The following is a 57,671-nucleotide window of genomic DNA, read 5'->3' as shown; positions in this document are numbered from 1 at the left end:
ATCTATGCGGACAGCAGGTGGTTTATGCTTTATATCTTATCTTTCATCGTATTTGTCCATAAAATGATGGCGCGCGCCCTTTTGCACATATCCAAGGCAGGCGTCCAGATTGATGTTCTCCACGCTTTTCATGATGTTGGCGTCGATGAACGGGCTGTTCTTCCTGAGGGAGCGGATTAATTCCTTCATCTCCTGGCGCTTGGAGGTATGGACGATATCCGCCGCATCCCCCGTAATCCCCCTGACCGCCTGTTCCCTTGCAACCTGCTCCGTGAACCGGCAGGCACATTGGAGGAAATGCAGTCCATTGTAGTCTTTCCAGTCCAGGATATCCTCTTCCTTAACAAAATAAAGGGGACGGATCAGTTCCATTCCCTCGAAGTTGGTGCTGTGGAGTTTAGGCATCATGGTGTTGATCTGTCCCCCGTAGAGGATGCCCATGAGTATGGTCTCTATCACATCATCAAAATGATGGCCCAGCGCAATCTTATTGCACCCCAGCTCCCTGGCATGGGCGTACAGGTATCCCCGCCGCATGCGGGCGCAGAGGTAACAGGGCGACTGGTCCACATCCACCACGATATCAAAGATATCTGAATCAAAGATGCGGACCGGTATATTCATAAGGGCTGCATTATCCTCAATCAGCTTCCGGTTGTCAGGGTGATAGCCCGGGTCCATGACAATGAACTCCAGCCCAAACTCCGTGCCGCTCTGGCGTTTTAACTGCTGGAGGCACTTGGCTAACAGCATGGAATCCTTGCCGCCTGAGATACAGACAGCCACCTTATCGCCGTCCTGGATCATCTTATATTCCTGAAGCCCCCTGACAAAGGGGCGCCAGATTTCCTTGCGGAACTGCTTGATGATGCTCCGCTCTATATTCACATATGGTGCTTCATTCTTCATGACTGGTATGGTTTCTCCCGTGTGTCTTTATTCTGTATTCCCTGCCCTGCGTCTTCCTGGGAAGGAACCTCTGTCCCCCTGGCCGCCAGCGCCTGCTTCAGGTACTCAATCTCCTGTTCCATCTGCTCCATCCGGCTTCTCATATCCTCGTATTCTTCCAGCGTCAGGCTTCTCTTATTCTTCGGTATGGTGACGCCGTCCTTTTTTACCGGACGGGCCGGTATCCCCACTGCGGTCACATTGTCCTCCAGAGGTTTTAAGAGCACTGCGTTGGCGGCAATGGAACAGTTATCCCCCACCTCAAATGCCCCCAGGATCTTGGCTCCGGCCCCCACCATGACATTGCTGCCAAGGGTTGGATGGCGCTTCCCCTTCTTCGTGCCCACGCCGCCCAGGGTGACTCCCTGGTAAATCGTACAGTTATCCCCCACCACCGCGGTCTCACCGATGACCACGCCGGTTCCATGGTCAATGAGGATCCCATGGCCCAGCTGGGCGCCCGGATGTATCTCTATCAAAGTAAAAAACCGTGCTATCTGTGAAATAAGCCTGGCTATGAAAAACATCTTATGCTGATAAAACCAATGGGCAAACCTGTGCCATATGAGGGCATGGACCCCCTGGTAAAGCAGGAACACCTCCAGTGCGTTGCGGGCAGCGGGATCGCGTTCCTGTACGGCCTTAATGTCAAGCCAAATGTCTTTGAATATCATAGTATACTCCACCCTCTCTTTAACAAGTTAAAACATTGCTGCTGTGACACGACATTTACCGAAAAACATAAATATCGTATAGTATAGCATATGATATTCAATTTAAAAAGGATTTTTTACTGGAATACGACAGGATTCTCCAAATACTCCGTCTTGATTACAATATATGGGAAAGACTGCTCCGTGCCTGCATTTTCCCCCTTCTCAGGCCCCTTTAACTCCGTGTTGATCACAATGGAGTTGTCGGTAAGGTAAAGGTCGTTTACGCTGATGCTGTACCCGCCCGTGGGCTGTACCCCGTACCCCACTGCAATGTACAGGTTCTGCTCATCGCTGTATGTAAGCTTGAAGGGCTGCTGCTGTTTCTCAGCAATCAGTTTCTTAAGTTCATCCGGCACATCCAGGTCCCCGGCCACCGTAAAATCCAGGTCCCGGACCTTATCCCCGTCATCCTTTGAAGCGGAACAGCCTGCCAGCCACAGCGACGCGGCAATGACCATCAGCAGTCCCAGGTACATTTTCCCTTTGATAAATGCCTTCATGTTAATAAAACCTCCCGGAATATATGATACAATTACTATCAATATATTCCGGAAGGTCCTGATTATTCTTGATTCATCTCAGAGTGTGCCTGAAAATGCTTAAGCTTCCCTATATACAATCTTCCCTTATACAACCTTCCCTCATACAATCTTCCTGATCCAGCCCTCCGGCGCTTCGATGGTGCCCATCTGGATACCGGTAAGGGTTTCATACAGCTTCCTGGTAACAGGTCCCATCTCATCCATGCCGCTGGGGAAGCAGATTTCCTTTCCATGGTCAACAATCTTGCCCACCGGGGAAATGACGGCAGCGGTGCCGCACAGGCCGCACTCTGCAAAATCAGCCAGCTCAGCCAGCTTCACAGGCCGCTCCGTCACCTTAAGTCCCAGGTAATGCTGGGCAACATGGATCAGGGAACGCCTGGTAATGGAAGGAAGGATGGAGTCAGACTTAGGCGTGACCACCTCCCCGTCCCTGGTAACGAACAGGAAATTCGCGCCGCCTGTCTCTTCCACATAAGTCCTGGTACCCGGGTCTAAGAATACATTCTCATCATAACCGGCTGCATGGGCGGTGACAGAGGCATACAGGCTCATGGCGTAGTTAAGCCCGGCCTTCACATGGCCTGTTCCATGAGGCGCCGCACGGTCAAAGTCGCTGACGCACAAGGTCAGGGGCTTTGCGCCGCCCTTAAAATACGGGCCTACCGGGGTCACGAACAGGCGGAACTGATATTCATCCGACGGCTTGACGCCGATAACCGGACCTGAAGCAAACATATACGGCCTTAAATACAGGGTTGCGCCGCTGCCAAAGGGGGGTACCCAGGCCGCATTGGCCTTAACCACTGCATCCACTGCTTCCAAGAACCTCTCCTTTGGGAATGGAGGCATCTCCAGGCGCGCCGCGGAGTCCATCATGCGTTCAGCATTCAGGTCAGGTCGGAAGGTGACAATGCTTCCATCCTCCGTGGTATAAGCCTTAAGGCCCTCAAAGCATTCCTGGCAGTACTGAAGGATGCCTGCGCACTCATTAATCACCACATTGGAGTCCGAAGTCAGTTCTCCCTCCCCCCATGCCCCGTCTTTATAGTTTGCAACATATCGCTTGTCCGTCGGCATATAAGAAAATCCGATATTTCCCCAGTCCAGGTCTTTCTTTTCCATAATCAATTCCTCCGTTCAGGTAGAAGTAGCTTGTTTTGTTGAACACAATTATAATCGCATTAATCCGTAAAATCAATGGGTTCTGTGTAAATGTGATATACAATTCGTGCATATTAGCCATAACCGGACCTAAGGGCGGCTTATCCCTCTTCCTCATTGTAAAACATGTTAAGATATGTTAAATTAATAAAGAATCTAACACATGTGAAGGAGAATCACCAATGGCCAAGAAAACCGCCCGGGGCACCCGGGGCAAGATTGTAGGCGCTGCATGGAAGCTGTTCTATGAACAGGGATACGAGGATACCACGGTAGAGGAAATCATCGAGCTGTCCCACACATCCAAGGGCTCCTTTTACCACTATTTTGATGGCAAGGATGCCCTTTTAAGCACCTTAAGCCTGTTATTTGATGAAAAATATGAAGAGCTTACCGATATCCTGGCAGAAAAACCGGAGATGACCGCCATGGACAGGCTGCTGTTCCTTAACAGCGAACTGTTTGGAATGATTGAGAACAGTATTTCCATGGACCTTCTGGCCCGGCTCCTGTCCACCCAGCTGATCACTGCCGGCGAAAAGCACCTGCTGGACCATAACCGCACCTATTATAAACTCCTGCGCAAAATCATTGCCCACGGCCAGGATAACGGTGAATTAAGCACCGGCTTAAGCGTCAGCGAAATGGTAAAGCTGTATGCATTAGCGGAACGCGCAATCCTTTATGACTGGTGCCTGTGCGGCGGTGAATACTCCCTCAGACGGTACAGCGTGTCGGTCATGCCTGGATTCCTGAGCAGCTTCCTGGAGCACCGGGAAAGCACCTTATAAGAAGGGAACCGGCAGGCCAATATTGGGAAAGAAAATAAATTCTATTTTTTTGAACATATATTATTTAATATATCGTACGGTCAATTTTCCTTTTATTTATAATGAATATTTAATATAAATAATATTTTCGTCTAGTATTCAGTCTATACTTTGTTCTGTATTGCGTTCTCCTATACCTCATGTTATAATGTGCACATTATGGCTACTTCCGTTCTCCCCGGGCTGACAGGTTCCGGGGAAATGTATGTAATGGCCAATATAATGCAGCACCATGCAGCTTTATGTATCGTAGATATATTATGAAGTGGATATATTATGAATATGTAGATATATCATAAATATATCGAAAATGTATCGTACATATGGTGCATGCACTATAATTGACTGAAAAGCTGAATTGATTGAAAACAGGAGGGAAAACATGAGTACAGGACAAATAGGGATTCTGGCTGCCATCATCATATATCTGGCTGCCATGGTCTACGTAGGTTTCTATTTCAGCAAAAAAGGCGGCGGTGATTCAGCCGACGAATTTTATCTGGGGGGCCGCAAGCTGGGAGCCTTGGTAACCGCCATGAGCGCCGAGGCATCGGACATGAGCAGCTGGCTGCTTATGGGGCTTCCGGGAGTGGCATACCTTACCGGTATCGCAGACGCAGGGTGGACTGCCATCGGCCTTGCAGCAGGTACATATCTGAACTGGCTGATTGTGGCAAAGCGCCTGCGCCGTTATTCCGTGGCCTGTGACGCCATCACAATCCCGGACTTTTTCTCACGGCGCTACAGGGATGAGAAAAACATACTGATGTGCATTGCCGCCATTGTCATCCTTATCTTCTTCATCCCCTATACGGCTTCGGGCTTTAAGGCTGTGGGGACCCTGTTCAACAGCCTTTTCGGCGTAAATTACCATGCAGCCATGATTGTGGGCGCCATTGTCATCATCGGTTACACGGTCCTGGGAGGATTTATGGCTGTCTCCACCACGGACCTGATTCAGAGTATCGTCATGAGCATTGCCCTGGTCATCATTGTATTCTTTGGGGTCAATGTTGCCGGGGGCTGGGATGCGGTGGCGGACAATGCCCGTTCCCTCGCAGGATATCTGAGCATGACCCATATCCATAACATGGCGGACAATACGGCCTCCCCTTATGGATTCATCACCATACTTTCCACCCTGGCGTGGGGGCTGGGGTATTTTGGCATGCCCCATATCCTTCTGCGTTTCATGGCAATCAGCCATGAGGATAAGCTGAAGACATCGCGGCGCATTGCCTCCATCTGGGTGGTCATCTCCATGTTCGTGGCAATCCTGATTGGAATCATCGGCTACAGCGCTTCCGTTGCAGGCAGCATCCCCACCTTTTCCTCCAGTTCCGAGTCAGAGACAGTCATCATCCGTCTGGCCGACCTGCTGGGGCGTCATGGACTGCTGCTGTCCATCGTGGCAGGCGTTGTCCTGGCCGGAATCCTGGCATGTACCATGTCCACGGCTGATTCCCAGCTGCTGACCGCCGCGTCTGGGGTGTCCCAGAACCTGCTCCAGGATTTCCTTAAGATTAAGATGGACACCAAAACATCCATGATGGCTGCCCGCCTTACGGTTGTGGGAATTGCGCTGGTAGGCATTGCACTGGCATGGAATCCCGACAGTTCCGTGTTCACCATCGTATCCTTTGCCTGGGCCGGCTTTGGAGCCTCCTTTGGCCCGGTCATGCTGTTCGCCCTGTTCTGGAAGCGCAGCAACCTCAAGGGCGCCCTGGCCGGCATGGTTTCCGGCGGTATCATGGTATTCGTATGGAAATACGGCGTGCGGCCCCTTGGCGGGGCATGGAATATCTACGAACTGCTCCCCGCATTCCTGGTGGCCTGCGCTGCCATCGTGATTGTATCACTGGCAACCGCTGCGCCGTCTGCAGAAATCTGCGAAGAGTTTGATTCTGTAGGAAGATAATACCGGCCCGTAAGTCTTAGACAACGTAAAACCACTGTCCCAGGCACAGTCATACCTGCCCGGAACAGTGGTTTTCCTTATTTGGCCCTTATATCAGCTTAATCTTCCTGTTTACTGCAGATTGCCAGCCTGTGCTGGTATTTCTCCCTGGTAGCCAGCCCTCCCCGGATATGGCGCTCGGACTTGTTTACGTCCAGTACAATCCTTGCCTGGGCAGCCAGCCCCGGATTGATGTGTTCCAGCCTGTCAGTTACATCCTTATGTACCGTGGATTTGCTTATCCCGAATTTCTTCGCCGTCTGCCTTACCGTGGCATTGTGGTCTATGATGTAATTGGCGATGGCTACCGCACGTTCTTCAATATACTCCTTCAAAGTGAGTCTCCTGAGGATTTTTTTACATCATATGCGGAAAATCCTGGGATTAGCACCACCTCGTACGGATTCTGGAGGAATTTTTTCCGTCTGGTCTCCTGTTTACGTCCCCATTCCCTGGCAGCCCGCCTCTTCCCCTGCTAAAATCCGGCTTTCCCCAATTCATCCATCATGGCCCGGCGCCTTTTATAAAGTGTCCTCCACTCCTGTGCCAGCTGTGCGGCCGCTTCCAGTCCATTGGGATAGGACGCTATCTTCTTCAGATATTTCATCAGTTCTTTATAACGCGTCCTGTCAGACGCAGATTCGGCCTGTCCTCTGGCAAAGGCAGTATAAGCAGTCCTCATCCTGTCCGGGTACATCTTTTTAAGGACTTTTTCATATCGGTCCATGGTATATACAGAGCCGCTGTTTACTACTTCCTCCAGAAGCTGGCCGTACATTTTCTCCGATTCCAATAAAGGCAGTTTAATCTCCTGGCCGGCCGGACCTGCCAGCAGCTTCTCCCGGATCTGTTCCCACTCGCTTTTTCCGCACACAGCCTTTAATTTACTGGTGAAATCCAGACTGTCCTGTCTGCAGGAAAATACCTGGAACAGCAATTCCTCCTTATAATCTTTGTCCATATGCAGCCTGCCGTACAACTCAATCAGTTTCCGGCTGTGCCCGCTGACCCAGGAGGGGGATCCATGGTCCAGTTCCTTGCTCTCCTTCAGGACACGGATTGCATCCTTGTATTGTCCCGCCTGGATAAATTCTTCTGTCTCCAGCATCCTCACTGCCGTAAATCTGCGGTTTTCCTCCCGGTACTGCAATATCTCCTCTTCCGAGGCCCCCAGTTCCTTCATGATCTGAAGCCTTTTCAGGATATTATATTCAAATCCATACTGCACGCTGTAGTATTTGCCACAGTCCATGCCTTCCCTGTTTTTTTCAATCTCCTGGTCCAATGCCTCCATTGTCCTTTGCAGGAGTTCCCTGTCATGAAACTCATTCATAAGGAACCCGCTGATATATTCTTCCAAATAATCAGTCACGGTACCGTCCGCCTGATATTTCTTAAACCAGGCACGCATCCTGTCCTTATCCTGCTCACTGCATTTTTCCAGGATCTGCTTCCAGAATTCATAACAGGCCTCCGCCACCATACCCAGGCCGCCATCGGAATCATCTATATCCTGGTTCCCAATGGTGATGAATACCTGATTTGTAAGTTCAAATGCCTGCATCCAGCAGCCTTTGTCAATCACGGCCTGCACCTTGTCATTCAGAAATGCTTCCATCTCCAACAAATAATTACCTGCATTTTCCCAGTCCACATAGCCATATCTGTCCGAATACCCGTAAGCAATGTCATTTATCTCCCTTTTCAACATTGCCATCTGTCTCTGGCTTATGGATGGGGAATATTGTATCAGGATCTTGTTCCTCAACTTCCCATCTTCCCAGGCCATGGATTCCAGGAGGCGCCTCAGTTCTTCTTCCGGAATCCCATTTATCACGTCCTTAAGCTCCTGTCTGGAATCCTGGACGGTTCCTCCATCGGCCGTGGGGGGCATTTCCAGAACGCCTCCCTCTTCTGCCTCGTATAAAACTGCCGCCATATGCTTGCAGTTATACCCTTCCGCCGCATATGGGCAGGTGCACCTCATGTGTTGGACCTGGTTGTCCTTTATGTCTATTTCCACCTCATAGTCCTCGGTCCCCTCCACCAGGGCACGGTATCCGCCCTCTGTCCGCACCATCTCCATGACGGCCCCGGACTCGTAATAATCCATGCCCCGGACCAGGATACGGGGGCTGAATAAGCTTTCCCATTCATCCATCATTGCATACACTCCTTTATCAAATAGTGCCCTCTGCCATCCTCACATGTCATCTTCAAATCCATCCCTGGCCTTGGTAATCCTTTCTTTCCGCTCCAAATGCAGATTACAGGATGCAGCAAAGTCATGGCTTCCGAAAATATGTAATATATTTTAATTATACATGATTTTTCCTTCAAGGAAAAGGAACGCCGCCTGAAAAGATACTGGTTTTCATGCAGTTATCCAACTAAAGTACAAGGCATCCCATTGACTTCTTATATTATTTGTGCTACGCTAAAAACAGCAAATGAATAAGTTCTTCGGGGCAGGGTGTGATTCCCTACCGGCGGTATAGTCCGCGACCCGCTTAGGCGGCTGATTTGGTGAGATTCCAAAACCGACAGTATAGTCTGGATGAGAGAAGGCGATTTAATTCATATGGATAATGAACCACATGCCGTTATTTATATTGAATTGTTTATGAATCCCAAGCCCCTATGGCTCTGGGATTTTTTTAATATGGAAAACGTGCCTGTGATGATTTTTTCCCAAAGGTTTTACAAAAGTTTTTCCAAAGGACTTGTTTCATTGCAAAAACAAACTTTAGGGCACATCAAGGCCCTGATATCTAAGGAGGTTTATGTTATGAAATCAAAGTGGAGTATTCAGAAGCTTATTTACACCGGCATGCTGGCCGCCATGGCAGGCGCCCTTATGTCACTGGAATTTTCAGTTCCTATGATGCCGCCATTTTACAAAGTGGATTTCAGCGATGTCCCATCCATCATGGCCCTGTTCCTGTTCGGACCCGCATCCGCTGCCTGGGTGGAAATCATCAAGATCCTCATCAAGCTGATAACAGTGGGGACCAACTCCATGTACGTGGGCGAACTGTCCAACCTGATTGGTGTGGCCCTGTTCGTCATCCCCTTATGGATTGTATACAATAAAATGGGCAAGAACCGCCGGGCAGCCATCACCGGCCTTTCTGTAAGCATTGCCGTAAGGACTGCATTTGCATGTTTCTGCAATGCCTTCATCACCCTGCCCTTATACGCAAAGGCCATGGGCGTTTCCCTGGACAGCGTGGTTACCATGGTAGCCTCCGTGAACCCTGCCATCACCAGCCTGACCACCTTCATCGTCATGGCCACCATCCCCTTCAACATCCTGAAGCTGGGCTTAAACTACTTTGTAGGCTACCTTCTGTTCAACCGCCTGACAGCCGCTTATCCATCATTAAAGCCGGCAAGGCAGCATTAAAAGCCAGTAAGGGCAACGTGAAAGCCAGTAAGGGCAGCATGAAAGCCAGTGAGGGCAACATGAAAGGAAACCAGCCGGAGAAGCCAACGGCTAACCTGTCCTAGAGTGTGTTTGAAAGGAGAATTTTTAAAAAAATGATACTCAGATACAGCGAACTTACCAGACTTGAGATGGAACAGATCGACAAGGAAGAAACCATTGTCCTCATCCCCCTTGGCGCCCTGGAACAGCATGGGAACCAGGCGCCCCTTGGCACGGACGACATCATTGCCCAGGCCATGACCGAATACCTGACCCAGGCACTGGAGGCAGAAGACCCGGACTTCCCCATGCTGATATTCCCGGTCATCCCTGTGGGGCTTAGCACGGAGCACAAAAACTTCTGCGGTTCCATCACCTTAAAACCGGACACCTACTACCATCTGCTATACGACATATGTGCCAGCCTGGCGCACCATGGCTTTAAGAAGCTGGCCCTGCTCATATGCCACGGCGGCAACGCCCCCATTGCCCAGGTACTGAGCCGGGAACTGCGAAGCGAGCTGGGGATTTCCCCATTCCTCCTGTCCTCCGGCGCATTCAGCCATCCCGATGTAAAAGCCACTGTCTCAGAGGGCAACATCTGGGATTTCCACGGCGGCGAGATGGAAACCTCCATGGTCATGGCCGTGGACCCATCCTTAGTCAAGCTGGAAACCTCCGAAGCCGGCATCCCTGCTGCCTTCAAGGACAACCAGGCCCTTCAGCCCTACGGCCCCGTATCCATCGGCTGGGTATCCGAGGACTGGAAAACAGAGGACGGCAAACCCATCGGCATTGGCGGCGACCCCTCCGGGGCTACGGCTGAAAAAGGAAGGATCATCCTTAAGACTAGTGCGGAGGCGTTGGTGCCGGGGCTTTTGGAGATTAAGAAGTGGAATGGTTGATGGGGTGCGTGGGGGAGGTGCATCCGTACGTGAGCGGAATGGGGATGGGGGCTGTGGATACGGCTGCGGGGCTAGTGCTTCTAATGCTCTGGAAACCGGCGTTGGACAAGAGGCTGGCCGCCTAACTCGCGCTTAGTTTGTCTAAACCATACAACACTGAGCTCAGACAAAGGCGCCAGCCTCTTAACACCGGTTCCCACAGCATAAGAATCACACGCCCCTGTAGATGCATCCACAGCCCCCATCCCCATTCCGCTCACCCACTACGTATTATCGTTCCTGCATCACATGAACCGGAGAAAGAAATAAAAAACAGGCTTAGTTCATTCCGTTCTGCCAAAGATGTACTTCGTCAAGACGGATAGTCCAGGCCTGTTTTCTATATACTTATACTAAAATCAGTAATGCATTTATATGCTGATGCTAAGTTTAGTAATGCACCATATTATTGTTAAGTCAGGAAATACATAAGCTTGCGGTATGATTTTCTTCTCTCCGATTCATGTTTTAAGGCAGTAGCTGAAGGCCCCAGCAACCTCTTCAAGTACTTGGCAGGAGCCAGGGGCGGGAGGCGGACGGGGGGACGGTTCCTTGTGGAGGGTATTAGAGAGACGGACTCAAAAAGGCGGCAAAAGCCGGGCCGAGCGAGGGCCTCAAAGCCCGAGCGCAGAGTCTCCACGGACGAAAAATCATCAAGATTTTTCGGTAGTTGAGACGGTGCCCGGTTTTTGCCGTCTTTTTGAGTCCGTCTCTCTTATGCCCGGAACCAGGAACCGTCCCCCCGTCCGCCTCCCGCCCCTGGCTCCGTAAGAAAACCAAAAGCAGAGGTTGCGCAACCCCCGTCACACCCCCTCTGCCTTCAAACCATCAATCCATATTCATCAATCCAAATACTTCTTAAGCGTCGCCCTGACAGCCCCCGCTCCCGCAATCTCCTCCAGGAACATTGACTCCACGGTCTCACCGATTCCGGCCTCATAGAGGTCTACACCGAATATATTGGCATTGGACAGGATTGGCTTTAACTGTCCTTTGTAAGTCTCAGGCTTGCCAACTTCAATTCCCTCCAGGGCTTTGGTCAGCTCCGGCACCATTGGGTCTGCTGAAAGTTCGAATGCATTTCCCTGGTCATCCACTGCCAGAAGGTACCTGCACCAGCCTGCAAGCGCCAGAGGAACAGCCTTCAGCTTCTTGGCGTCACCGTATTTTGCAACGTATGCCTTGATGGTCTCGCCGTAACGGATGCCCACCTTCTGTGAGGTGTCAGTGGCGATTCTCTGGGGCGTGTCAGGCATGAATGGGTTGGGAATCCTTACGTTGATTACTTCATTTACAAAGTCCTCAGGGGACAGGATTTCAGGATTGGTCACTACCGGCATTCCCTCTACCGGGCCAATCTCATGAACCAGCTTGTTAAGCTCGGCATCCTTCATCTCATCTGCAATCAGGGTGTAGCCCAGCACACAGCCGTATACAGCCAGGGCTGTATGGAGAGGATTCAGGCAGGTGGTGACCTTCATGCGCTCTACCTTGTTAACCGTGTCCCTGTCCGTCATGTAGACGCCAGCCTTTTCCAGCGCCGGCCTTCCAGCCGGGAACTTGTCCTCGATGACCAGGTACTGGGGTCCCTCTGCATTGACAAATGGGGCAATGTATGTCTTCTTGGAGGTGATGACAGGGGCCATATCCTCTACTCCTGCCTTCTCCAGCTCAGCGCATACAGAGTCAGCTGGACGTGGTGTGATCTTGTCAATCATGGACCAGGGGAAGGATACCTGGTTTTCGTCGGAAAGGTAATCCATAAAGCCGTCCTCTACATAGCCCTTCCGGTTCCACTCCTTAGCCATGGTGAGGATGGAGCTTTGAAGCTTTTCCCCGTTGTGGGAACAATTATCCATGGAAACAACTGCCAGAGGCGCCTTGCCTGCTTTGTATCTCTCATTCAGAAGCGCGCACACAACTGCCATGGCAGATACTGCCTTTTCCGGGCCATTGTCAATGTCTGCCTGGATGAATGGGAAGTAATTCCCGTCAGAACCCTTTAAGGCATATCCCTTTTCCGTGATGGTAAAAGAAATCATCTGAAGGCCAGGATTCACGAATATCTCCTTCAGGCGGTCCCACTCCTCCTTTACGCCGGACTGGGCCTTAAGGGCCTCTGTCAGGGAACCGATAACCTTCTTATCCGTGGAGCCGTCTGCTTTCAGCGTCACTGCCAGCACCAAGTTATCATATGGTTTGTATATTTTGTCAATCACATCAAAGTCAAAGGTCTCCACACAGGTAATACCCTTGCTGCACTCACCTTTTTCAATCAGGGTATCGGCCAGGCCTCCGATAAAGATACGGAAAATATTGCCTGCTCCAAAATGCACCCACACAGGAGCCTTCCTTGTCTCTGCTGCCACTGCTTCGATGTCATAGTCCGGAAGTCCGATACCGGCTGCCTCCCATGCGCTCCTGTCTTTCAATCCTTCTAATGTCAGTTTCATATTGATTACCCTTTCCTTTTAAAATATGATTAAAATAATGAAAGTCTCTTATCTAGTATGGTAGTATATAGCGGCCTTTTATTCAATATGTAATTTTCCACAATTTTTCAGGTATATTTTTGTAAAAATCGCTTATATTATGCCAATTCATTTTCATGGATTGACATTTCATCCAAGGGGTATTAGTATACTTGTATGGTAGTTGGACGGAGTATTTGCAACAAATAAATGATTATATCAAAGGAGAACGATTATGAAAGCCGTACAGATTGTAAAACCAAACGAATTAAAGCTGATTGACATGGAGAAGCCTGTCATCACCGAGAAGGACAATGTACTTGTGAAGATGACCGCTGCCGGCATCTGCGGTTCTGATGTGGGAATCTACCACGGAACCAACGCAGCCGCAACTTACCCAAGGGTTATCGGACATGAGATGGTGGGACGTGTGGACGAGGTCGGCCCTAATGTGAAGGACTTAAAGCCGGGCGACCGTGTGATCATCAACCAGGTTACAAGCTGCGGCCACTGCTATCCCTGCAAGATTGGACGCGGCAATGTATGCGACAGCCTGGCTGTGCGCGGCGTGCACATTGACGGCGGTTACAGGGAATATATTGCCGTACCTGAATCTGACTGCTACATCCTTCCCGAGTCCCTTTCTGATGAAGACGCTGTCATGATTGAGCCTACCACCATCGGTATCCAGTCCTGCACCAGGGCTGAGCTTCAGAAGGATGACATGCTCTTAATCTACGGCTCAGGCGCCCTTGGAAGTTCCATATTAAAGATTGCACGCCTGCTCTGCGACCACATCATTGTAGCCGATGTACTGGATGACAAGCTGGAGGCCGCAAAGGCCAACGGGGCAACCTACACCATCAACGTATTAAAAGAAAACCTGCTTGAAAAGGTAAAGGAATATACATACGGACACGGGGCAACCGTATCCATCGACGCTGTGTGCAACAAGGATTCCCTGATTAACCTTCTTGAGGCAACCGGCAACGCGGGCCGCGTCATGACCATGGGCTTCTCCACCAGCCCCACCGAAATCAACCAGTTCGTAATCACCTCCAAGGAACTGGATGTCAGAGGCTCCAGGCTTCAGAACAAGATGTTCGGCAAGGCCATCGAACTGGTCAATGAGGGCAAACTGGATCTGTCCGGCGCTGTTTCCCACACCTTCCCCCTTACAAAGGCCCAGGAAGCATTTGACTTTGTGGACAGCCATGACCCATCCATCCGTAAGATTGTACTGACCTTTGATTTCTAATACGATACAAAATAAACGCAGCGAGGTTTGGATATGGAATTATTAGACAGGCAGCCTTCCGAAAACGCGCGCTCTTATGCGCTGCGCGTTCTCCTGCACAACATCATAACCCTTGAACTTGCGCCTGGCAGCGCGGTCAGTGAAAATGAACTCTCCCTGGTACTCAAGCTTTCCCGCACCCCGGTGCGGGAGGCCTTGATTGAGCTGAGCAAAATGGGGCTGGTGGATATCCAGCCCCAGCGCGGCAGTTATATTGCCAAGATTGACTACGAGCTGGTGGAAGAGTCCAGGTTCATGCGCCTGGTTCTGGAAAATGCGGTCCTGGCCCTGGTATGCGAAGGCATTTCCCCGGAACACGAGGAAATGCTCCGGGCAAACATGGCGGAGGAAACCAGGCATCTTGAAGCAGGGGACTACCCCCGGCTGTTTGAGCTGGACACGGATTTCCACCGTCTTTTATTCCTGTCCGTGGGCAAGGCCCGGACCTACAGTATCATCCACTCCCAGATGGTGCATTTTGACAGGCTGAGGGCCTTATCCCTCAAGTCCCTTAAGCCGGACAAGATTGTGGAGGACCACGAGAATATCCTCTATGCCATCGGCCGCCGGGACAGCGAGCTGGCCGAGATGCTGATGACCCGGCACCTGACCAGGCACCGGGTAGAAAAATCAGAGCTTATTAAGCTGTATCCAGATTATTTTGTGTGATTTCAGTCAAATGTCAGGATGACTTTTCCTGCCCCACTGTCCTTATCAGCCAGAACGGCAAATGCCTCCTCATACTTTTCAGCCGGAAACACATGTGTGACCAGCTGGTCCACCCGGTCCAGACGGTCCGCAAGACGTTCCAGTGTCTCCGGGAATTTCTGCATCTGGTGCCTGGTTCCAAGAATGGTAAGCTCCTTGGCGTTAACCGCCTTAAAATCAATTGCAGTGGGCGTCTTTGCGAATGTCATCGCCACCAGGCGTCCGGCTGGTGAGAGAAGTTTAACAGCGTGTTCCAGAAGGGCCGGGATTCCTGCTGCTTCAAATACCACATTGACCCCCTCCCCGCCAGTCACATCCATAACAAGTGCATCCAGATCCTCCTTTACAGGGTTGACCATGTAATCCGCGCCAAACCGGGCCGACATGGCAAGCCTGTTTTCATTTGGCTCGGATACAATCACCACTGCCCCGCGGCTCTTGGCCACATCCGCCACAATCAGGCCGATTGGGCCGGCCCCATGGACCAGGACCACATCCCCCGGCCGGACATCGCCCCGCCAGTTGGCCTGGAATCCGATGGTATATGGCTCACACAGGGCTGCCTGGACATAACTCATTTTACTTTTATCGTATCGATACAACTGGGAGCGTTTAACCACCGCGTATTCCCTGAAGGTTCCATCCACAATACAGCCCAGGACTTTCAGTTCCCGGCATACATTATGATGGCCGCTGCGGCAGGCGTAACATTTCCCGCAGTAGGTAATGGGTTCAAAGACCACACCGTCCCCGGCCGCCAGGTCGGACACCGCCTCTCCCACCGCTTTGACTTCACCTGCCGCCTCATGCCCGATTACCCTTGGATATACAGCATAGGGATTGCTCCCATGGGCCACATGCACATCGGAACCGCAGATTCCCGTGGCATGGATCCGCACCAGCACCTGGTCCGGCTCAGTGATGGACGGCATCTTTACATCCAGCATTTCCATATGGCCCGGTTCTATTACCGTGATTGCTTTCATCTTCCTCTCCTTTCATTCTGGTCCGGCTAAATCCCGGGGCAGGACAGGAACCCTCCGTCCACCGCAATCACCTGGCCCGTTACATAGCCCGACATATCCGGGTCTGCAAAAAACCGCAGCGCGCCCACCAGTTCCCTGGAATCCCCCAGCCTGCCCATGGGCGTGCGGTGAATCACATTGTAGTAGCGCTGGGTATAGGTGCCGTCCGGATTTACATACATGTCATGGTTTAATGGTGTCAGGAAATATCCCGGGGCCACCGCATTGACCCTGACCCTGCCATATTCATTGGAAAGGTAATTGGAAAGCCATCTGGTGAACATATCCACCGCCGCTTTGCTGGACGCATAGGCCGGAACCATGCTGAGGGCGTCATAGGCTGCCATGGAAGTTATGTTGATAATGGAATTCCCCTCCCCGCCTACAAGGTCCGCTGCAAATACCTGGCTGGCAATCACGGTTCCCAGCCAATTCACGTTCATGACCCGCATCATCTTTTCCGCATCAATATTAAACAGGGTGCGGCTCTTTCCCAGCAGTTCCCGGACAGTCTCCTTGCGGTCCGGATCAGCCTTTGCAACCTCTGTATCCATTTCATCGCCTGGCTGATATGACCCGGACGTGGTCTTGGCCAGTGGATCCTGGATTCCTGCACAGTTAATCAGCACATTGCACTTGCCCAGCTTTTCCCTGACCTCCTGACGGGCCTGTTCCATGGAAGCCTTGTCCACCACGTTGCAGCGGATTGCAGCGGCCCTTCCTCCATTTTCCCTGATCTGCGCAGCTACCTGCCCTGCAGCATGGATATCATAATCCAACACTGCAATTGATTTACCATCCCCGGCAAGTTCCCTGGCAAACACGCTGCCAAGTCCTCCGCCTGCACCGGTTATAACAACAACCTGTTCCATATCCCTTATCCTCCGACGAATAATTTTTAATTTAAAATACTTGGAATCCACAGTGTGAGCTGCGGGACAAACGATACAAGCGCTAATACAATAAGGCTTGTGGCCAGGAAGGGAACCGTGGCCTTAAATGCCTTGAATGCGGAAATCTTTCCAATCTGGGCGCCTGTGCAGACACACATGCCTACCGGAGGCGTGGTCAGTCCCAGCATCAGGTTCAGGATTGCCATCAGCGCAAAGTGGACCGGCTCCATTCCCACCGCGGTTGCCACGGGAAGCAGCACCGGGAACGTAATCAGGATTGCCGCAAGGCTTTCCATGAACATCCCTACAAAAAGCAATACCACATTGATCAGAAGGATTACCACAACCCGGTTATCCGTAATACTGAGTATGCTGTTTGCCACCATCTGCGGGATACGCTCCGCTGTCAGGATATAGGCAAATACATTGGCCAGCCCAATGAGTACGATGATGCTGGCGCAGGCCCTTATATTCTCCCAGACAATCCTTGGAACATCCGTGATTCTGATTTCCTTATACACAAACACACCTACAACCAGCGCATATGCGCATGTGACGATTGAGGCCTCCGTCGGCGTGAACACGCCAGAGAGGATCCCGCCTAAAAGAATGACAGGCATCAGCATGGCCCAGATTGCATCCTTTGTCGTCTCCAGGCGCACCCGCCAGGAAGCCTTTTCGTGCCTTGGATAATTGCGCTTTACGGAGATGATATAGGTTGGGATACAGAGGGCCAGCCCCAGCAGGATACCGGGGATAATGCCGGCCTGGAACATTTTCCCAACGGAAATGCTCACACAGGAACCTGCAATGACCATGGGCACGCTGGGCGGGATGATTGGGCCTACAACGGATGAAGCCGCTGTCACTGCCACCGAGAAATCATCGTCATAGCCGTCATCCACCATGGCCGGAATCAGCATACTGCCCAGGCTGCACACATCGGCAATGGCTGTTCCGGATATTCCGGCAAACACCATACTTGCCACAATATTTACCAGCGCAAGGCTTCCGCGGAAATGTCCCAGAAATGAGTTGCAGAAATCCAGAATACGCCTGGTGATACCTCCGCCGTTCATCAGCGCTCCGGCCAGCATGAATCCGGGTATACAGAGCAGGGTAAAGGAATCCATTCCAGAATAAAACTTCTGGGCGATGACGGTCAGCGGTATGTTATTTGTAAACAGATAAAACAGGGATGACAGACCCAGGGAAAATGCAATCGGAACCCCTATCAGCAGAAGTATCAGGAATATAATAAACATCATTGCAACCATACCTTATTCCGCCCCCTTTCCCATTGCCAGGACTTCGCTTATGATTCCAGCCATACAGTAGATGGAGGTCAGGGCAAATATCCCCACCGGGACCAGATAGAAAATTCCCATGTTAATCCTCAGGGAAGTGGATACTGTCCTCAGACCGGTTTTCCAGAATATAAAGGCCTGCCTTGTACCCACTACCCCTACAATGCTTATGAAGATATAGTCCAGAATGCTTATGATATGCTTAAGCTTTCCGCGCATGTTGTTTGTCACTATGTCGATGACAGCATACTCATTGTATTTAATTGCCATGGGCGCACCGAACATGATTGTATACATGAAAAACAATCTTGTCATTTCGTCTGTCCAGGGAGCTGAAATCCCCGGCGTATATCTTGTGATGACCTGAACCAGGACGCAGATACTCACCAGGCCAAAGGAGAGGGCTGTAAGGTAATGGAATATCTTATCCAATAAGTCAGTAATTTTCTTCATCGCTATCCCCCAACTCTATCAATTATTAGCCGCTGCTTTTATAAACGCCGCCTGATGCCCGCAGGCGGCGTCTGGCGCCATGCTGTTATTTTACATTGGCATCGGACATTTCGCAGATTTTCTGGTACATATCCCAAAGGCCTGCGCCCTGGTCCTCCAGGTAGGACTGGATGACCGGCATCATGGCGTCCTTAATGGCGTCACGGTCCACTTCCGTGTTAATGGTCATGCCCGCATCCATACATTTCTGGCGGTAATCATCCTTGTGTTCATAGTAGTAATCATTGGTCCACTGCTGCATTTCTGCAGAAGTCTCATCCAGCCAGCCTCTCATCTCATCGTCCAGGCCATTGTAAAGGTCGGCTGAAACCAGGTTAAGGATAGTTGAATATACATGGCTTGTCTCATTTACATACTTCTGCACTTCATAGAAGCTGTTGTCGTAAATCATGTCATATGGATTTTCCTGCATCTCCACGACTCCCTGGCTTAAGGCGTTAAAGGTCTCGCCCAATGCGATGGAGGAACACACTGCCCCTGCGCTGTTCCACATATTCGTATGCAGCGTGTTGCCTGACATACGCATCTTTCGTCCGCTTAAATCAGCCGGTGTGTTAATGGGCACATTGGATGTCAGCTGGCGGGCGCCGCGCAGCTGGTACCACAAAACATGGAATCCCGCTGTCTCAAAATCATTCTTAATGGAAGTTCCAATCTCACTCTCAACCATGTTCTGCACATCTTCCTCAGAGTTGTAGGCCCATGGCGCTTCCAAAAGGGTTGCGCTGGGCGCATATCCGTTAAAGGAGCCGCCGGACATGGTCATATCCGTTGTCCCTACCAGCATGCCTGCCAGGGAATCCGCTTCCGAGCCAGATGAACTGGAAGGATAAATCTCAACCACAAAACGCCCGCCGGACTTTTCCTCCAGGCGCTTCTTAAATTCGGTTGCAGCCTGCCCCCATGGATGGTCCAGGGATACCGTCAGGTCATACTTCAGTGTAACGGTTTCCCCTGCCGCGGAAACTTCCTTGCTTTCTGCACCTGCTGCCTGGGTGTCCTTGTTACCGCTCCCTGCTGCCTGGGTTGCGGGTGTGCTGACGGAACTGCATCCGAAAAGCATGCCTGCACTTAGTACCACGGATGTAATGACTGCCAATCTTTTTTTCATTTCGTTGTCCTCCTCGTATGAATGGTTTATTGTTACTGCTTTAATAGGCCCGTATCCTGTCTATGCACGCAGCGTAATCCTCTTCCTGGAAAAACAGTTCCTGTTTTCCAAGGACGAAGCCCTCCACTCCGCAGTTGTGATACAGGTCGCTGATAACTTCCCTCGTGGCCCCGCCGTCCAGAAGAAGGTGATAACCAAGCCCATGTTCCTCCCTGTAGCTGTTAAGTTCAATGAACTTCTGCCGCGTATACGGCATGAATTCCCTTCCGGCAAATCCGGGATTCACTGCCATGATCATGACATAGTCCGTAATCGGAAGCATGTCCTTAACACTTTCAAGCGTGGTGCAGGGATTCAGTATAAGACCTGTTTTTTTGCCCTGCATCTGAATCAGCTCAAGGGTAGCGGACGGAATCAGTTCTGACTCCGGGTGGATGTAGATGATGTCGGCTCCTGCCTGGGCTACTTTTTCTATGTAGTTGTGCGGATTCATGACCATCATATGGCAATCGATTAATTTGTGGGCGCCCTGATCCGTAACCCGCCGTATCATCTCCAGTTCCCTTACAGACATTCCAAAATTTGGAACAAATGTCCCATCCATCAAATCCACATGATAAATATCCATATCCGTGGCATCCAGCTTCTCAACCTCTTCCCTGATATTGTCAATTGCCAGGTTTAATATGGATGGACACAGTAATTTGGGCCTCTTCTCCATCATTATCAGCTCCTTCTTAATTATTCCTTGTTCGCATTCTCAAAAATGTATACTAGTATAACATCTGAGGTGAGTATAGCACCATGTCAGGACAAAATCAACGGCAATTATCAATTTTGTCTTTATTTACAAAATTTTATTGTATCTTTTGTGCTATATCTACAATTTAATTGTTTATTTTTTATCAAATAAGCACTGATTCTTTTTGTCCCCCTCCCCATTATTTTACATTTTCAGTAAATCATTTAATTTCTGTCTTATTCATTTATTAAAATCTGGTATACACTTTATCCTACTTTTGACGCCTATTTCTCAGAGTATCATAAACCTTTCCATGTTATTTTTAATTTTAACTGTATTGATATTGAATTATTTTTTATCGTGTTATAGAATGTATACTAGATATTGTTGCCCGGCAAATACCTGGCACAAAAGTACTTATACCCATGACAGACAGGAGTAATTATGATTGAAACCCTTCAGACACCAGCAAACCTGACCCAAGTCGTCTACCAGCACCTGTGGCATGAGATTGCTTCGCTGCACCTGATGCCGGGCGAGAAGCTCAGTGAGGTTAAATTAGCCAAAGAATTCAACTGCAGCCGCATACCGGTCCGCGAGGCAGTCCATCTCCTGGCCGCCGAAGACGCCCTTGAGGCCCGGCCCCAGCGAGGCAGCTTTGTCACGCTGATCAATGTGAAACAGCTTGAGCGGATCCGTTATCTGCGCGAAGCATTAGAGTACAAAATCATGATGGATGGTTATCATTCCGGGTGTTTTGAATCCATTGTCCCATATTTGGAATCCCTGGTAACACGCCAGGAGGAACTGCTGAACGCATCCGCATATGAACTGGCTTTCCAGCTGGATATGGAGTTCCATAAGATATTTTACAATATGACCCACAAGGAATTCGTTCTGGAGCATACCGGCGAAAAGGACATCCACTACATGAGGGCCCGTCTCTTAGCCCTTCGCCTGGAAAATCCCATCATGATGCCCCACCAGCACCGCGCCATCGTGGAATCCATTAAAAGCCACGATGAACCAGGACTTCAAAAAGCCATTTACGGGCACCTGAACAATGTAAACATCATGTTTAACACGCTTCGTCCCGAACTGGAACAATATGTATGCAGGAATTAATCAACCCGCATCCCCCTGCGCATAGCGGCAGGGCAGCGGTAAAACAGCCGCAAAACAAAAGAACGTATGGCCTCTCCGGATACACATCCGGAAAAACCATACGTCCTATTTCATTTTCCATTCCCCTTACTTCTTATTCCTGCCCGCCTTCTTCTCCTTAATCTTAGCCAGCCGGGCAAGTACCCCGGTCATCTCTTTCACGTCAATGTCACCCCGTTTCAAGGAATCCGTGTTTTTCAGATGCTCCATAAACTGCTTCTGGGTGTATATGAGAGCGGAAGGTGTGGCCTTAAGTGTCACACGTGGATTGGTGAATACGGTCACAATATCCAGGTTCCCCTTCACACCGGCCTCGTCCATGGCAGCCTTTACCAGCTCATACTGCTCTTTACAGACCGTCAAAGGGTTGCGGAATGTCAGGTCCTGGCCGTTCATGTGCTGTTTCCATGGCCCGTCCTTCTCCCCCGGGCTGACAACGCCGCCAAATCCCAGACAGTAGATACCGGTCACACCGCTGGGCGCCACCAGGAATGCAATCAGCTGGGCGGTCTTCCCTTGATATTCAACTGAGCCGGGAGCAACCACTCCCATGCCGTTTTTATTCGCAAACTTTAACAACTGGGCAACAAACACCGTTAAATCGTTCTTGGTGCCATTGTTCATCCTTGGCTCGCGTCCCCCGCCCTTCTTTGACGGGTTTTCCGCTCCATCCGGTTTCTTCTTCCTGCTGGCACCAAATAACAGTTCTGACAGGCTTTTCCCCGTGCGCGACTGTACAATGGGCATGACAATCATCAGAAGGACTGCCATCACAATCACAAATGCAATCTGCTCCGTGGATATTTTCTCCATAAAGTGCTGCTCCTCTCCCGGTTCCTGGCTTAAGGACTTTTATCCGTATATCATCAGGCATCCATTCCCTATTTGGCTTTCCTTTGGCCTTGGCCAGGGCAGATGGCAGGAATGAATTCTCAAACAGGGCCTGACACTTATATATCAGTAAATGTTTGTCCATTATACCATGTTCCAGTTAAAACATCAATGCAGCATTGCATATTCCCCTCATTTCCATTACTCTTGCACATAGAAAGTAAACAGAAAACGCTCTCCCCGATATACCAATATATCAGTATGGATTCTCCTTCATAGGGCTTTTGCCCTGATGCACAAGGATGCGGTTCACCGTAAAAAGATTTCTTTGATTCTTGGACAGTAACATTAGCCAGGTCCGCCCGCAAACGCATTCCCGTCTTGGCAAACCACGTTTTTTCTGGTATAAAACTATTAGAACAAGTAAAGGAGGAGCATGTCCAATGTCTCTCACAATCGTCAATAAACGCTGTCCGGATGAAACCAACAGCGACTATGCATACAGGCTGATACGGAGGAATATCATGAACCTGTACCTAAAGCCGGGAGCAGTGTTAAATGAGGCGGAACTAAGCGAACAGCTGGGAATGAGCCGCACGCCCATACGGGAAGCCCTGATCCTCTTGAAAAATGAGGGTCTTGTGGACATCATGCCCCAGCGCGGCAGCAGGGTAAGCCATATCAGCCTCAGCCTTGTGCGTGAAGGATATTTCATGCGCCGTATCCTGGAAACAGCCATCATCCAGGAGATTGCCGGCACCCTTTCCTCCGGGCAGACAAAGGCCATGAAGAACAACCTGGAACTGCAGCGCCAGGAGCTTGCGCGGAATGTCAATGAATTGAGCGATGATTTTTTTGACCTGGATGACGACATGCACCGCATGCTTTATGAGTTCAGCAACCGCCACCATATATGGTCCGCGCTCCACGGGGTCAATTCCCACTATGACCGGGTGCGTTACCTGGACACCGCGGTCAACGGCGTGAACCAGTCCGTCCTGCTGGAGAATCACAATACGCTTTACTGCTATCTCCTGATGGGAATTCCAGGGGATGTGGATATCGCAAAGTTCTGCAGCGACCATCTGGGCCGGTTCCTGTTAGATTTCCAGAATACAATCACAACCTATCCGGATTATTTTGTGGATTGATGATAGATATGTTTTTAACAAATATATTAGTTGGGTCATTTTATCCCCCTCCCACGTATCCGCCTGAAGATGCACTGAATCTATGTGCACTTTTCAGGCGGTTTCTTTATGCCATCTTTATACTGTCTTTATATTATATTAATATCCGATTTTTCTTCCATCGAAATATGCACACTTTTTTACGTTTTTACCCTTTTATTTTGTCAGTTTTTTACTCATTTTTACATTTCCGACCATATTTTTTTAGTTTTTGTTAAATATGCACAAATCTCTTTAGCTAAAACTGTCATTTTGTAGCTAGTAATATATCCTCATATATGGCAATATATTAGTATGGTTGTAAAATACAGACCAACGTATAGTTTGGCCAGTGCCGGCAGGCTCTGCCAAGGTATATCAATCCTACAAAAGGAAGGGAGAAGAATTTATGAAACTTAACAAAAAACCTTTTGCACTGCTGCTGACCGCAGCAATGGCCCTGTCTCTTGCAGGTTGTGGCGGCGGTTCCACCGCTTCTACTACTGCTGCGCCTGCTGCCGCTCCTGCGGGGGATGCCGCTGCCGACACAGCCGCTCCTGCTGCTGACGATGGACAGACCTATGTCATTAACATCGGCCACATCAATGATGAGCGCGATTCCTGGCACCTGGGTTCTGAGAAGTTTAAAGAGTACGTGGAAGAGAATTCCGGCGGACGCATCCAGGTAAACATCTATCCCAGCAGCCAGTTAGGCACTGAGGTGGATATGATCCAGTCCATCCTGACACAGGGCGGCTGTGACATCACATTTACAGGCGAGTCCATGCAGACCTACCAGCCTGACCTGGGCATCATCGGTATGCCTTACCTGATTAAGAGCGACGAACATATGGAAGCGGTCCTTACCGGAGAGGTAGGCGCTGAACTGGAAGGACTGATGGAGAAGTCCGGCATGAAGGTCCTGGGTTATTTTACCCGCGGCCCGCGTAATGTTACCGCCAACAAGAAGATTACATCCCCTGCCGATATGAACAATTTCGTCATCCGCACCCCTCAGTCCGCCATGACCGTGGCCGCATTTGAGGCAGTCGGGGCAAAGCCCACACCTATGGCTTTAGCAGAGGTGTTCACCAGCCTTCAGCAGGGCACCATTGAAGGCCAGGAGAATCCATTGGCCATGATCCAGAACAGCTCCTTCTATGAAGTCCAGGATTACGTAATCCGCACCGAGCACCTGCGCGCATGGGTTTACATCGCAATGGGCCTGGAGCAGTTCAATGCCCTGCCGGCTGACCTGCAGCAGGTTGTACTGGACGGCGGCAAGGAAATGCAGAAGTATGAGCATGAGATTTTCCTGAAGAACGAGGAAGAGCTGGAGTCCAAGCTGGTTGAGGAAGGCATGGAATTCGTGGATGTGGACCAGAAGGCATTCTCAGATGCCATGACAAACGGAGTCCTGGCAGTACTGACCGACAGCCAGAAGGCTCTTTACGAAAAGATTTCTGCTGCTAACCCGGACGCTTAAATTTAACACTATTTCAGCATTGGCTTTTGGCGGCGGACCGACCGTCCAGCCTATGGGCGCAGTGCATGACCGACCGGTTTTGCGCTGTGCCCCTTTTTGTAGATACAGTGTTAAAATTCCTTAACAGAAAGTGAGGTGCTCATCCATGAGCAATTTTAAAAAAGGGTTGGATAAGTTCGTCCATTACTTTGACCATGCACTCTGCTTTTTCGGCGTTATTTTTTATCTGACTTTCGTGGCCTGTGTACTGATTCAGGTAATAAGCCGGAACTTCCTGCCAAGCGCGCCATCCTGGACAGAAGAGGCCGCACGCTATTCCTTCATCTACATGGTGGGATTTGGCTGCGCCGTAGCAGTCCACCGCAGTGAATTTGTAAACGTGGAATTCCTCCATGACGCCCTGGAGCCAAAGTTCCCCATCATCAACAAGATCATTGACCTGCTCATCAAGGTGGTATTATTGGTTTTCACAGCATACGTGCTGGTTAAATCCGTGATTCCATTTGCATTTATCAAGTTCCCCATGTTTTCCACGGCAATGACGCTGCCTATGCAGTATGTATATTTCTCCCTGGTACTGATGTTCGGCTTCATGGTCATCGCTTACCTGTGTGAGGTTCTCAACATAATCCTTACCTGGAATGAAAAGGAGGGCAAATAAGTATGGTATCCGTATTATTCATTACATTCGTTGTCTGCCTGTTCATCGGAGTGCCTGTGGCCTTCAGCCTTGGACTTGCATCCCTGGCCTATTTCCTGGGTGCCAACATGCCCATTGCAACATTTTCCCAGAGGTTCTTTGCTGGTATTGACAGCTTCACACTTTTATGTATCCCCGGCTTTACCCTGGCGGGCAACCTGATGAACCAGGGCGGCATCTCGGATAAGCTGATGGATTTCTGTGACAAGTTAGTGGGACACCTTACGGGCGGCATGGCCTATGCCAATATCATGGCTTCCATGATTTTTGCAGGCATCTCCGGAACAGCCCTGTCCGACACGGTTGCCCTTGGCGGCATTGAGATTCCCATGATGGTTGACCTGGGATATGACAAGAACTTCTCCGTGGCCGTCACTGCTGCCTCCAGCTGCATGGGACCCATCATCCCGCCTTCACTGCCTATGATCATGGCCGCCACCATGACCGGTTTATCCGTATCTAAAATGTTCATGGCCGGTATTGTTCCCGGTATCCTGATGGGCGGCGGCATGGCACTGGTTTCTTATGTGATTTCCAAGAAGAGGAAGTATCCCAAACGGGAACATATGAGTTCCTTCAGGGAAATCCTTAAGTCAGGCCGGGAAGCCATCTGGGCCATCATCATGACCCTGATCATCCTGTTCGGGATCATCGGCGGTATGGTGACTCCTACGGAAGCTTCCATCATCTGTATCGTGTACGGCACCTTCGTAGGCTTTGTCATCTACCGTAAACTGACACTTAAAAGCTTTTACCAGTGTCTGCAGCAGACACTTTCCAGCGCGGCATCCATCATGGCCCTGGTTGCATTTGCCAATGTATTCGCATATATCCTGACCAAGGAACGTATCCCGAATATGATTGCGGAAGCCATGCTTAACCTGACCAGCAACAAATATATCCTGCTGCTGCTCATTAACCTGTTCCTGATTTTTGTCGGGATGTTCATGGAAACCATTGCAGCCATCCTGATCCTGTTCCCGGTGCTTTTGCAGCTGGCCACCTCAGTGGGCGTGGACTCCGTCCAGTTCGGCGTCCTTGTGGTCATGAACCTGGTGCTCGGCCTGTGCACGCCGCCTGTGGGCGTCTGCCTGTTTGCAGCTACCAACATAGCCGGCAATAAGCTGTCCGACAATGTTAAGGCCCTGATGCCTTTCCTCATTGCCAACTTCATCGTGCTGGGCCTTGTGACCTATGTACCATTCTTAACCACCGGCGTTGCCAACCTTGTATTGGGAGGTTAAGGCCAAAACAGGAACTGATATTTAAAAGGTACGGTTCCCGGACAGGAGTTTTGAGATACTCCATCTGTCCGGGAACCGTACCTTTTATTTGATTCCTTCTATGCTTACTCCCTCATGTCCTGGCAATCTTATTCCAATGGACAGGATTCCTGTCCTGCTCCCATTCCCAGGCCCTCCAATTGTTCCAGGAACGCTTCCGTGTAGCCGCGTTTGAGCAGGAATGCCCGCTGATACGGCGTCAGCCTTGCAGGCTCCCCTGTGAACAAACGCATCAGGAGACTTTTAAACAGGCCGCTTTCCTCCTGTCCGCCAATCATATTGACGCACTGAAGCCTTTTATCCTTCACAACGGCCTCCACATAGCGCGGCCCGGACAGTTCCCCGAACGTGATCCTGTCCCCCGGCAGGCGGGGATCCCCAAGGCCGATGAAATCCATGTCCATGAAATGGGTGATATTGTGGACCACGTTCCCCGGATATGCGGCGGTCATACCCGCCATGTTTTTCCCGGCAGTCTCGCCCTGTGCCCCTGCGTTGGCCCACAGGCCGATAATCATGGTCTCCCCTGTCTGCAGGTTCAGCCCCTCGCAGCAGTCTCCGGCGGCATAGATTCCGGGCACGCTGGTTTCCATATGGCTGTTGACCACAATCCCTCTGCGGATTTCGACGGTCCCCTGGGCCGCCTCGGTGTTGGCTGCCAGTTCCACATTGGCCCTGGTCCCGATGCACAGGCATATCAGGTCCGCGGCAAGCTCCTCCCCGTCACTGAACCTGGCCCCGTTCCCTGTTATCCCTTCAATCCCTGCATTCCATTTAAAATGTATCCCTTTTTCCGCCACACGCTGTTCCAGTTCCCTTGCAACCGTCTCAAAGGCCGCCAGCGGGAACAGATAGGGCGCAAAGTCAGCCAGGGTCACATCCACGCCGCGGTTGAGCAGCAATTCAGCAACTTTAATCCCGACCATGGAGGCTCCCACCACCACTGCCTTTTGGACACTGCCCTGTTCCAGCGCATGCTTCATACGGCGGGCGTCATCCATGGTGCGCATGAGGAATACCCTGGATCCTGCCGGTCCCTTCAGCGCAGGCACCACCGCCCTGGCCCCGGTGGAAATCAGGATCTTATCAAACGCTTCCCTTCTTCCATCCGCCAGCAGGATGCTCCTGTCGGGCAATACCCTGCGTACCGTCTCCCCGCTGTGAAGGCAGATGTTAAGCTCCCGGATGATGGATTCCAGGCCGCCAAAGGGATACGCCTCCTTTTCTTCCAGCCTGCCTGATACGTAGTAGGTTGTAAGCATTGGGTTGGCAGGCGGCTCCTGGGTGGATTCATATACATGGATCCCACCCGTGAACCCGGATGCCCGCAATGCCCTGGCCCCATTATAACCAGCACAGCCAAAGCCGATAATTGCTATCCGTTCCATATATATCACCTCACTGTCCGGCAAGAATCATGTTTACGATCCGATGGGTGGATGCGTTCAGGTCTGCCTTGGCGTATTCATCCTCCGTGTAAAGTTTCAGGGCGTCAAATGGACATACCCGCACGCAGGCCGGCTGCATCCCATGCTTCACCCGTTCGGCGCAGCCATCACATTTTTTCAGCCTGCCGTCCCTGCCAAAACGCGGCGCGCCGAATGGGCAGGCCATGGCACAGCTGTGGCAGCCGATGCAGACGCTTGCGTCATATACTGTAAATCCGGTTTCCCCATCCTTGCGCAGACAGCCCGTGGGACATCCCTTAATACAGGGCGCATCCTCGCAATGCATGCAGGCCATGGAAAAGTCCATGAAACAGGTATGCTCTTTTCCTGCTTCTTCCAGATGGGCAATGACGCGCAGCGCCTCGTCCCCGGCCTTCAGTTCAATATCGTTCTGATCCATGCAGGCCACTGCACAGGCGCCGCAGCCAACACATTTATCGCGGTCGAAATCCAGGATATATTTCATGCTCAATCACCTATCCTTTCTACTCTGCATGCAATCTGGCGGTATCCGGGGAACCCTGAATAGGGATCCAGGTGGGATGCGGGAATCAGGCTGTTGCCGTCCGCTTCCGCATATCCGTGATACAGGTACATTTCACCAGGATTACTGGTCCCGGTTATATGGGCGCTGACCACCACACTGCTGCCGCTGGCCGTGGTCAGACGGACTTTGCCGCCTTCCTCCACCCCCAGGTTCCTGGCATCGGATGGACTCATATCCACAGCAGGCGCCGGACGCAGGCTCCTGGCCCAGGACACGCCATGGAAACGTGAGTGGATGGCATTGGGCAGGCGCGAGCCTATTACCAGCGTTGCATTGGCGCCGTCAACCGGCGACACGTCCTGGCTGCTTCTGTAATCCGGCAGCGGGTTTAAGTCGCTGCGCCCTTTCTCCGCCGCAATACCGGCAATCAGCTCGCTGTACAGCTCCACCTTCCCGGTCCTGGTAGGAAATCCTTCCTGTCTGCGCTGTCCGAATACAGGAGGATGGGCAGACTGCACCTTGATTGGAAGAGGGGCCTTACGCAGCTGTTTTAGCGTGACACCCAGGTCCCTGACAAACCAGTTCATGGTTTCCTCATAGCCTGCGCACAGAAGCTCATCGTCAAGGCCCAGCGCCTTTGCAAGGCCGCATATCACCTCACAGTCATTGCGGCTTTCATACAGCGGGTCAATTACCGGTTCCGTGCAGGTAAGGAAACCGCCCGGATATGCTTTTAACTCGCTGCGCTCAAGGGATGAGCAGACCGGAAGTACAATATCCGCATGGCGCACAACCTCGGTGTCAAATAAATCCGTGGCCATGACAAAGTCCAGCTTGTCAATGGCCCTGAGCATTTTCTCCGGTTCCGGGAACATGCGGTGGTTCATGCCAAATGCCAGAAGCGCCCGGATGGGATATGGCTTACCCTCCTCAATCTGACGCGGCAGGTCCATGGCCTGGGCCTCATCCACCAGGGCATTCCACACAGGGAAACGCTCCCCGCCCACACAGTTGTGCCCATCCTTTGGACGGCGGCTGTGGATGAATTCATGCTCAGGCATATCGAAACCGCAATCCGTGTATATGTAGGTGGGATGCAGCGGACGCATACCGCCCGGCCTGTCCAGGTTCCCGCAGATGGCCTGCAGTGCGATGACTGCCCGCATGTTATTGTATCCATTGATATGATGGGTGATGGTAGCCGAAGGGGAGTACGTGGCCGCAGGCCCATTGGTGGCGTAAATCCTGGCTGCCTCGTATATCTTTTCAGCCGGGACACCTGTGATTTCCTCTGTCTTCTCCAGGGTATAATGGGACGCAAGTTCCTTGAACCCATCAAAACCGTGTACATGCTGTCCCACAAACTCCTTGTCGTACCATCCATTCTCGATTATCAGCCTGCACATGCCCAAAGCCAGGGCGCCGTCCGTCCCCGGATGCAGCTGCAGATGGATATCAGCCACTTTCCGTGCGGTATGGGTCAGCCGGGGATCCACAATGATGATCTTGGCTCCCCTTGCCTTTGCCGCCTCAATCCCCCGGGCCAGCTGGTATGCGCTCATATATCCGTTGCACCCCCAGCCCAGGAAGGTATTGCAGTGGGGGGTGTCGGGACCATAGTTGTCCCCGGTCACGGTTGACCAGGCCATCTGGGTCGCCCGGAAACAGGAGGAGCTTTCCGTTGCATAGTTCAGGGTGCCGAATGAATAGGCCAGGCGGTGGAGCCAGGGGCGCAGCCATTTGGAATATCCTGTGTAAAACATGACCGCATCCGGGCCGCTTTCAGCCTTAATCCGGTTCAGCCTGTCAGCCACGGTTTCGTACGCCTCATCCCAGCTGATTGCCTCAAACTTTCCCTCTCCCCGTTCCCCAACGCGCTTCATGGGAGTCTTCAGCCTGTCCTCACGGTAAATGTACTCCCGGTTGGCTGCTCCCTTTGTGCACAGTTTTCCATTGGAACCAGGAAAGCCTTCTGTTCCTTCAATCTTAATGATCCTGCCGTCCTTCACATAGGCATCCAGGCCGCAATGGGCGCCGGGCGCACAGATATCGCAGATACCGTGCCTTACCTCAATCCCAGTCTCAGGCCCCGGAATCTTGGCCTGAATCAGACGTTCCAGTTCAGTCATACACATTCCTCCTTTATTAAAATAGATTTCCATCTGTATTAAACGGCCATCCGGCCAATGGTTCTGATACGGTAATCCGTCCATCCGAAAGGGCCTCATCCAGCATATTGGAGGATATGTGGATTTCCTGCAGATGGAGTGTGTCCTGTATACGCACAATACGCGGCGACTGCCGTCTGCCGGAAGGCAGCATCTGGACAGCTGCCTGGATTGCCTGTCTGTGGTCCGCAAGCGCCATGGGTATCTTAATCAGGTGCGGGGTTCCTGTCATCAGGCAGTTGGGATAGGTGGCCAGGGGGTTGTATTTCTTCATTACACTGACGGTTGTGGTATCCGCCATCCCAAGTCCAAAGGCAGCGCCCTCCGTGGCCTCCGTCAGGTCCAGGACCGTAATAAGGCGCGGCCGCGGCGTCAGCCTGCCGTCCCCATCCTTAAATCCGCCTACAACATTGGGGTCCATTCCCCCGCCGCTTATATCCTTTCCAATGCGGTCAATGACCAGCACATCTATATCCTTCAGATATAGGGCAGGCATCATTTCCCTGGCCTGCCGCAGGAGATGGGGTTCCCTGATTGGTATCTCAGCTTTGGGAAGCACGTGGATTGCCGCCGTCTCCTCCCTGGCATTCTCCATAACACCGATGCCGCACAGAATGGGCAGCTTTCCCAGCACGGCCCTGGCCAGCTGTTCCATACGTTGCCCTATGCTGCCATCTCCATTACCGTGTACATAGTCAGCTCCGTAACAATTCCCAAGGCCCACGGCAGCCATTTTCATAAGTCCGCTTTCATACGGACCGTGGAAGGCAGTGTGGGCCTTTATCCGGTTAAACAATATGACAGCATCCGCTGCCACCGCCTCCTGGTCAGCCATGACAGGGGTCCCGTCCGGCAGTGTATCCACCCGGCATCCCTCCACACATGCATGGATCGGCATATTTACCGTATCCGGGGTAATACCCAGTCCCTTAAGCACTGCCAGCTGTCCCTCAGGCGAAGCCCCGCCGTGGCTGCCCATGCTGGGGACGATATACGGCTCCGCCCCATGGCTTTGCAGGAATGCCGACAGGGTCCTTAGGAGGGGGACCAGATTGGCAATCCCGCGGCTTCCCACCGTCACGGCCACGGACATTCCTTCATGCAGCTGTCCTTCCATCCACTGGACGCGCAGCTGCTTCATAAGCTCCTCTTCCGGTGAACCGACGGCGCGGCCCGGAAACTCCTGGTGGATACCCGCCATGGGGGGAAGCTGGATTGGGTTTAAGATTTTCTCAATCGCATTCATCATGTAACCTCCTGTAAAGGAGGCCGCCTATTCAAACACTGCAAACATTTCCACGTAACACTGCCTGCAGGCTTCCATGTCCTTACGCTGTATGGCTTTTAAGAGACGGCGGTGCACATCCTCCTCCGGAACCGGCTTTAACCTTGCCTTTTCCAGATACGCCCTGTTCAGGATGGAGGTGTGCTGCCGGAGCATTTTCCCAATGATCCCGTCTGACAGCAGGAAGATCTCATTCTGGGTGGCCCGGCAGATTTCCCGGTGGAATTCATAATCCAGCTTGGCGTGAAGATGGAAATCACCGCTTGCCATGGCCTTGTCCATCTGGTCCACGATCCGCTCCATGCTGGCAAAGTTTTCAGGGGTGGCGCGTTCCATCGCCACCCCCACCGTAGCCAGCTCCGTGACCAGACGGTATTCTGTAATATGGGAAATATCACTGTCCGAAAGAAGGAATTCACCCATCTGGCTGATATACTCATCCGGGCTGAACGCCCGCACATAGCTTCCGTCCCCGGCCTTGGTCTCCACCAGGCCCAGGGTCACAAGACGCTGGATTGCTATCTTCACAGAGGATTTGCTTACACCCAGTTCCGTGCTCAGGGTGCTTTCCGGCGGCAGTTTATCCCCGGGCCGGAAAGCGCCGTTTACTATCTCCTGCTTAAGGGCCTGGAATACCCGGTCAGGTATATTATCTTTTTTTATTTTCTCAAATGACATGTGAACACTCCCAATGATTGATTTAACAATTGTCTTACATTTTTAATTATAAAACCAGCCGGACAGATTGTCAACGGAATGTGCAGGGGGTGTTAAACAGGCGGCCTTGCCGATTGTTACTGAAGCTCATAGCTCTTTTCCATGTGTACCTTTCCTGACTTCTGGCGCAGGGTTGCGTATACGAAGAAAAGGATGATCAGTACAATGGTAACCACTGCCAATGTGGTGGTTATGTTGCGCAGGGACAGCACGATGGCAAAAAGGGTCGCGCACAGGCACAGGGCCATCACCACGTAAAATACCGGCTTGGACATGCGGAAATACCGGTTCTCCCAGGCATCAGGCAGTACCTTTGGCAGACGGATCACTGCAATGATTGCCACCACGTCGGCAATACGTCCCACCAGTACCACATTGCTGGTAATGGTGCTGATGCTGAGGTTCAGGAGGATTGGAAGCACGGCAATGATATACATCAGGACGAGAATCCGGTAGGGCGCCTCCGCCTTATTGGTCTGTCCTAATTTCCCCGGGAACCAGCCATCCCGTGTCATCTGGTGGAAGGGCCTTGAGAACACGCTGTAAGAAGAGTTCAGCGTGGTTGCCAGGGCCATGATGGGTCCGCCAATAACAAACGCATAATACAGCGGCCTGGACATAAGCGTCTTTGCAACTTCCGTCAGGGGCTTTCCTGCCACCTGATCAATGGGCAGCACGCCGCTGGCCACAATTGCAATCATGGTGTACAGGAAAAGAATGATTCCGGTGGCTGCGATGATGGCAAATGGCACATCGCGCTTGGGGTTCCTGGCCTCCTTGCTGAAAGCCACCACAAAGGACTGGCCTGTACAGGAGAATACCAGCAGCAGGACCGCGTTAAAGAATCCGTCCGCCCCATTGGTGAAAAATTCCGGCGAAGACAGGTCAAAGGTACCCGGCCGCATGTGGAACAGTCCTATGACAATGAACAGCCCCAGTCCCAGGAAAAGGAAAAGGGACATGATGTTCTGGAACTTGGCCATGAAGGATACCCCCATCATATTGATGATCCAGAACAGTGTGACCATGACAACTGCCACCACCTTCACATTTAAGAATGGGAAAATTGCATTCATATACGTTCCCATGGACAGACCGAACATGCCGCATGCAAACATATTAAGCGTGAACGCCATACCGTACATGCCGCCCCAGCGGTCGCCCAGGATGGTGGATACGAAGGTGTAATTGCCACCCTTTACGCGGATCATGCTGGAGAGCATGATATACGGAAAAATAATGCAGAAGCCCAGCAATATGGCCGTGGCATATGCCAGCCACACGCTTCTTCCGGTCACTCCTATGGCCTGGCCTACCAGTGTCACCACGCCTGCCCCTATGACCTGTCCGGCCGCCAGGCTGGTCAGTTCTTTAATACCTAGTCCCTGACTTTTATTCTCACCCATAATAATCTTTTCTCCTTATATATTGAACTCTGTTCCTGGATTCTGGTAACTTCATCCCGCTTATCTGACGGTTTCAATGCGCGCATGCTTTAACGCGTAGTCCGACAGTTCCTGTCCGATTCCCGGAAGGTCCGGAATCTCAAAGTATCCGTTCACCGGCTGGTAATTATGTACGCATTCATTGATGGTCACCGCGGTGGTATTGGCGATGTGGTGCTCATGGATCACAAAGTTGGGGATGGCTGCTTCCAGCTGCAGGCTGACCGCCACACTGATCGGGCTGGAACACACATGTGTCTGTACCCCTACATCATACACATGGGCCATGTCGCAGATTTTCTTGCATTCCGTGATTCCACCGCAGTTGCCGATATCCGGCTGGATGACGCTTAAGCTTCCGTTCTCCAGGAACGGCAGGAATCCCCACCTGGTATAGGTACGCTCGCCAGTGGCCAGCGGGATATCCGTATTATCTGCGATCCGGCGCATTACCTGAGGATTTAACGGGGTGCACCCCTCTTCCAGGAACATGATATCATAGCGGGAGGCCATCCTGGCAAACTGAACCGCTGTGTTGGCGTCTGTCATGGCGTGGTTCTCAATGATGATGTCCACATCCGGGCCAACCGTCTCACGCACGGCGGCTATCCTCTCTTCTGCGGTATGCATGGCCTGGCGTGACAGATGGCCGGTGGTATCCAGATAGGACAGCATCTTACCGTCCCTGTCAAACCGGAGGAAATTAATCTTCACGGCATCATATCCCTGGTCCATGGCCTTCTGGCAGGCCTCCCGGTAAAAATCCACATCCCCCCGTGAAGCTCCCGGGTTAAATTCATCCGTCCCCCAGCCAAACTGCAGCTGGCTTGCGTAAGCGCGCAGCCTGTCCCTCTGCTTACCGCCTAAAAGCTGGTACACCGGGACGCCCAGCGCCTTGCCTTTGATATCCCACAGCGCTATGTCAATGGCGCTGATGGCTGAAAAGAAAACCGCCCCATTCCCCTGTGCCCAGAAGGACTGTTTATAAAGCTTCTCCCATATGACTTCATGGGCCATGGCATCCATGCCTATGATCATGGGCCCCATATCCTTCAAAAGTTCATACGCTGCCGTGGAACCGCATCCAATGGCAATGGCCGCTTCCCCATATCCATAGATACCCTCATCCGTGTTAATACGCACAATGACTGGGCGGGAACCGCATCCCTTTTCCTTTTCCAGTGCAATCACATCCAAACTGGCAATCTTCATACCTTTACCTCACTTTTCTTCTTACTTGACAACCATTCATCTACTTATCAATTGTCTTACAATTAAATAGTAGCAAAAAGGGCATCTGTTGTCAATGATAAAAACATTTTTGTACAAGTATCCCAACTTTCTGCGGATTTATTGTGCATAATCACAAATTGCTTTTTAGAATGGGGTTCGACTCTGCACGCCGGGATTTTTCATTGTCAAACGGAATTTTTCCTTGTTAGACGGGATTTTGCCTTGCTAGATGTAATTTTGCCTTGCTAGATGTAATTTTGCCTTGCCAGACAAAAATCCCCCATCTATATGCCGCCGCATGCCCTGGCAGCCTCTGGCAGCCTCTGCCGCCCTGTTTTGCTGGAATACAGGCTGATTATATGGTATATTTGAGGCAAGTAAGAAAACAATGAGGTGAGATTCATGAAAAAACTGGAGAATCTGAAAAAGCAGAGTATACCAGACCAGGTATTTGATTTGATAAAAGGTTATATTGATTCAGGCAGGTTCCAGGCAGGCGATAAGATTCCTTCTGAAAATGAGCTGTGTAAACAGCTGGGCGTCAGCCGCCCCTCCATCAAGACCGCCCTGAGCAGATTGCAGGACATGGGGCTTCTGGAGGCCCGGGTAGGCGACGGCACCTATGTAAAGGAATGCACTGCATATGACTTCCTGGAACACGCCTCCAAGGCAATGCTCCATGCAAAGGATATCCAGGAAATCAGCGAACTGCGCCGGGCCATCGAGATGGAAAGCGTCCGCCTGGCAGTAGTCAAGGCAGATGACAATGACCTTACACACCTGGAGGAAACTGCCCTGACCCTGCTTAAGGCCATAAAAGAAAAACCCGGCCATACCATGGAGGAGGATTACCAGTTCCATCTCCAGCTGTGCCGCTGCGCCCATAACCGGTATCTGTTGATGATGTATGAACTTATCGGCGGCCTGGTCCGGAACCATATCGACCTGTTCGTGGAACAGTATGTCCGGGACCAGAACGGAAGCAGTCCTTTCCCGGACGCCCACTGGGAGCTTTATATGGCAGTCAGGCAGAAGGAGACAGAAAAAGCCTGCGCCATCTTAATGGACATGCTGAAAGTCTGACGGCCGGATGACGGGCGTATCAGATATGTATCAGACATGTACCAGCCGTGTCTGCCGGATGGTTTCACATGAAAGCCGCCCATGCTTAAGGGTATATGTAAAATACCCTAAACATGGACGGCGTCAATTACCGTTGTTTCATATATCAGACATGATTCTTGTTCTGTCAATTACCGGATATCAATTACCGGATGCCAATTACCAGGTGCCATCCTCAGCTTCAAACCTTTCATTGGCAGATTATCATCCGGCAATCATCATCGGCAATCCATCCTCATATCAATCCAGCGCAAACATAGCCATGGCATGCAGCACATCCTCTTCCATTGCAAGGATTGCCGCGTTCGCCAGTTCATGGAAATACTTCACATCCTGTTCCTCCAGCAGCTTCTTAACCGCCTTGACACCTGCGTTGGACATGTAGGAAAAATAATTTATCTTGCGGATACCGCAGCGGATGGCCATCTGGGTGTCCTCCACGCTGACGCCTGAACCGCCGTGCATGACCAGGGGCACCCCTGTCAGTTCCCGGATCCGTTTAATCCGCTCAAAGTCCAGCTTGGGCTTTGTGGCATAAAAGCCGTGGACCGTGCCGACTGAAGCAGCCAGGGCGTCAATTCCGGTATCTTTTACAAACCTTGCAGCCAGTTCCGGCTCCGTATACGCCTCGCTCACATCCCTGATATCATAAACCCGTCCCTCGTGGCCCGTCACAATACCGATTTCAGCTTCCACATCCGCATTGTATTCCTTTGCAAGGTCAGTGACAGCCCTGGTCAAACGTACATTTTCCTCATAGGGAAGGGAGGAACCGTCAATCATCACCGCGCTGAATCCAAGGGACAGCGCCTTTTTCACATAGGCAATGTCCTCCCCGTGGTCCAGCATCACGCATACGGGAATCAGGGCATCCTCTGCCATCCGAACCATGATGGGACCGATGACGTCAATGGGTATCTCACATTCATGGAGCTGGGCATGCTGGACAATCACCGGCTCATTGCGTTTCTCAGCCGCTCTGAGGACCGCCATAAGGATTTCCAGGCTGGGCGTATCAAAAGCTCCAATGCAGCACTGCCGGTCCTCTGCGCTTTTTAAGACCTGATTCATACTAACCAGCATCTGTCATTCCCCTCACTTTTCTTCGTACAGCTCGATGATTGCGTCATCCCATATCACAAATGCAAGACGTACCCCGGGTCCGCAGTCAGCAGGCCCGAAGATAATCTGCTGGGCCTGGGCCGCATAGTGGTCCAGGTCATCTACCTTATATGCCACATGGGGCTGTTTGGAAAGTATCTCAGGGAACGGGGTCCCCTCCTCAAATTTCAGGTACTCAATCTTAAAATCATAATCATCCACCCTGCTGACCCAGAACTTCATAGCTTCATTATAGGTCATTCCCTCTTTTTTGTTGAGGACCGGGATGCCGATGTGCATATATTCAGCTGCCATATCATACCCTCCTGTTATTATAAGTTGAGAAAACCAGCGGCTTTCATCCTTTTATTTCTTCATGTACGGCGTATTGCAGGGCGCATTCCAATAATGAAGCAGTTCGTCATCCATCCTTGCCATGAACATCTGGAATCCTGCCTGTTCCTGCACGGTCAGCAGCTCGCCCACGTAATTGGCTACAATCTCAATGTTCTTCTCCTTCAGATACTCCACGCACCTGCGGTAAATGATGAACAGCTCCATCAGCGTGGTGGCGCCTGTGCCATTGAGGATGAGCATGATTTTCTCGCCTTCCTTTATATCCAGGTCTGCAAGAAGTCCGTCCAGCATGATCTTGGCTGTCTCATCCGCTGACTTCATGGGCTGGCGTCCGCCGCCTCCCTCCCCGTGCTGTCCCATTCCAATCTCCATCTCATCCTCGCCCAGGTCAGCCAGAAGGCTTCCTGTTGCAGGATGGGTTGCGCCGGAAACAGCCACGGCCAGGGTTGCCATGTTATCCGCAAACCGCTGCGCAATGGCGGCCACTTCTTCCAGGCTTTTGCCTTCTGCAGCAGCTGCTCCCGCTATCTTATAGGTAGGGATACAGCCAACCAGGCCCCGCCTGTCATCCGCATTGGACCTTGGGGCATTGGCGATATCCTCCTGGGTCACTACCTTAACAACATTTAAGCCTTCCTTGGCACACTTCTTCATGGTCAGGTTGCCTGTAAGCATATCGCCTGCATGGTTCAGCACAATATAAAGCACGCCCTTACCCTTGTCCGCCATCTTGATGGCATCCAGACACGCCTGCGGTCCGGGAGCCGCAAACACATCTCCTACAACCGATATGTCCACCATGCCCTCTCCCACAAATCCGCTGATGGCAGGCTCATGGCCTGATCCGCCCTGGGTTACAATCGTAACGCGGTCAGCATCTGCCAGCTTATTGTTGATGACCATCCGGTTCTCCCCCAGCGTAACCAGGTCCTTATGGGCCAGCGTGAAGCCCTCCAGAAGTTCGGGTGTCAGGTTCTCAGGGTTATTAATAAATTTCTTCATTTTCATATTGTTTTACCTCTCCCATTTATCATTTTTACAGGTCTTTGACCAAGGCCTGTTTAATCATTCCTGTTAGACATGCGCCAGCGCCGCCAGGCACAGACACTGGATACATCCTACTTCAGTCCGTCGCATAAACCTGCAAAGAACAGGGATGTGCTCACTGCCCCCGCATCTGGTGTTCCTATGGTCTGCTCCTTATAGCTTCTGGCCCTTCCATACTTGGATACGTACTGTTCGCTTTCCTTTGCTCCCCTGACAGCCGCTTCCTTTGCCGCTTCCAGGATTGCCATGATATCGTCCTGCGCCTTCTGGGCCGCATCCACTGCGGGAATCAGGGCATCCATCATGGTTTTATCCCCTATGCCCGCTGTCGTGATATCCTCCATGGCTGACAGGCATTCGGTAAACATTTCCTTCAGTATCTTTGCATCAATCGGTTTGTTTCCCTCCAACGGTCCTGACAGGCCCCCTATCATGGTTCCGTATAACGGTCCTGCGCTGCCGCCTCCAATCTCCATGGTGTTGTCCCCCAAATCCTCGATGAACGTTTCCATGTCGTCGTCTTCCCAGCCCTCTATGCTCTTCTCCATCAGGCTGGCTATCTTACCGATTGTGATGCCATGGTCCCCGTCCCCGAATCTGGAATCAATCTGGCTGAGATAGTCCTTGTTCTCATTCCACAGCTGGGCTATCTTCTTGAACATTTGTATGATTTCCGGTTTCGTAAGTAACATATGTAACCTCCTTTCACGCATTTTCCCCAATTATTCCATAGTTTTAGATTATCATCCGCTGACATACTTGTCAATTTAATCTGGTTTAAAATTCATATTTTTTATAAAATGCACAAAAAATGCGCAGTCCCTATGACAAACTGCACATTTTTAGTTACATATGTAACTTCATCTATGGTCTGTTATTTCCCGTCAGGGCATCTCCCCGTGATTTACTGTTCCAGCATTTCCCTGATAACATGCTCCGGCGCAAGGATATGGTTAATGTATCCCGACTTCAGCGCTCCCCTGAGCGCCTTTGGGCTGGTATTGGCAGAACAGATTCCAACCGCATACCTGGTTTTTGCCAGAAGCTCCAGGGGAATCTGGATTGCATAGTCCGTGTCCGAACGGATGACCTGGCCTTCCACGTCAATATAATAGTTAAGGATCCTCCCCACTGCCTTCTGTCTGGACAGCCTGTCCCCATATCTGGCCTCCGATGCAAAATCAGGGGTGGAGGGAAAGTTGCCGATGTTCACAAGCGCCACATCCAGCCTTTCCCAGGACCGGCAGACTTCCCGGTAATTGTCCAGGGATTTCATGAGACGCAGCTCCTGCTCCGACAATACGGATGCCGGGGAATAGATAAAATCAGGCCGGGCGCCGCTGTGCTCCGCAATGGCCCGCACCAGTTCATTGGAATGGTAATTCTTAAGACCCACACCGCCATTGCCAATCAGGGGACATACGGATGTGCATACCGGGACCAGCCGCTCCTTCTGCTCCATGCATTTGACCACATCACCGATGATATGGCCCCAGCCAATCCCCAGGTTATCCTCTCCCAGGCCTTCCAGGAAACTGATGGCCGCCTCTGCCACCGCCGCATTGGTGGCATGGTCGCCGGAACCGTCCGGTATCACCATGCCTCCGTAGATCCCAAACTTCCTTCCCACCTGTTCCATTAGGGATATCTGCCTGGTTTCCCGTATCTGCGGGGCCTGGATACGGATGGTCACAATCCCCGTATCCCTGGCCTCCTTTAAAAGCTTGCTGACCATGGGCCTGGAGATACCGTAATACGCGGCAATCTCGCCCTGTGTCCGGTCCTGTTCATAATACATCCTGGCCACCTCCACCAGGCGGCCCACCTTCTTATCACTATCAGCAATGCCCATGCAAATCAGCTCCTGTCTTCTTCCGTCATCTTCCCATGGCTCCGCCCAAGCCGCTCAAACATCCACAGCCCCAGGCAGCCCACGCCATAGCACGCAATGTCCTTTAAGTCAAATACCGACCCCAGTATGATCCTGGCTGCCCTGAACTCCTGAAGTCCCAGTATCTCCACCAGATGGAAATACTGCAGCACTTCCACGCAGGCTGCAAACAGGAACACATATAATACCAGATGCCGGATACCGGACGGAAAGAAAATCCGGACAAAAACATATACCAGCACCACCACCAGCACATCCCCGATATAAGGGCGGACAAACCGGTCATGTACCCACAGCGCAATGGCTGCCTCAATGAGGAAGAGGATTATGAATGCTGTCAGATATCCTATCCTCTGCCTGTTTTTACTTATCTTCATGGTCACTGTCCTCCCTATTTCATTTATACCATATAGTACCATGCAATCCCTATAGCACCATACAATCCCAGTAGTACCATGCAATCCCTATAGCACCATACAATCCCAGTAGTACCGTGCAATTCCAATACTACATATAATCCCAGCAGTACCATACAATCCCATATAATCCTTCACAGCCTCATACAATCCCATTCAGTTCCTGGTACAGATCCTTGGCATAACTGTCCGTCATGCCGCAGATATAATCCGTCACCAGCAGCAGGCGCAGATACAGCTTTTCCGCCTCATCCTTATCCTTTGAACAGATGGAATAAATCTTCTTATAATTATCGGAAATAAGGGAAACCATCTTATCCTGCACCTGTGTCATGGGCAGGTCGGTATCCCAGGGGATGACCGCGTCCACAAACCGCTCCAGCAGGAAGCTGAAAATGGTCTGGGCGGCTATCTCCAGTTTTAGTATGGGCCTGGTGTCGAAGGCATAGCGGAAGGCGATATCCCCCAGGGCGTCCATCAGAAGCTCCACGCCGGTTCCGGCAAACATATCCTTCCCATAACTCCCATCCATGACAGCGTCATAATTCTCAGTAAAGCAGTCCGTCACCCCGGCAATCATCTGCCCTTGGGCGCTGATTACCCAGTTCTGCACCGCATACAGGTCCGGGCGGCTGTAATCCCTCTGCACGCCCTTGCCAAAGCGCTCCTCCAGCCAGGAAACAATCCGCTGGTACTGCTCCGTCTGCTGCCCCGGCCGGAAACCTTTCAGTTCCTGCAACAGCCTTTCATAGGAAATGCAGCCCTTTTTCACCGCATCCTCTATATCTGCGGTCTTATACGCAATATCATCTGCCGCCTCCAGAAGGAAGGTCAGGGGATGCCTCATGCCAAAGGTCCCTGTGGAGCGCTGCACATCTTCAAAATTGTCTTTATCCGCATAGAAATATCCCATCTTCTTTGTCCTGATATTGCCGCTTTTCTTATCTATCCCAAGGGAGGACACAGGATACTTGATGATGGTCCCAAGCAGCGCCTTGGTCAGGTTCATACCATGCTCATCCACCAGGAAATGCAGCCTGGTCACCACGCGGAAGGCCTGGGTATTGCCCTCAAAATGATAAAAGTCCTGCAGCATCTGGGGCTTAAGGATATCACTTATGGGCTGTCCCTTAAACATAAGCCGCCCCAGGTTCTGTTTAAACCAGTCCTGTATGGAGGTTTCCCCAAAATGTCCGAAGGGCGGGTTCCCGATATCGTGGATCAGCCCGGCACACTGGAGTATGTCACACACAGCCGCCTTATGCTCCGGCAGGAAGGTATCGTCCTTCACATTCACCCGTATGCTCTCGGATATATTCTGCCCCAGGGACTTGGCCAGGGAGGAGACCTCAAGGGAATGGGTAAGCCTGGTCCTGACAAAGTCGCTGCGGTCCAACGGAAAGACCTGGGTCTTATCCTGAAGGCGGCGGAAGGAGGCGCTTCCGATAATGCGGTGGTAATCCTTCTCAAACTCAGTGCGCAGGTCGGTGGAGGATGATTTCTTATAGCTTCGGATACGGTCGTCACAAAGCAGGGTTGTCCAGTTCATGGGGTTGTCTCCTTTTTCTTTTCTATACTCTATTATCAACAATTTTGGGGAAAATGCAAATACAAATAAAAAGAAAGGACCGGAACCCACCGTGTAAACGGCAGGCCCCGGCCCTGTTATTCGCTTCTATGTACATTTTTCCTGACGGAGATATCAGGCACTGGCTCCACCGGTATTAACACAAGGCTGTGCCAGCACCTTGACCCCGATATCATTCCATGCCTTAATCTCCTTTGACGGCATATTCCAGTCCGTAAACACGTAATCTATCTGCTCGGCGTCACACACCTTGTTAAAAGCCACTTCGCTGAACTTGTTAAACTCACAGAGTATGATTTTAGAATGTCCTATCTCAAGCATTTTCCGCAGGACTGCTGCCTCCTCCGTATTATATTCCGTCACACCATCCTCAATGGAAATTCCATCTATGCTCAGTATGGTCTTATCTACACGGAAATCCTCAAGGCATTCCCTGCACGTGCTTCCCACCAGACTCTTATTATGTTTTCTCAGATACCCGGAAGTAAGATAAATCTGGTTGCTCTCGTTATCACTTAAAATCAAGGCTATGTCTGGTGAATTGGTTACCACGGTCAACATTTTCCTGCTTTTTAAGAGATACCTTGCCAGGGACAGGGTCGTGCTTCCATTATTCATGGCAATGGCATCCCCGTCATTGATATACTCTGCCGCTGCTTGGGCAATGGCCTGTTTTTCCTGCTGGTTGCTTTCCATTTTTTTCGAAAACTCCAGTTCCTTCGCCCTGAAACTGCTGTAGGTAGCGCCGCCCCGGATACGCTTTACGGACGAGTCTTTTTCCAGTTCCAGCAAATCCCGGCGTATGGTTTCGATGGACACGTGAAACAGGTCTGCCAGATGCTCTACCTTTGCAAATTTTACCTCGGACAGATACCGGAGCATCTCCCTCTGGCGTTCGCTATACATAGGCCACCGGGGACAGCTTCATCAGAAAATGTCTGTCGTATGTGGTGAGGGGCATCAGGAACAGCTCTCCCCTGCTGTTCCCGCACATCCCATGCGCCCGGATGGATGAATTATAAAATCCCAGCTGCGCCTTCACATTCAGTTCCATATCAATCATCGTAAGGCCGCCGCCCCGCTCCGCAACATACACATAGTTCCTGTCCGCCCAGAGTCCGGTAGGCTGATACAGGTTCTCATCAAAGTATGCCAGCAGTTCTCCGTCTTCTGAGAATACATGGAGCCGGTTTCCATCCCTGTCCCCAACCCATACGCGGCCCAGAACATCCACGCAGAGACAGTGAGGTACCACAAACCGTCCCGGTTCATCCCCGGGACCTCCCCAGGTCTGTATTAACTTCCCATCCCTGGTAAAATGGTGGATGGCTGCATTGCCATAGCCGTCACTGACAAACAGGTCACCGGATGGCGCAAAGGCCACACCTGTAGGTTTATTAAAGGGAGGCGCGGCCCGCCTTATGGTCCCCACTCCCATGAAAAAGGACCACCCCTTGTCAAAAGAGACATCCGTCGGCACGTATTTTCCCATTCTCTGGCGTTTCCTCCAGATATCAGGGTCAAACCCGCTGTCACTTGGAACTCCCGGCGTACCGATATCGCGGATCAGCTCCCCGTCCTTGCTGATTTCCCGGAGCACATGCATGGCCACGTCCACACACAGCAGCGTATCTTCCGGAGTCACGCAGAGGGTATGGGTTTCTTTAAACAGCCCCTTTCCAAAATCCTTTACATAATTTCCTTCCGGGTCCAGCATCATGATGGGATGGTCCACATCCCTTGTGGATAAGAACAGGTTGTCCTCCTTGTCACAGCACCCCCCGGAATACATGGTGAACTCAAAGCAGTCCGGGAATCTGCCATAATCCGGGTGGAGTTCATAGGTATATCCATTGCTTGTATAATAAGATCTGCCGGCCTTGTCGCGGTCCGCAATCCCCTTAATCATCTCTGCCATCTTTGCAGCCCTTCCCCTCTTTAACATTCATATCTTTATTTATCTTTTTCACGTACGCTTTCAGGCACGATTTCTCCGGACATGATTTTTTCCTTGCTCTCCTCCACCATTTCCTTCACGCCATCCTTATATGTAATCTTACCTGTGGAATCGAAATCAAAACCAGCTCCATCTGTACGGTTCATGGAAAATGCTTCTGTGCGTCCGCCTTCGAACTTACCCTCTGCATAATCCTTCATCGCTGCATATACCCATGTATCATACGGTGTAATCTGGCTTCCCACTACCTGTCCGGGAAGCAGAGGGCTTTGGTCAATGTCACATCCAACCACATAATGCCCTTCTCCAAGTTCCTTAGCTGCCTCAAACACCCCAAGGCCAGTCTTTGCCGCTACTTGATATACCACATCATAGCCTGAATTATATAAGGTAAGCGCCAGTTCCTTACCCTTGGCCGGGTCCTCAAAGGTACCTGCATACATGATGGATACTTCAATATCCGGATTGGCTGCTTTGGCCCCATCCTCATATCCTGCCGCATATCTGTTGTTCTGTGCCATATCCTGACCGATGACAGCCCCAATCTTACCTGTTTCCGACATAAGGGCAGCCGTCACGCCTGCCAGGTAGGAACCTTCCTGCTCTTTGTTGGCAGAACCCAGCACATTGGGGATATCGTTGATTTCACCGTTCATGCTGAAGAATTTTGTATCCGGGTACTCCGGGGCCACGGTACAGATGGCATCCACCATCTCAGGCTGGAGACATACCAGCAGTCCATATCCTTCCTGGGCCATGGAACGCAGTGTTTCCTCATACTCGCCTACCTGGACCTCCACTACCTGGGTATCCATGCCATATTCTTCCGCTGCCTTTGTAAAGCCGGAATAGCTTAAGTCAGTTACAGAGCCGTCGCCTAAAGCCTGGGGTGTTATGAATGCGGCCTTCAGCGCTGTCTTGGGGGCCTCTGATGCTTCTGTCTCCTTCTTTTCTGCCGGGGCTTCCGTCTTCACGGCCTCTGTCTGGGGAGCCGCTGTCGTGTCTTTCGCCGCTGTCCCTCCGCCTGAACCACAGGCACTGAGAATTGTCATTGCTGCCACTGCTCCGAGAATTACTGCTGTTGCTTTTTTCATTTCTTTTCCTCCGTTTTCTTGTTTGTTTTTCTTGTTCGTTTCATTTGCTTTATATGTTAAAATTGTTCCTTTACCGGTTTTCTGATAAACACACATGCAAGCACTGCCAGATATGGAATCATCAGCACAAGCTCAGAAGCAATGGTCCCGCTGAGCTGTACCTGGTTTCCAAATGCTTCCGCAAATCCAAACAGCAGCGTGATGAACAGGACCAGCACAGGCCTGCGCCTTGAGAACATCAACGCACCCAGTGCAATATACCCCTTCCCCACTGTCATACCCTCAGAAAACATGGACAGGAATCCGATGGACAGCTGGCTTCCGGCCAATGCGCACAGCACGCTGGCAATCAGGATACAGGAAATCCGTGTTTTATTTATATTAATGCCCACTGCCTCGGCTGCTTCCGGATTGGCGCCGCTGGACAGGATCCGCAATCCATAGGGCGTATGGTAAATAATGACGGCCGCGGCTGCCACGCTGAGAAAGGCTGCGTACACAATCCATGTCTGCTGGGTAAATATGCTTCCAATCACCGGGATATCACAAAGCACAGGGACTGTAATCCTGGATATGGATGGGATGTCCGGCGATATAAAGGAACCGGTCTGGTGGAACACCATCCTGAGCAGGTAAATGGTTAAGCCGTCAATCAGAAAGTTAATGGCAAAGCCCACCACCAGTTCAATGGCTTTCATTTTCATGGTAATCCAGGTAAAGAAGCACCCCAGGACAAGGGTTGCAATAACCGCGCACAGCACCCCTATCACCCAGCTGTGGAAATAGTAGCCTGCAATGACCGCAAAAAAGCAGGCCAGCAGCATCTGGGCTTCCAGTATGATGAAGGTTACCCCGGCGCAATCACAGAACAGGGCTCCCACTGCAGCCAGCAGGATGGGGGCGGAATACCGCATGGTAGCGCTGATTAAAAGCGAAATATTCATGATGCCTCTCCTTCCTTTGCATTATGCCTGATAAAGGGTAACTGTTTCCAATCCAGCATACCTGCGAATGCCTTCGCGGAAACAAAACATATGATGGTACACTGTATGACCACGGCCACGGCCCTTGATACGCTGGTGGTCCGCTCCACGGTCAGGGAACCTGCCTTTAAAAATCCCATAAATACCGCTCCGAACAGAGTTCCAAGTGGCGAGCAGCTGCCCAGCAATGCTGACAGGATTCCATTTGTTGCAAAATCCCCGACAAAGCGGCTTTCAAAGCAAAGCCTGACTCCCATGATTTCAGTGGCGCCTCCCAGCCCTGCAATGGCCCCGCTCATAAGGATGACACCAATCCTCGCTGTATTTACATTTACTCCCCCATACTTGGCAAACCTGGGGTTAATCCCGCATACCTCAAACTCATAGCCGAATTTTGACCGTTTAATCATGATCCAGTAGAAAACCACGACCGCAAGACTGATTAACAGCGCCGTAGTCACATTGGTTCCAGGTATCAGCTTGGTCAGCTGCCCCTGCTCCGCAATCATGTCCGTCTTAATGGTCGCGCCCCGGTTGCCGCTTGCAAGGAACACATTATGTACCAGATAATCCGTGAGATACATCGCAACATAGTTCAGCATCATGCACGGCACCACCTCGCTGCTGCCGTAATAAAGCTTGGCAAGAATCGGAGGCAGCGCCCATATCATCCCCACCAGCATGCTGGCAAGAAGCATGAACGGTACCAGGATATATCCCGGCAAATCCCTGAATGTGATACCCACGATGGCTGCTGCCAGTCCACCCATGTACATCTGGCCTTCCACACCCATGTTGAAGACCCCGCCCTTAAAGGCAATGGATGCCGCCACCCCTGCAAATATCAGGGGTACTGTCCACCGGATGCTGGATGCAAGGGCAAACATGGAACCGCATGCGCCGCGCAAAAGGGCGGCATAGATAACAACAGGATTATTGCCTGTTGCAAAAATCAGGACTGCGCCGACCAGCAGACCAAATGCCACTGCCATAAGAGCAGTCTTAACACTGATTGGCGTCGGCCTATACGTAAAATTCATACAGCTGTACCCTCCCTTACAATTCCAGCCATCAGCAGGCCGATTTCCTCCTCGGTTGCCGTACCCGGATCCACTTCCCCCACAAAACGTCCATTATAGATGACCAGTATGCGGTCGCTGATTGCCATGATTTCAGAAAGTTCATTGGAAACCAGCAGGACAGCATTTCCCTGGTTACGGTGTTCCACAAGCGTATCATGGATATACTCCGTTGCGCCGATATCCACACCGCGGCTTGGCTGTGCAGCTATGAGGACAGATGGTTTCAGGTATAATTCCCTGGCTACTATCAGCTTCTGAAGATTGCCTCCGGATAAAGACAGGGCATCATTCATGATATTATCTGTTTTCACTGTAAATTTCTTCACATTGTCCCAGGTAATCTGTTTCGCTTTTTTATAGTTGATGAAACACCTCCCGGCAAAATCCCTGGACCGGTATCCTTCCATGATAAAATTGGATAGAATGGTGGCGCCTACCGCTGCCCCTGTAAGCTGCCGGTCCTCAGGAATGCATCCCATCCCATATTCCCGCCTGATCCTGGTTCCCATGGATGGCGATACCTCCCTGCCCTCAATCCGTATCATCCCTTTATAGTCATTGACCATACCGGTTAATATGTCGATTAATTCAGACTGCCCATTCCCCTGGACCCCTGCAATTCCAAGTATCTCTCCTTTGTGTAAGGTGAATGAAATATTGTCAACCGCCCTGACTCCCCATTTATCCACATATTCAAGCCGCTCTGCTTCCAGGGCAACCTGGGACTGGTCAATCACTTTCTTCTCCTTCTGTTCACTGAGCTGGCGTCCTACCATCATCTCAGCGATGCTGCGCTCATCCGTCTCAGATGTCTTCACATGTCCGGTAACCTTTCCCAGCCTGAGTACCATGATTTCATCTGTAATCTGCATGATTTCATTGAGCTTATGGGTAATCAGTATGATACTCTTTCCTGCGTTCCGCAGTTCCACCAGGGTTTCAAACAGCTTTACAATCTCCTGGGGAGTAAGCACGGCCGTGGGTTCATCCATAATCAGAAGGTCAGCCCCAAGGTAAAGGGCTTTCAGGATTTCCACACGCTGCTGCAGGCTGACCGGTATATCCTTAACCAACGCTTTGGGCGGGACCTCCAGCTTATACTGTTTACCGATATCCAAAACCATCTGTTCCGCCTGCTTCATGTCCAGAAGCCCGTTCTTTTTCTGTATAGGCTTACCGAGTATCATGTTCTGTGTTACCGTAAGGGTTGGGACCAATGCAAAATGCTGGTGTACCATACCTATCCCCATATCAATGGCATCTTTGGGGCTTTTAAACCGTACTGCCTTTCCATCAATCAGTATTTCGCCTCCATCCGGCTCATACATTCCGTAAAGTACACGCATTAGTGTTGTCTTGCCCGCCCCGTTTTCCCCGATTAATCCATATATCTTTCCAGATTCAACCGTAAAATCCACCTCGGAGTTAGCTGTCAGTTTCCCAAATACCTTGGTGATTTTTTTTAATTCAATCTGCCTCCCCATAATCATCCCTCGCTTCTGATATATCTGCCATATCCTGCATCACACAGGATCCTTTCGTCTCCATATACCCTTTTTCCCCTGACAAATGTATCTGTCACGCGGCCCGTTAACTCCATTCCATGATACGGACCTTTGTCGCTCTTTGTTTTGGAGAATGATCTGGTTCCGTCATAAACCCACTTCTCATCCGGGTCAATGAATATAAAATCCGCATCCGCCCCCGGCATCAGGTTTCCTTTCCTCGGGTACAGCCCCAGAAGCCTGGCCGCGTTTTGGGACGTAAGTTCCGCCAGCCTTGTCCATGACAGGCCCCGCTTATTCACTCCCTCTGAAATCATTGCGGCCAGCATCACGTCATTGCAGCCAAATCCGCAGTATTCCTTCCAAAAATCGTGCTGCATTACCTTCTCTTCATCCGTGTATGGCCCGTGGTCAGAACCTAATACATCTATGGTCCCATCCTTTACATAATCCCACATCTTTTCCACGTTCCCGCGGCTGCGGAATGGCGGTGTGCATTTTGCAAAGGATTTTTTATCCCTCAGTATATTCCTGTCAAATATCAGATAATGGGGACATGTCTCAACAAATACCGGCGCCCCTTCCTTTTTCTGGTTCTTTAGGAATTCCGCTCCCTGCATGATGGTGGTATGACAGACTAAAAGCCTGGATCCGGTCATCCTGGCAAACAGCACAGCGCGCTGTATTGCGTCAAACTCAGTCCACCACGGCCTTGCATCGTCAAAACATGCCTCGTCCTGGCAATGGATTTCCGAATAATGCTGACAGCCAAAATCGGCCACTTCCGCATTCTCGGCATGGAGGGCAACCAGCCCATGGAAGGATGCCGATTCCCGCATTCCTTCAACCAGGTAACCATCCGTGATGCGGGGGTATACTTTGGTGGAAAAACACATGAATCCCTTAAAGCCAACACAGCCAAGTTCGTGCATTTCCCTCATATCCTTAATACTGGCGGGAATCAGTCCTCCCCACAGCGCAAAATCCACCACGGAACGGCTCTCTGCTGTCTGCTTTTTCAGCATCAGGCTTTCCCTGTCAATGGTTGACGGCTCTGACGGCAGCGGCATATCGCATATAGTGGTGATTCCGCCTGATGCCGCGCTGCATGAGCCACAGTACCAATCCTCCCGGAAATTAGCAGGTCCCGGGTCACCCATGTGGTTATGTGTGTCAATCATACCCGGCATCACTATCTTCCCAGACGCGTCTATGATTTCACAGTCACCTGAATAGTCACTACCTTTTTCCAACAAGGCAGTTATCCTGCCGTCTTCAACCAATAATGATACATTCTCCACACTGTTCGGGAGTACAACCTTGCCATTACAAATTAACTGTTTGTTCTGAATCATCCCCACACCCTCTCATTTTTTACTGTCTTATGTGGTATAATCTTATCAAAAACAAACAAAAGCTGTCAATCATGGCAATTGACAGCTTTTTTTGGTTAATGTTCAATTTTTACAACTGGAAATTGTGGTTTTACAAGCATTTCCACGGTTTTTCCACATTTACTCCAACTTATTATTTTCCATATATTTCCTGTCCGCAGTCAACACCCGCACATTGATATCACTCCAGGCTTTTACTTCTTTATAAGATATATTCCAGTCTGTAAACACATAATCAATCTGCGCCGCGGAACACACCTTGTTAAACGCAACCTCGCTGAATTTGCTGAACTCGCATAAAATCATCCTGGTACGGCCAATCTGAAGCATTTTCCTTAATATGGCGGCTTCTTCTGTATTGTATTCCGTAATCCCATCCTCAATGGAAATGCCGTCAATGCACAATATGGTCTTATCAACCCTGAAATCCTCCAGGCTCTGGCTGCACATGCTTCCAATCAGGCTTTTATTATGCCTGCGGAGACGGCCTGCCGTCAGGTAAACGCTGTTACTTTCATTGCCAATCAGTACCATGGCAATGTCCGGGGAATTAGTGACAACCGTCAGACGTTCCTTTGTCTCCAGCAGACATCTGGCCAATTCCAGGTTAGCAGTCCCATTATTCATGGCAATGGCATCCCCGTCATTGATATACTCAGCCGCCAGTTTGGCAATGGCATGCTTTTCAACCTGGTTATTCTCCATCTTTTTTTCATATTCCATTTCTTTGGCACGCAGGTTATTGTATACGGCCCCGCCCCTGACTCTTTTAATAGAAGAATCTTTTTCCAATTCCAGCAAATCCCTGCGTATGGTTTCCAAACTGACCTGGAACTGTTCTGCCAGCTGTTCCATCTTAGCAAACTTGGCTTCGGACAAAAAACGGATAATTTCTTTCTGACGTTTATTATACATAGGTCAATCTTCCCCCTGCCATTTGGTTTTTCACCAAATTCCACATTTTTTACAACTTAGTTTTCCACAAAAGTTTTTTAAAAACTAATTTTATTAAGTTTGATTCCCGATTTATTGCACTTTTTAATGATTTTAGTTAATAAAATGTTGCACATTTCAAATATAAATCCGCTTTTTGTGGAATAGAATGTTGAAAATCCACCTGCACCAACCCTTTTATGATATTCTACCATGGCGCCCCGCCAGATTCAATTTATATCTTGCGGTGTTGCTTTAAACATAGGCATTCAAAAAGGGACATCCGTCTCCCAATGTCCCTCGTCAGATACTTATACCCGGTTCAAATACCTATCATCCTCCCTCCTCCACAAACAACAAAAACCCATTCTCCGCCCCGCACTCCTCCTTCCCGACCAGAAGCGTCCCATCCTCCGGGCCTTCAATGCAGCACCCCTTGCCCCGGGCGCGGGCGCATCGTGGGTATCTGGGGCAGATATATTGGAAACATATTTTTTCAGAGTCCTCCTGAGCCATTCCTGCAATCCTCCTTTATCATTATTTTACCTTATCTAATTATAACCTGAATTTATTAACACTTCAATCATAAATCACTGAATATTATGTTAAATTATAAACTATTATGAGATTATTTTAACAAATATTGCTTTTTATCTCACAAAATGTTATGGTTAAATAAATGAGTAATCAGGGTCTCAGGGAGACTCATACGCGGGTACGTATAAACAACCAATCACAAACAGGAGGGATTAAATGAACAAACCAGAACTTCAGGAACGGTATCAGCTTTATATTGACGGCCAGTGGCGCGATGCCTCTGACAAGGCTTTCTTCACAACCAGATGCCCTGCCAGCGGAGAACAATTAGCTGAATGTGCACAGGCAACCAAGGAAGATGTGGATGACGCAGTGAAGGCCGCATGGAAGGCTTTTGAAACCTGGAAAAAGGTTCCTGCCAGTGAGCGGGCAGGAATCCTCAACAAAATCGCTGACATCATAGATGATAATACAGAGCACCTGGCCATGGTAGAGTCCCTGGACAACGGCAAACCCATCCGGGAGACCATGGCAATCGACATTCCTTTAAGCGCAAAGCATTTCCGCTATTTTGCAGGCTGCATCCTGGCGGAGGAAGGCAGCGCCAATGTGCTGGATGAGCAGTTCCTGTCCCTTATCCTGCGTGAACCGATTGGCGTTGTGGGACAGATCGTACCGTGGAACTTCCCGTTCCTGATGGCTGCCTGGAAGCTGGCGCCGGTGCTGGCAGCGGGATGCTGTACCGTATTTAAACCGTCCAGCGACACATCCCTTTCCGTGCTTGAATTTGCGCGTCTTATTCAGGATGTGGTTCCAAAAGGAGTATTCAATGTAATCACAGGTTCCGGCTCCAAGTCGGGGCAGTATATGCTGGAACACAAAGGATTCCGCAAACTGGCATTTACCGGCTCTACCGAGGTTGGCCGGCAGGTGGCGCTGGCAGCAGCGGACCGGCTGATTCCCGCCACACTGGAACTCGGCGGCAAGTCTGCCAACATCTTCTTCCCGGACTGCAACTGGGAACAGGCCATTGACGGCCTGCAGTTAGGCATCCTGTTCAACCAGGGCCAGGTGTGCTGCGCCGGTTCCCGGGTATTTGTACATGAGGATATTTATGATAAATTCCTGGAAGACGCGGTAAAGGCATTTAACAATGTCAAAGTCGGCGTGTCATGGGATCCTGAAACCCAGATGGGCAGCCAGATTAATGAACGCCAGCTGGAAAAGATACTGAGTTATGTGGAAATCGGCAAACAGGAAGGCGCCCGGGTAATCTGCGGCGGCGAACGTGTGACGGAAGGCGAATTGGCCAAGGGCTGCTTCATGCGCCCAACCCTGCTGGCTGATGTGACCAATGACATGCGCGTGGCACAGGAGGAAATCTTTGGCCCGGTTGCCTGCATCATCAGTTTTAAGGATGAGGACGAAGTCATCCGCATGGCCAATGATAATGCTTACGGCCTTGGCGGCGCCGTATGGACCCGGGACATCAACCGGGCAATCCGCGTATCCCGCGGCATTGAGACAGGGCGTATGTGGGTTAATACATACAACCAGATACCGGAAGGCTCACCCTTTGGCGGCTACAAGGAGTCCGGCATTGGACGTGAAACCCATAAGGTAATCCTGGAACACTATACGCAGATGAAGAATATCATGATTAACCTTTCTGAATCCCCAAGCGGGTTCTATCCTGCCAAGTAGGATTGGATGCAGCCAGGGAATCCCCATAGTATAAATCACGGGGGATTCCCTGGTTTTTTATTGTGTCTGTTTAAATCCCTGTATCATCAATCTCTCCTTCCACCGCTCCTTCTCCTTCCAGCGGTTCCCTCTTCTTTCACTTCTTCCCTTTCCTTCCACCCATTCCCTCTCCTTCCATCATTTGTCTCTTCTTCCTTCTCTTCCCTTTTCTTCCACCACTTTCCTCATCTTCCACTACTTTCCTCATCTTCCACCACTTACCTCTTCTTTCACCTCTTCCCTCTCCATCACACCACTTTCAACTTCCCTTCCACTCCAATGATAAATCCCACACCGCATTATTTAAAAAATAATGTATATCCTAATAAAAAGTACCAAAGTAAGTAATATTGAAAATAGTATTAAAAGTGATTCTAAAAGCAATATTCTAAGCGTCATTGAAAGCGTCATTGAAAGCAATATTCAAAGCGACATTCAGAGCGGCATTCAGAGCGTCATTCAGAGTGGCATTGAAAGCAAGAATCAAATTCATTTTTAATGCACACTCCAATATGATATCGAAAATTAAAAATGATATTTAAATAACGCTTGACATAGAATACTGTAACTCATATAATTACAGATAAAGAAACTGTATCATATCTTGTTACATTTTTATCATAGAAAGGAATTCATCATGAACACACTTACCGGATATATCGGGACATATGCCTCGCCTGAAAGTCTTGGCATTTACCGTTTTACCATGGACCTGGATAATGGAAACCTGTCTAAGCCGGAACTATACTATGGCGCTTTGGACTGCAAATACCTGTCCCTGCACGGTACGCTTTTAGCAGCTCCCAGGAAGCGGGACGGCCAGGCAGGAATCTGTCTCCTTGATACGGCCGGCGGCGGTGCCAGCCTTGCAGGAGAAGCATTTTACGAGACAGCCCCGGCCTGCTATGTAACCCAGGACGACGCCTGTATATACACCGCCAATTACCACGAAGGCTGCATCCTGGTTTATAGGAAATCCCCTGACAGCCTGACTCTGGCAAAGAGGATTGATATAGCCCCAAAGGCGGGCTGCCATCAGATTTTATTCCACAATCACTATATGCTGGTTCCCTGCCTGCTCCTTGACACGGTCAAGATATATGACTGCAGCAGGGATTTCGCACCGGCTGGGGAGTTAAGGTTTGAGGAAGGCACCGGTCCCCGCCACGGAATATTTGATAAGGACCACAAAAGGCTGTTCCTGGTCAGCGAACTGAGCAACCAGCTGTTTGTATATTCCCTGGCCGCGGATACGCCGTCCGGCCCCGCAATCCCCCTGGAGCATGTTTATCCGCTTCTGCCCGGGGATGCAAAATATAAGGAACCTCCGGCCTCGGCAGCCATACGGCTGTCCCCGGATGGACGTTTCCTCTATGTCTCCACACGCTTTGCCGATATCATAAGCGTGTTTTATATAGACGGCTGTCAGTTGAAGCTGGTTCAGCAGACCGGCAGCGGCGGGGTCCATCCCCGTGATTTCACCCTTACACCGGACGGACAGTACCTGCTGGCCGTCAACCGGACAGAAGGCGGCCTTGTAAGTTTCAGGATCAACCCGGAAACCGGATGCCTGGACGGACCGTGTTCCCAGGTTCCTGCGCCTGAAGCAGTAGCCGTCATACTGTAACTAACCAGACATTGAACAAGGAGGATTTAATACTATGACAAAACTTGATATAGGAATCGTGGGCCTGTCCGTCATGGGACGCAGCCTTGCCCTTAATATGGCGGACCATGGATTTAAAGTAGGAGGTTACAACCGCAGCGCGTCGGTCACCGACCAGGTGATGAGGGAACATCCCCACCAGAACCTGATTCCATTCCATGACCTGGGCCAACTGATTGCATCCCTCTCCCGGCCCAGGAAGGTCATGCTGATGATACAGGCCGGAAAACCCGTGGACGCGGTGATTGAACAGCTGATTCCCCTTTTAGGGCAGGGGGATATCATCCTGGACGGCGGCAATTCCTTCTACGAGGACACAAGAAGGCGCGCGAAAATGCTGGAAGAACAGGGTATACACTACCTGGGCGTAGGCATTTCCGGCGGGGAGGAAGGCGCCCGCTTCGGCCCGTCCATCATGCCGGGGGGCAACCGGGATGCCTATGAGTCGGTACGCCCCATCCTTAAGGCCATTGCCGCCAAAGCAATGGATGAGCCGTGCTGCACCTATATCGGCCCCGAGGGTGCGGGACATTATGTGAAAATGGTCCACAACGGCATTGAATACGCCGACATGCAGCTGATTGCCGAGTCCTATCTTCTCTTAAAATACGTGGGAGGATTTTCCAACAGGGAACTGGCCGACATCTTCCATTCCTGGAACCAGGGGGAACTGCACAGCTACCTGATTGGCATTACGGCTGATATATTCCGTGAAGCAGATGACCTGACGGACGGGGAACTGATTGACTATATACTGGACAGCGCCAAACAGAAAGGCACCGGAAGATGGGCCAGCATAGAAGCACTGAAGCAGGGCGTGGACATTTCCATGATTACTTCCGCATGCAGCGCCCGGATTATGTCCAATCATCTGGAGGCCAGGAAAAAGGCTTCCGGGCTGGTTAACGCCCCTGCGTTCAACCCGGTCACGGATAAGGAACAATTTGCCGCCATGGTCAGGGAGGCCCTGTATACAGGGAAAATCATTGCCTATGCCCAGGGATTCTCACTGATGCAGGATGCGTCTGAACAGTACGGATGGAACCTTGACCTTGGCAGGATTGCATCCATATTCCGGGCCGGCTGCATCATCCAGGCCGTGTTCCTCAATGACATCACCAAGGCGTTTGAAAGCGGGTCCGGGGATGGCGGGAAACCTGAAAACCTTATATTTGACCGTTTCTTCCTGTCCAGGATCAACGAACACCAGGACAGCCTCAGAAAGGCCGTATCCACCGGAGTCA

At 50.9% G+C, this 57,671-nt stretch carries 52 protein-coding genes and 1 riboswitch (1 of these 53 only partly in view); of the genes, 15 read left to right on the top strand and 37 right to left on the bottom strand.

Annotated elements, in window-relative coordinates; genetic code table 11:
• Window positions 1–36 precede the first annotated feature (36 nt).
• From LK536_RS41955 to LK536_RS41940, 4 genes are all read right to left on the bottom strand, one after another.
• A complete protein-coding gene (locus LK536_RS41955) occupies window positions 37–909 on the bottom strand; it encodes a tRNA 2-thiocytidine biosynthesis TtcA family protein (RefSeq protein ID WP_227794470.1) in 873 nt (290 codons plus the stop codon).
• The gene (cysE, locus tag LK536_RS41950; protein WP_008724419.1) at window positions 906–1,622 is read right to left on the bottom strand and encodes a serine O-acetyltransferase; all 717 of its coding nucleotides are present in this window, start codon (window positions 1,620–1,622) and stop codon (window positions 906–908) included. The genes LK536_RS41955 and cysE overlap by 4 nt, the downstream gene beginning before the upstream one ends.
• A gap of 116 nt (window positions 1,623–1,738) precedes the next feature.
• Entirely contained in the window at window positions 1,739–2,164 is a 426-nt protein-coding gene (locus LK536_RS41945; protein ID WP_008724418.1) for a protease complex subunit PrcB family protein, read from the bottom strand.
• Between the two features lie 141 nt (window positions 2,165–2,305).
• Complete coding sequence (locus LK536_RS41940) at window positions 2,306–3,331, bottom strand: branched-chain amino acid aminotransferase (RefSeq protein ID WP_008724416.1); 1,026 nt, start codon at window positions 3,329–3,331, stop codon at window positions 2,306–2,308.
• A 221-nt stretch (window positions 3,332–3,552) separates the two neighbouring features.
• On the opposite strand from LK536_RS41940, the gene LK536_RS41935 reads away from it, so the two are divergent.
• Both LK536_RS41935 and LK536_RS41930 read left to right on the top strand, forming a co-directional pair.
• Entirely contained in the window at window positions 3,553–4,161 is a 609-nt protein-coding gene (locus tag LK536_RS41935; protein ID WP_120056582.1) for a TetR/AcrR family transcriptional regulator, read from the top strand.
• 421 nt (window positions 4,162–4,582) lie between these two features.
• The gene (locus LK536_RS41930) at window positions 4,583–6,118 is read left to right on the top strand and encodes a sodium/proline symporter (protein WP_025484113.1); all 1,536 of its coding nucleotides are present in this window, start codon (window positions 4,583–4,585) and stop codon (window positions 6,116–6,118) included.
• 98 nt (window positions 6,119–6,216) lie between these two features.
• Here the strand turns inward: LK536_RS41930 and spoIIID are convergent, their stop codons facing one another.
• Together spoIIID and LK536_RS41920 are read right to left on the bottom strand one after the other, a co-directional pair.
• Entirely contained in the window at window positions 6,217–6,492 is a 276-nt protein-coding gene (spoIIID, locus tag LK536_RS41925; RefSeq protein ID WP_008724393.1) for a sporulation transcriptional regulator SpoIIID, read from the bottom strand.
• A 140-nt stretch (window positions 6,493–6,632) separates the two neighbouring features.
• On the bottom strand, window positions 6,633–8,321 hold the full coding sequence (locus tag LK536_RS41920; protein WP_227794471.1) for an SWIM zinc finger family protein: 1,689 nt from the start codon (window positions 8,319–8,321) through the stop codon (window positions 6,633–6,635).
• Between the two features lie 291 nt (window positions 8,322–8,612).
• A riboswitch (FMN riboswitch) is annotated at window positions 8,613–8,730 on the top strand.
• A 215-nt stretch (window positions 8,731–8,945) separates the two neighbouring features.
• Here LK536_RS41920 and LK536_RS41915 point away from each other — a divergent pair.
• Both LK536_RS41915 and LK536_RS41910 read left to right on the top strand, forming a co-directional pair.
• Complete coding sequence (locus LK536_RS41915) at window positions 8,946–9,563, top strand: ECF transporter S component (RefSeq protein ID WP_008724347.1); 618 nt, start codon at window positions 8,946–8,948, stop codon at window positions 9,561–9,563.
• A gap of 134 nt (window positions 9,564–9,697) precedes the next feature.
• On the top strand, window positions 9,698–10,489 hold the full coding sequence (locus LK536_RS41910) for a creatininase family protein (RefSeq protein WP_008724343.1): 792 nt from the start codon (window positions 9,698–9,700) through the stop codon (window positions 10,487–10,489).
• A gap of 881 nt (window positions 10,490–11,370) precedes the next feature.
• On the opposite strand, the gene LK536_RS41905 is transcribed toward LK536_RS41910, so the two are convergent.
• Window positions 11,371–12,981, bottom strand: a complete 1,611-nt coding sequence (locus LK536_RS41905) for a mannitol dehydrogenase family protein (RefSeq protein WP_227794472.1) — start codon at window positions 12,979–12,981, stop codon at window positions 11,371–11,373.
• 253 nt (window positions 12,982–13,234) lie between these two features.
• Between LK536_RS41905 and LK536_RS41900 the strand changes: the two genes are divergently transcribed.
• Together LK536_RS41900 and LK536_RS41895 are read left to right on the top strand one after the other, a co-directional pair.
• On the top strand, window positions 13,235–14,257 hold the full coding sequence (locus LK536_RS41900) for a zinc-binding alcohol dehydrogenase family protein (RefSeq protein ID WP_008724338.1): 1,023 nt from the start codon (window positions 13,235–13,237) through the stop codon (window positions 14,255–14,257).
• Between the two features lie 33 nt (window positions 14,258–14,290).
• A complete protein-coding gene (locus tag LK536_RS41895; RefSeq protein WP_227794473.1) occupies window positions 14,291–14,965 on the top strand; it encodes a GntR family transcriptional regulator in 675 nt (224 codons plus the stop codon).
• A gap of 2 nt (window positions 14,966–14,967) precedes the next feature.
• Here LK536_RS41895 and LK536_RS41890 read toward each other — a convergent pair whose 3' ends face one another.
• From LK536_RS41890 to LK536_RS41865, 6 genes are all read right to left on the bottom strand, one after another.
• Window positions 14,968–15,990, bottom strand: a complete 1,023-nt coding sequence (locus LK536_RS41890) for a zinc-binding alcohol dehydrogenase family protein (protein ID WP_227794474.1) — start codon at window positions 15,988–15,990, stop codon at window positions 14,968–14,970.
• Between the two features lie 26 nt (window positions 15,991–16,016).
• Window positions 16,017–16,901: an SDR family NAD(P)-dependent oxidoreductase gene (locus tag LK536_RS41885; RefSeq protein WP_227794475.1), complete on the bottom strand. Its 885-nt coding sequence runs from the start codon at window positions 16,899–16,901 to the stop codon at window positions 16,017–16,019.
• A gap of 26 nt (window positions 16,902–16,927) precedes the next feature.
• Window positions 16,928–18,199, bottom strand: coding sequence for a TRAP transporter large permease (locus LK536_RS41880; protein ID WP_025484159.1), 1,272 nt, complete (start codon window positions 18,197–18,199; stop codon window positions 16,928–16,930).
• 3 nt (window positions 18,200–18,202) lie between these two features.
• The gene (locus LK536_RS41875; protein WP_025484160.1) at window positions 18,203–18,682 is read right to left on the bottom strand and encodes a TRAP transporter small permease; all 480 of its coding nucleotides are present in this window, start codon (window positions 18,680–18,682) and stop codon (window positions 18,203–18,205) included.
• 85 nt (window positions 18,683–18,767) lie between these two features.
• A complete protein-coding gene (locus LK536_RS41870; protein WP_051400602.1) occupies window positions 18,768–19,853 on the bottom strand; it encodes a TRAP transporter substrate-binding protein in 1,086 nt (361 codons plus the stop codon).
• Window positions 19,854–19,893: 40 nt separating this feature from the next.
• Entirely contained in the window at window positions 19,894–20,577 is a 684-nt protein-coding gene (locus LK536_RS41865) for a ribulose-phosphate 3-epimerase (protein WP_227794476.1), read from the bottom strand.
• Between the two features lie 462 nt (window positions 20,578–21,039).
• On the opposite strand from LK536_RS41865, the gene LK536_RS41860 reads away from it, so the two are divergent.
• A complete protein-coding gene (locus LK536_RS41860) occupies window positions 21,040–21,720 on the top strand; it encodes a GntR family transcriptional regulator (protein ID WP_008724319.1) in 681 nt (226 codons plus the stop codon).
• A gap of 126 nt (window positions 21,721–21,846) precedes the next feature.
• Here the strand turns inward: LK536_RS41860 and LK536_RS41855 are convergent, their stop codons facing one another.
• A complete protein-coding gene (locus LK536_RS41855) occupies window positions 21,847–22,572 on the bottom strand; it encodes a hypothetical protein (protein WP_025484164.1) in 726 nt (241 codons plus the stop codon).
• A gap of 461 nt (window positions 22,573–23,033) precedes the next feature.
• Between LK536_RS41855 and LK536_RS41850 the strand changes: the two genes are divergently transcribed.
• From LK536_RS41850 to LK536_RS41835, 4 genes are all read left to right on the top strand, one after another.
• Window positions 23,034–23,741 (top strand): GntR family transcriptional regulator, encoded by a 708-nt coding sequence (locus LK536_RS41850; RefSeq protein ID WP_120056571.1) that lies wholly within the window; start codon window positions 23,034–23,036, stop codon window positions 23,739–23,741.
• A gap of 427 nt (window positions 23,742–24,168) precedes the next feature.
• A complete protein-coding gene (locus LK536_RS41845) occupies window positions 24,169–25,245 on the top strand; it encodes a TRAP transporter substrate-binding protein (RefSeq protein ID WP_025484166.1) in 1,077 nt (358 codons plus the stop codon).
• Window positions 25,246–25,390: 145 nt separating this feature from the next.
• A complete protein-coding gene (locus tag LK536_RS41840) occupies window positions 25,391–25,906 on the top strand; it encodes a TRAP transporter small permease (protein ID WP_008724311.1) in 516 nt (171 codons plus the stop codon).
• 2 nt (window positions 25,907–25,908) lie between these two features.
• Window positions 25,909–27,189 (top strand): TRAP transporter large permease, encoded by a 1,281-nt coding sequence (locus LK536_RS41835; RefSeq protein WP_008724309.1) that lies wholly within the window; start codon window positions 25,909–25,911, stop codon window positions 27,187–27,189.
• 128 nt (window positions 27,190–27,317) lie between these two features.
• On the opposite strand, the gene LK536_RS41830 is transcribed toward LK536_RS41835, so the two are convergent.
• From LK536_RS41830 to LK536_RS41800, 7 genes are all read right to left on the bottom strand, one after another.
• Entirely contained in the window at window positions 27,318–28,616 is a 1,299-nt protein-coding gene (locus tag LK536_RS41830) for an NAD(P)/FAD-dependent oxidoreductase (protein WP_227794477.1), read from the bottom strand.
• 10 nt (window positions 28,617–28,626) lie between these two features.
• Window positions 28,627–29,142 carry a 4Fe-4S dicluster domain-containing protein gene (locus LK536_RS41825; protein ID WP_227794478.1) on the bottom strand — a complete coding sequence of 172 codons (516 nt, stop codon included), beginning with the start codon at window positions 29,140–29,142 and terminating at the stop codon, window positions 28,627–28,629.
• Window positions 29,143–29,144: 2 nt separating this feature from the next.
• The gene (locus LK536_RS41820; protein WP_227794479.1) at window positions 29,145–31,292 is read right to left on the bottom strand and encodes a molybdopterin-containing oxidoreductase family protein; all 2,148 of its coding nucleotides are present in this window, start codon (window positions 31,290–31,292) and stop codon (window positions 29,145–29,147) included.
• A gap of 16 nt (window positions 31,293–31,308) precedes the next feature.
• Window positions 31,309–32,580 carry a nickel pincer cofactor-dependent isomerase, group 22 gene (locus LK536_RS41815; RefSeq protein WP_227794480.1) on the bottom strand — a complete coding sequence of 424 codons (1,272 nt, stop codon included), beginning with the start codon at window positions 32,578–32,580 and terminating at the stop codon, window positions 31,309–31,311.
• 24 nt (window positions 32,581–32,604) lie between these two features.
• Complete coding sequence (locus LK536_RS41810; RefSeq protein ID WP_008724298.1) at window positions 32,605–33,294, bottom strand: FadR/GntR family transcriptional regulator; 690 nt, start codon at window positions 33,292–33,294, stop codon at window positions 32,605–32,607.
• Between the two features lie 116 nt (window positions 33,295–33,410).
• Window positions 33,411–34,739, bottom strand: a complete 1,329-nt coding sequence (locus LK536_RS41805) for an APC family permease (RefSeq protein WP_025484174.1) — start codon at window positions 34,737–34,739, stop codon at window positions 33,411–33,413.
• 60 nt (window positions 34,740–34,799) lie between these two features.
• Window positions 34,800–35,990 carry a mandelate racemase/muconate lactonizing enzyme family protein gene (locus tag LK536_RS41800; protein WP_227794481.1) on the bottom strand — a complete coding sequence of 397 codons (1,191 nt, stop codon included), beginning with the start codon at window positions 35,988–35,990 and terminating at the stop codon, window positions 34,800–34,802.
• 423 nt (window positions 35,991–36,413) lie between these two features.
• Here LK536_RS41800 and LK536_RS41795 point away from each other — a divergent pair, with 423 nt between their 5' ends.
• Complete coding sequence (locus LK536_RS41795) at window positions 36,414–37,094, top strand: FadR/GntR family transcriptional regulator (RefSeq protein ID WP_025484176.1); 681 nt, start codon at window positions 36,414–36,416, stop codon at window positions 37,092–37,094.
• A gap of 279 nt (window positions 37,095–37,373) precedes the next feature.
• Here LK536_RS41795 and LK536_RS41790 read toward each other — a convergent pair whose 3' ends face one another.
• From LK536_RS41790 to LK536_RS41715, 16 genes are all read right to left on the bottom strand, one after another.
• The gene (locus LK536_RS41790; RefSeq protein ID WP_227794482.1) at window positions 37,374–38,216 is read right to left on the bottom strand and encodes a class II fructose-bisphosphate aldolase; all 843 of its coding nucleotides are present in this window, start codon (window positions 38,214–38,216) and stop codon (window positions 37,374–37,376) included.
• Window positions 38,217–38,228: 12 nt separating this feature from the next.
• Entirely contained in the window at window positions 38,229–38,549 is a 321-nt protein-coding gene (locus LK536_RS41785) for a hypothetical protein (protein ID WP_008724290.1), read from the bottom strand.
• A gap of 51 nt (window positions 38,550–38,600) precedes the next feature.
• A complete protein-coding gene (locus LK536_RS41780) occupies window positions 38,601–39,599 on the bottom strand; it encodes a dihydroxyacetone kinase subunit DhaK (RefSeq protein WP_008724288.1) in 999 nt (332 codons plus the stop codon).
• Window positions 39,600–39,709: 110 nt separating this feature from the next.
• Entirely contained in the window at window positions 39,710–40,330 is a 621-nt protein-coding gene (locus LK536_RS41775) for a DAK2 domain-containing protein (protein ID WP_025484179.1), read from the bottom strand.
• Between the two features lie 212 nt (window positions 40,331–40,542).
• On the bottom strand, window positions 40,543–41,490 hold the full coding sequence (locus LK536_RS41770; RefSeq protein WP_227794483.1) for a sugar-binding domain-containing protein: 948 nt from the start codon (window positions 41,488–41,490) through the stop codon (window positions 40,543–40,545).
• Window positions 41,491–41,495: 5 nt separating this feature from the next.
• A complete protein-coding gene (locus LK536_RS41765; protein ID WP_051400603.1) occupies window positions 41,496–41,906 on the bottom strand; it encodes a ribosomal maturation YjgA family protein in 411 nt (136 codons plus the stop codon).
• 181 nt (window positions 41,907–42,087) lie between these two features.
• Window positions 42,088–43,494: a deoxyguanosinetriphosphate triphosphohydrolase gene (locus LK536_RS41760; RefSeq protein WP_008724280.1), complete on the bottom strand. Its 1,407-nt coding sequence runs from the start codon at window positions 43,492–43,494 to the stop codon at window positions 42,088–42,090.
• Window positions 43,495–43,647: 153 nt separating this feature from the next.
• Window positions 43,648–44,439, bottom strand: coding sequence for a DeoR/GlpR family DNA-binding transcription regulator (locus LK536_RS41755; protein ID WP_025484182.1), 792 nt, complete (start codon window positions 44,437–44,439; stop codon window positions 43,648–43,650).
• Complete coding sequence (locus tag LK536_RS41750; RefSeq protein WP_025484183.1) at window positions 44,432–45,451, bottom strand: NHL repeat-containing protein; 1,020 nt, start codon at window positions 45,449–45,451, stop codon at window positions 44,432–44,434. Before LK536_RS41750 ends, LK536_RS41755 begins: the two co-directional genes overlap by 8 nt.
• A 35-nt stretch (window positions 45,452–45,486) precedes the next feature.
• A complete protein-coding gene (locus tag LK536_RS41745) occupies window positions 45,487–46,584 on the bottom strand; it encodes a BMP family ABC transporter substrate-binding protein (RefSeq protein WP_025484184.1) in 1,098 nt (365 codons plus the stop codon).
• A gap of 56 nt (window positions 46,585–46,640) precedes the next feature.
• A complete protein-coding gene (locus LK536_RS41740) occupies window positions 46,641–47,528 on the bottom strand; it encodes an ABC transporter permease (RefSeq protein ID WP_025484186.1) in 888 nt (295 codons plus the stop codon).
• Window positions 47,525–48,607: an ABC transporter permease gene (locus LK536_RS41735; protein ID WP_025484187.1), complete on the bottom strand. Its 1,083-nt coding sequence runs from the start codon at window positions 48,605–48,607 to the stop codon at window positions 47,525–47,527. The genes LK536_RS41740 and LK536_RS41735 overlap by 4 nt, the downstream gene beginning before the upstream one ends.
• Window positions 48,604–50,133: an ABC transporter ATP-binding protein gene (locus tag LK536_RS41730; protein ID WP_227794484.1), complete on the bottom strand. Its 1,530-nt coding sequence runs from the start codon at window positions 50,131–50,133 to the stop codon at window positions 48,604–48,606. The genes LK536_RS41735 and LK536_RS41730 overlap by 4 nt, the downstream gene beginning before the upstream one ends.
• Before the next feature lie 2 nt (window positions 50,134–50,135).
• On the bottom strand, window positions 50,136–51,509 hold the full coding sequence (allB, locus tag LK536_RS41725; RefSeq protein WP_227794485.1) for an allantoinase AllB: 1,374 nt from the start codon (window positions 51,507–51,509) through the stop codon (window positions 50,136–50,138).
• A gap of 159 nt (window positions 51,510–51,668) precedes the next feature.
• Window positions 51,669–52,463, bottom strand: coding sequence for a DeoR/GlpR family DNA-binding transcription regulator (locus tag LK536_RS41720; protein WP_025484191.1), 795 nt, complete (start codon window positions 52,461–52,463; stop codon window positions 51,669–51,671).
• Window positions 52,464–52,814: 351 nt separating this feature from the next.
• On the bottom strand, window positions 52,815–52,997 hold the full coding sequence (locus LK536_RS41715; RefSeq protein ID WP_025484192.1) for a hypothetical protein: 183 nt from the start codon (window positions 52,995–52,997) through the stop codon (window positions 52,815–52,817).
• Between the two features lie 237 nt (window positions 52,998–53,234).
• Here LK536_RS41715 and LK536_RS41710 point away from each other — a divergent pair, with 237 nt between their 5' ends.
• From LK536_RS41710 to gnd, 3 genes are all read left to right on the top strand, one after another.
• The gene (locus LK536_RS41710) at window positions 53,235–54,722 is read left to right on the top strand and encodes an aldehyde dehydrogenase family protein (RefSeq protein WP_227794486.1); all 1,488 of its coding nucleotides are present in this window, start codon (window positions 53,235–53,237) and stop codon (window positions 54,720–54,722) included.
• A gap of 676 nt (window positions 54,723–55,398) precedes the next feature.
• The gene (locus LK536_RS41705) at window positions 55,399–56,388 is read left to right on the top strand and encodes a beta-propeller fold lactonase family protein (protein WP_235712028.1); all 990 of its coding nucleotides are present in this window, start codon (window positions 55,399–55,401) and stop codon (window positions 56,386–56,388) included.
• 34 nt (window positions 56,389–56,422) lie between these two features.
• A protein-coding gene (gene gnd / locus LK536_RS41700; protein ID WP_227794487.1) for an NADP-dependent phosphogluconate dehydrogenase crosses the window boundary here: on the top strand, window positions 56,423–57,671 show its 5' portion. Its footprint extends 182 nt past the window's final position; the window shows 1,249 of its 1,431 coding nt (coding positions 1–1,249); the start codon lies at window positions 56,423–56,425; its stop codon lies beyond the right edge, outside the window.

This window comes from Clostridium pacaense, from assembly GCF_020709765.2.
Classification (GTDB): Bacteria; Bacillota; Clostridia; order Lachnospirales; family Lachnospiraceae; genus Enterocloster; species Enterocloster hominis.
Note: the sequence above shows the minus strand (reverse complement) of the source record. Positions and strands in the feature narration are given on the sequence as shown.

Excerpts from the sequence above, each read along its gene's own strand:
- LK536_RS41955 (WP_227794470.1), bottom strand. The coding sequence starts at position 909 with ATGAAGAATGAAGCACCATATGTGAATATAGAGCGGAGCATCATCAAG.
- cysE (WP_008724419.1), bottom strand. The coding sequence starts at position 1,622 with ATGATATTCAAAGACATTTGGCTTGACATTAAGGCCGTACAGGAACGC.
- LK536_RS41945 (WP_008724418.1), bottom strand. The coding sequence starts at position 2,164 with ATGAAGGCATTTATCAAAGGGAAAATGTACCTGGGACTGCTGATGGTC.
- LK536_RS41940 (WP_008724416.1), bottom strand. The coding sequence starts at position 3,331 with ATGGAAAAGAAAGACCTGGACTGGGGAAATATCGGATTTTCTTATATG.
- LK536_RS41935 (WP_120056582.1), top strand. The coding sequence starts at position 3,553 with ATGGCCAAGAAAACCGCCCGGGGCACCCGGGGCAAGATTGTAGGCGCT.
- LK536_RS41930 (WP_025484113.1), top strand. The coding sequence starts at position 4,583 with ATGAGTACAGGACAAATAGGGATTCTGGCTGCCATCATCATATATCTG.
- LK536_RS41920 (WP_227794471.1), bottom strand. The coding sequence starts at position 8,321 with ATGATGGATGAATGGGAAAGCTTATTCAGCCCCCGTATCCTGGTCCGG.
- LK536_RS41915 (WP_008724347.1), top strand. The coding sequence starts at position 8,946 with ATGAAATCAAAGTGGAGTATTCAGAAGCTTATTTACACCGGCATGCTG.
- LK536_RS41910 (WP_008724343.1), top strand. The coding sequence starts at position 9,698 with ATGATACTCAGATACAGCGAACTTACCAGACTTGAGATGGAACAGATC.
- LK536_RS41905 (WP_227794472.1), bottom strand. The coding sequence starts at position 12,981 with ATGAAACTGACATTAGAAGGATTGAAAGACAGGAGCGCATGGGAGGCA.
- LK536_RS41900 (WP_008724338.1), top strand. The coding sequence starts at position 13,235 with ATGAAAGCCGTACAGATTGTAAAACCAAACGAATTAAAGCTGATTGAC.
- LK536_RS41895 (WP_227794473.1), top strand. The coding sequence starts at position 14,291 with ATGGAATTATTAGACAGGCAGCCTTCCGAAAACGCGCGCTCTTATGCG.
- LK536_RS41890 (WP_227794474.1), bottom strand. The coding sequence starts at position 15,990 with ATGAAAGCAATCACGGTAATAGAACCGGGCCATATGGAAATGCTGGAT.
- LK536_RS41885 (WP_227794475.1), bottom strand. The coding sequence starts at position 16,901 with ATGGAACAGGTTGTTGTTATAACCGGTGCAGGCGGAGGACTTGGCAGC.
- LK536_RS41880 (WP_025484159.1), bottom strand. The coding sequence starts at position 18,199 with ATGGTTGCAATGATGTTTATTATATTCCTGATACTTCTGCTGATAGGG.
- LK536_RS41875 (WP_025484160.1), bottom strand. The coding sequence starts at position 18,682 with ATGAAGAAAATTACTGACTTATTGGATAAGATATTCCATTACCTTACA.
- LK536_RS41870 (WP_051400602.1), bottom strand. The coding sequence starts at position 19,853 with ATGAAAAAAAGATTGGCAGTCATTACATCCGTGGTACTAAGTGCAGGC.
- LK536_RS41865 (WP_227794476.1), bottom strand. The coding sequence starts at position 20,577 with ATGATGGAGAAGAGGCCCAAATTACTGTGTCCATCCATATTAAACCTG.
- LK536_RS41860 (WP_008724319.1), top strand. The coding sequence starts at position 21,040 with ATGATTGAAACCCTTCAGACACCAGCAAACCTGACCCAAGTCGTCTAC.
- LK536_RS41855 (WP_025484164.1), bottom strand. The coding sequence starts at position 22,572 with ATGGAGAAAATATCCACGGAGCAGATTGCATTTGTGATTGTGATGGCA.
- LK536_RS41850 (WP_120056571.1), top strand. The coding sequence starts at position 23,034 with ATGTCTCTCACAATCGTCAATAAACGCTGTCCGGATGAAACCAACAGC.
- LK536_RS41845 (WP_025484166.1), top strand. The coding sequence starts at position 24,169 with ATGAAACTTAACAAAAAACCTTTTGCACTGCTGCTGACCGCAGCAATG.
- LK536_RS41840 (WP_008724311.1), top strand. The coding sequence starts at position 25,391 with ATGAGCAATTTTAAAAAAGGGTTGGATAAGTTCGTCCATTACTTTGAC.
- LK536_RS41835 (WP_008724309.1), top strand. The coding sequence starts at position 25,909 with ATGGTATCCGTATTATTCATTACATTCGTTGTCTGCCTGTTCATCGGA.
- LK536_RS41830 (WP_227794477.1), bottom strand. The coding sequence starts at position 28,616 with ATGGAACGGATAGCAATTATCGGCTTTGGCTGTGCTGGTTATAATGGG.
- LK536_RS41825 (WP_227794478.1), bottom strand. The coding sequence starts at position 29,142 with ATGAAATATATCCTGGATTTCGACCGCGATAAATGTGTTGGCTGCGGC.
- LK536_RS41820 (WP_227794479.1), bottom strand. The coding sequence starts at position 31,292 with ATGACTGAACTGGAACGTCTGATTCAGGCCAAGATTCCGGGGCCTGAG.
- LK536_RS41815 (WP_227794480.1), bottom strand. The coding sequence starts at position 32,580 with ATGATGAATGCGATTGAGAAAATCTTAAACCCAATCCAGCTTCCCCCC.
- LK536_RS41810 (WP_008724298.1), bottom strand. The coding sequence starts at position 33,294 with ATGTCATTTGAGAAAATAAAAAAAGATAATATACCTGACCGGGTATTC.
- LK536_RS41805 (WP_025484174.1), bottom strand. The coding sequence starts at position 34,739 with ATGGGTGAGAATAAAAGTCAGGGACTAGGTATTAAAGAACTGACCAGC.
- LK536_RS41800 (WP_227794481.1), bottom strand. The coding sequence starts at position 35,990 with ATGAAGATTGCCAGTTTGGATGTGATTGCACTGGAAAAGGAAAAGGGA.
- LK536_RS41795 (WP_025484176.1), top strand. The coding sequence starts at position 36,414 with ATGAAAAAACTGGAGAATCTGAAAAAGCAGAGTATACCAGACCAGGTA.
- LK536_RS41790 (WP_227794482.1), bottom strand. The coding sequence starts at position 38,216 with ATGCTGGTTAGTATGAATCAGGTCTTAAAAAGCGCAGAGGACCGGCAG.
- LK536_RS41785 (WP_008724290.1), bottom strand. The coding sequence starts at position 38,549 with ATGGCAGCTGAATATATGCACATCGGCATCCCGGTCCTCAACAAAAAA.
- LK536_RS41780 (WP_008724288.1), bottom strand. The coding sequence starts at position 39,599 with ATGAAAATGAAGAAATTTATTAATAACCCTGAGAACCTGACACCCGAA.
- LK536_RS41775 (WP_025484179.1), bottom strand. The coding sequence starts at position 40,330 with ATGTTACTTACGAAACCGGAAATCATACAAATGTTCAAGAAGATAGCC.
- LK536_RS41770 (WP_227794483.1), bottom strand. The coding sequence starts at position 41,490 with ATGGGCATTGCTGATAGTGATAAGAAGGTGGGCCGCCTGGTGGAGGTG.
- LK536_RS41765 (WP_051400603.1), bottom strand. The coding sequence starts at position 41,906 with ATGAAGATAAGTAAAAACAGGCAGAGGATAGGATATCTGACAGCATTC.
- LK536_RS41760 (WP_008724280.1), bottom strand. The coding sequence starts at position 43,494 with ATGAACTGGACAACCCTGCTTTGTGACGACCGTATCCGAAGCTATAAG.
- LK536_RS41755 (WP_025484182.1), bottom strand. The coding sequence starts at position 44,439 with ATGTATAGCGAACGCCAGAGGGAGATGCTCCGGTATCTGTCCGAGGTA.
- LK536_RS41750 (WP_025484183.1), bottom strand. The coding sequence starts at position 45,451 with ATGGCAGAGATGATTAAGGGGATTGCGGACCGCGACAAGGCCGGCAGA.
- LK536_RS41745 (WP_025484184.1), bottom strand. The coding sequence starts at position 46,584 with ATGAAAAAAGCAACAGCAGTAATTCTCGGAGCAGTGGCAGCAATGACA.
- LK536_RS41740 (WP_025484186.1), bottom strand. The coding sequence starts at position 47,528 with ATGAATATTTCGCTTTTAATCAGCGCTACCATGCGGTATTCCGCCCCC.
- LK536_RS41735 (WP_025484187.1), bottom strand. The coding sequence starts at position 48,607 with ATGAATTTTACGTATAGGCCGACGCCAATCAGTGTTAAGACTGCTCTT.
- LK536_RS41730 (WP_227794484.1), bottom strand. The coding sequence starts at position 50,133 with ATGGGGAGGCAGATTGAATTAAAAAAAATCACCAAGGTATTTGGGAAA.
- allB (WP_227794485.1), bottom strand. The coding sequence starts at position 51,509 with ATGATTCAGAACAAACAGTTAATTTGTAATGGCAAGGTTGTACTCCCG.
- LK536_RS41720 (WP_025484191.1), bottom strand. The coding sequence starts at position 52,463 with ATGTATAATAAACGTCAGAAAGAAATTATCCGTTTTTTGTCCGAAGCC.
- LK536_RS41715 (WP_025484192.1), bottom strand. The coding sequence starts at position 52,997 with ATGGCTCAGGAGGACTCTGAAAAAATATGTTTCCAATATATCTGCCCC.
- LK536_RS41710 (WP_227794486.1), top strand. The coding sequence starts at position 53,235 with ATGAACAAACCAGAACTTCAGGAACGGTATCAGCTTTATATTGACGGC.
- LK536_RS41705 (WP_235712028.1), top strand. The coding sequence starts at position 55,399 with ATGAACACACTTACCGGATATATCGGGACATATGCCTCGCCTGAAAGT.